We start from the raw sequence: 41,434 nt of genomic DNA on the forward strand, positions 1-41,434 counted from the left end.
CTGGCAGCGGTCACCACCGAAGGCCGCCTGCTGGTGTTCAAAGTTGCCGACCTGCCACAACTGGGCAAGGGCAAGGGCAACAAGATCATTGGCGTACCGGGTGATCGTGTGGCCAGTCGTGAAGAGTTCGTCACCGATCTGGCGGTGATTGCCGAGGGATCGACGCTTGTATTGCAGGCTGGCAAGCGTACCCTGTCACTGAAGCCGGATGACCTCGAACATTACAAAGGCGAACGCGGACGTCGTGGTAGCAAATTGCCGCGTGGATTCCAGCGCGTCGATGGCATGGTGGTGGAGCGCCCGGAGTAAACCGGTTGTTCGTCTGGAACGGCGTTTTCAGCGTCGTTCCGGGCGGAAATGCTGGAGTCCGGCGACTATTTCGCGGATGATACACCCCTTGCGGGGCCGGCGTGGCCGTGTGCCCGCGGGAATCCACACGAGTATCACTGCGGTTGCCGGGCGGCGGCCGCTTGGATGGGATGATGAAATTTCTGCGCCTTCCATTTGCGCTGCTGATGACGGGTTTGCTGGGTCTGAGCGGGTGCAGCATGCATCAGCCGGTGGCCCTGTACCAACTCGACAGCGGCGACCCCGGCCAGCCTTCGCAGGCTGCCGGCATGGCGGTCGTGCTCGGTCCGGTATCGGTAGCCGACTACCTGCAACGTGAAACCTTTCTGCAACGTCAGCCTGATGGCAGCCTGACTGCGGCGACCGACGGTCGCTGGGCCGGCAGCCTTTCGTCGGATATCGACCAGCTGCTGGTGCGCCAGCTCGCCTGGCGTCTGGACAGCCAGCGCGTCGTGCTTGCACCTGCCAACACCGGCTTCACGCCGGATGTGCAGGTGCTGCTGTCGATCACCCGCCTGGACTCGGGCGCCAACCAGCCGGCGATCCTCGATGCCCAGTGGCGCGTACTGGATCGTCGTGGCCATGTGCGCGACAACCGTATCGTCCACCTCGAGCAACAGCATGAGGGCAGCGAGGCCTCGCAGGTCCAGGCCCAGGGGCAGTTGCTGCAGAAGCTGGTCGAGCAACTGAGCGTTGCCGTCAAGCCGCTGGCGAACCAGCCAGCGGTCGCTGAAGAGGCGCCGAAAAAGCCAGCGGCTCCTGTCCAGGTCAAGAAGGAACCGGAGAAGTCGAGGATTCCGATGGCTTCGCCGATCCGCACCGATATGGAAGTCTATCGATTCTGATTCGACAGACATGAAAAAGCCCGCAGCGATGCGGGCTTTTTTGTGGGTGCCGGATGGCAGGCCTTTCGCGACTCAAGGCCGCTTCTACAACTGCACCGCGGATCAGGCCATTCAGGCCCGACGCTCATGCATCCGCGCCAACTGGCGCTCGAGCATCGACGGGTAGGGCTCCATCAGTCGCTCGACACAGCAGGCGCCTTCAGGGCTGGCGATCGGCCGAATGCGCGCGCGCTGGCGGATCAGGGCGTCGTCGCTGACCTGGCGCTCGACCAGCAGCAGGTTGCGGCTGTGTTGCGACAGCGCCAGGGCATCCTGGGCCTTCTCGGTCATCAGCAGGTCGACCTGATCCATGCCCAGCAGGTCTTCACCCAGCGCCAGGCCCAGTTGCAACTGCAGGGTGATACCGCTGTCGGCGACCTCGATCTGCAGGGCGTGGCCCAGGGCGCGCAGCAATTCGCCACAGCAGATGGCATTGGTGAGGTAGTCCTCGCCGCTGTCACGGCTGTGGAACAGCAACAGCGTGCTGCCGTCGTCAAGGGTGTGCACTTCACCCTCGTACAGCGATGCGGCCTGGTCGAGGCAGTCGCGGTAGCGCTCCAGCAACTCGGTCAGGCGCGTGCGCGGCAGACGGCGCAGTTGCTCCTGGGAGCCGAGTTGCACGGCGAGCACGGCGCTGGTGTTCGGTTCGTCAGACTCTGGGATGGCCAGAGCCTTGGGGCTGTGCACGGTGTCGTCGATCAGGTCGGCAAAGGCGTCGTCGTCTGCGTCGTCGTCCTGGGCGGCCACCCTGGCCGCTACAGGCTTGGGTGCGGCCTTGCGTGGCGGCTCCTCCACATGCAGGTCGGCAAAATCATCTTCGTCGTCTTCCTGTTCTTCCGGCTCCGGCGGTGGCGGCGGGGCCAGGCGGGCATGAAGCTGACGAGCGAGATCGCCGATTTCGTCCTGGCGCTCGATGGCCGGGGTATAGGGGTGCGGGTCACGCAGCCAGACACGCAATTGCAGCAGCGGCGTCGAGATGAAGCGGCCCAGGCGCAGGCTGAGGGTAAGCGCCAGCGCCAGCAGGATGGCCGCGAGAATGCCCATGCTCTGCAGGCTGATCAGCATCGGTTGCTGGAACTGGCTCATGTCCAGGCTGATGCGCAGTTGCCCGGCGGTCACGTCCTGGAAGGTGATCTTGGTCTGGTAGACCCCTTCGGCCTCGCCCAGCAGGCTGTTTTTTGGCCGTTGCCCGGCCTCGGCGAGGATTCGGTTGTCGACGCTGTAGATCGCCGCGTGGGCCACCAGCGGGTTCTTCACCAGATTGCCCAGCAGCACGTTGAGGCTGAGGATGTCGTTGGACACCAGCAGCTCGGTAGCCGAGGTCGCGGTCTGCACGGTCAGGCTCTGGCCGACGGCATCGGCCTGCTCGTGCATGGCCTGCTTGAACTGCAGGCCCATCACGCAGGCATAGATCACCAAGGCCAGCGCCACCAGGAAAATGTTGTGGCTGGCGATGCGCAATGCCAGGGGAATACGACGCTGGCGCAGGGCTCGGAAGATCATCAGAAAGAAGTTGTCGGTTTTGACAGGCGTGGGCCGGTTCACAGAGCGCGGCTCTTTATGGCGGAAAAGATGCTGGGCAGTATAGCGACCCGCGTTTTGTCGGCAAAGTATCGATGGCGCCCGATGGTCATGGAAAGTGGGTAGAATGCGCATTTTTCATCGAGTTGGAGCCCGGTCTTGCGCGAAATCGTCCTGATCAACATCACTGGTGAAGACCGTCCGGGTCTCACTGCGGCCATCACCGGCGTCCTGCTCCAGGGCGGTGTGAACATCCTCGACATCGGTCTTGCGGTCATGCATGGCACGTTGTCGTTCGGCATTCTGGTCGATATTCCCGACAATGAAGTCGCTACCGGCCTGCTGCAAGGGGTGCAGTCCAAGGCCCATGAGCTGAACCTGCAGGCGCGCTACACGCCAATCTCCGAGGCAGACTACCAGCAATGGGTGGACGGCCATGGCGACAATCGCCACATCGTCACGTTGCTCAGCCGCAAGGTCACGCCCGAACAGTTGCAGCGGGTGAGTGCGGTCATCAGCCAATACGGCCTGACCATCGAGCGGATCGAGCGCCTCTCGGCACGTGTGGCGCTCGACGCCAGCACCGACAAGAGCCGCGCCTGCCTGGAAATCTCCGTGCGCGGTGAACCGACCGACGCCCAGTCCCTGCGCGCCGATTTCTTCGCATTGTCGGCCGAGCAGGGTATCGACATCGCCTTCCAGCAGGATGACCTGTTCCGTCGCAATCGCCGCCTGGCGGTGTTCGACATGGATTCGACGCTGATCGAAGCCGAGGTGATCGACGAGTTGGCCAAGGCTGCAGGTGTCGGCGAACAGGTTTCGGCGATTACCGAGCGCGCCATGCGTGGCGAGCTGGATTTCCGTGCCAGCTTCAAGGAGCGCATGGCATTGCTCAAGGGCCTGGACGTCGGCGTGCTGGACGAAATCGGCGCTTCTCTGCGCCTGACCGAAGGTGCCGAACACCTGTTCGCCGAACTCAAGCGCCTGGGCTACAAGACTGCAATCCTCTCCGGCGGTTTTTCCTACTTCGCCAAGCAGGTGCAGGCACGCCTTGGCATCGACTATGTGTTCGCCAATGAGCTGGAAGTGGTGGATGGCAAGGTTACGGGCGTGGCGATCGAGCCGATCGTCGATGCCCAGCGCAAGGCTGACCTGCTGCAGGAGCTGGCGCACAAGGAAGGGTTGCAACTGGAGCAGACCATCGCCGTGGGCGACGGCGCCAACGACCTGCCGATGCTGTCGCTGGCCGGCCTAGGCGTGGCCTTCCGCGCCAAGCCGCTGGTGCGTCAGTCTGCCAAACAGGCGATTTCCACGCTGGGGCTGGATGGCGTGCTGTATCTGCTGGGCTGGCGTGACCGCGACGGGCGCGTGTGAACCGTTGAAACAGCGGGGCTGCATAGCAGCCCCAGCGATGCTGGGTCAGCCCTGTACCGGCAGCGCCAGTTGCTCGCCCATGCGCACGGCAGACCCGGCGCCCAGGGCTTCGGCCCATTTCACCTGCTCTGGCCCGAACAGCACGATCGCGGTCGAACCCAGCTTGAAACGCCCCAGTTCCGCGCCTTTTTCCAGATGGATCGGCGCGCGGCTGGCTTCGTCGTAGCGGAAGGTCTTCAGCTCGCGCTTGGGCGGTGTGACCAGCCCGGCCCAGACTGTCTCGATCGAGGCAACGATCATCGCACCCACCAGCACCACCGCCATCGGCCCGCGTTCGGTATCGAACAGGCAAACCACGCGCTCGTTGCGGGCGAACAGCTCGGGGACGTTCTCAGCCGTGGTCTGGTTGACCGAGAACAGGCGGCCCGGCACGTAGACCATCTCACGCAGGGTGCCGGCCAGCGGCATGTGCACGCGATGGTAGTCCTTCGGCGACAGGTAGATGGTGGCGAACTCGCCGCCCATGAACGGCGCGGCCAGCGCCGGGTCGCCGCCGAGCAGCTCGAGGGCGCTGAAGCTGTGGCCCTTGGCCTGGAAAATACGGCCGTGCTCGATCGGACCGAGCTGGCTGACCGCACCGTCGGCCGGACACAGGATCGCGCCCGGGGTTTCATCCAGGGGGCGCGCGCCCGGCTTGAGGGCGCGGGTGAAGAAGGCGTTGAAGTGCTCGTAGGCAGTGAGGTCCTCGACCAGCGCCTCGGACATGTTCACCTGGTAGCGTTTGGCGAACCAGGCGGTGAAGGCATTCTTGAACCAGCGTGCGCGGCACTCGGCGACGCAGCCGGCCAGGCGCGACAGCAGGTGGTGCGGCAGCAGGTGCTGGCTGATGATGAACAGACGGGATTTCATGCAGTTTCCTTAAACTTCTACAGGCGTGTCCGGGTGATTGCCCCACTCGCTCCACGAGCCGGCGTAGGCCTTGACCCGTGGATAGCCGAGTGACTTGGCCACCAGGTAGGTGAATCCGGAGCGACGGTGGGTCTGGCAGTGGGTGATCACTTCCTTGTCAGGGGTGATGCCCAATTGCTGCAGTACTTCGGCGATGTCCTTGCGAATGCGCAGGTGGTCGTTGAGGTCCATGCCTGCAGTCCACTCGAAGTTGACCGCGCCGGGGATGTGGCCGGCCTTGGCTGCCAGGACCTTCTCGCCGTTGAATTCCTGCGGGCCGCGGGCGTCCCAGACCACCAGGTCGTCGGCGCCCAGGCGGCTTTGCAGGTATTCGCGGGTGGCGGTGGGTTCGGCGCGCAGGCGCAGGCGCACAGGCGTACTGGCGGCTGCTGGCACTTCAGTGACGAGCTTGTCCGCAGGCCAGGCCTGGATGCCGCCGTTGAGGTAGTGGTAGCGCGCGTGGCCGATCACGTCGAGCAGCCAGATGAAGCGCCCGGCCCAGCCGCCGCCTTCGTCGTCGTATACCACGTACACTGCGTCGTCTCGGTGGCCTAGCTCGCTGAACAGCTTTTCCAGGTCGGCCTGGGCCGGCAGCAGGCCGGGAGCCGGAGGCTGGCCCAGCTGCGTGCGCTTGCCCTCGACGAACCGCGCGCCTGGGATGTGGCCGCTGACATAGCGGTTGGCGCTGCTCAGGTCGACCAGGATCAGCTCGGGCGCATCCAGGCGTGGCAGCAGGTCGGCGGCTTCGATCACCAGGGGCAAGCCGGAAAAATCAGTCATCCACGGTCTCCGGGGAGCAAGGGAGGTGCGATTGTAGCGCAAGGTTCAGGCATTGCGGTTGGCGAAGCTGGCCAGCGCGCGCTCGATACATTGTGCGGTTTTTCCGAAGGCCTGCACGCTCACGTCCGCAAGCGGCCTGCCGCCCTGGTCGGCGATCGCCAGCATCAATACCTGGTCGTTCACGGCCAGCGAGCGCAGCAGCAAGTGCTCGCTGGGGAACAACGCACGCAGCGGTGCGGGCAGCAGGGCGGAAAACTGGGCATGATTGTCGGGCGTCAGGCGCAGTTGCGAGGCTTTGCTCAGCAGTTTTTGCAGCAGCTTGCTCTGGCCTGGTGCCAATGTCAGCGCTGAGGCTTCGCGCGGCAACCCGGCGCTCTGCTGTACGCGCAGGCAGTCATTGGGTTTGTCGAGCAGCAGCAACAGCACCCGCTGCATGCCGCAAGCCAGCAGTGCCTCGCGCGCCTGGGTGGCCAGGTGCACGGTGTTGGTGAACGGGCTGGGCTGGGCCAGCAGGTCGCCACACAGCGTGCGCCAGCGTTGCAGGTCCTGGGCAGGTGGCGGTGGCGGGGTGAGCATGTCTGGGTGCGGGCGCCGCTGCTGCCAGGGCCAGATCAGCGCCTCGGCCGGGTGGAACAGTGCATGCCGGGCATGGTGGCGCGCGCTGGCCGCTGCTTGCTGGTGCACTTGCTGTTGCACATCATCCAGCGTGGTTTGCAGGTACATGGCGGTGAGCAGTTGCCAGCGCAGCAAGTGCGGGTTGTCCCAGCCGACCTGCGCCGACAGCGCCAGGCCGTTGGCCAGCAACACGGTGTTGGCCGGCTGGTTGAACCAGCGGCGCAGCCCGGGCTCTTCGTCCAGTCGATGCTGCTTGCTCAACTCGTCAGGCTCGCGGGCGATGTTCAGTACCTGGGCCAGTTGTTCGCGTTCTTCGAGCAGCAGGCGATAACCCTGGGTGACCCATTCCGGCAGGCGCCAGTGGGTGGCGACGGCGCGGCACAACTCCATGATGCGCACGCCGAACAGTGCATGCTCCACCTCTGAAGCCTCTTCACCCTTGTGAATGACCCGCAGTTCCCAGGTGTCGAGCAGCTTGGGGTAAGCCAGGGCCAGTGCCCACAGTGGCGAGAGGAACAGCAGGCTGCCCCAGTGGATTTCCTGCCACAGGCGCGCCAGGCGGCTGGCGAACAGGCCGTTGGCTTGCTGGGTGGCGTGCTGGCTGATCAGCAGGAATTGGCGCAGCACCGGCGGAATGTCGTCTCCCGGTATCGATGGCAGCCGCCCCATCAGTTGCAGGATGCGGCTCAGGCCCAGGCGGTTCAGGGCGATTTCCAGGCTTTCGGCGGGCTCGGCCTGGCTGGCATGGTTCGGGTGATTGGCTTCGCGCATCACGCACAGCACCAGCGACGGGCTGTCCTGCATCAGTTCGGCGATGTCGCGCAGCGAGCGGCGATTGTCGTTGATGGCCGCCAGAACCCGGTCATGACTCTCTTTGGGCACCGGCACGCGGATGCCGTCGAGCAGCCTTACCCAGGCGTCTAGAGAGGAGGGGATCTGCGCTGGCACCTTGGTTTCGATTGGCATTTTGACATCAGTCCAAACTGGCTTTTCGCATTGAGTGGCTATAGTCTGGCGCAGTTCTGCCGATAAGGAGAAGAAGAGTTTCCAAGCTTCCGCCCCTGACCCTGACCACGACAGCAAGTGCTTCCAATCTATGGCTAAAATTATCGGCATCATCGTCGTATTCGCGAGTGTCCTCGGCGGATACGTCCTCTCCCACGGCAAGATCGCGGCGCTGATCCAGCCGTTCGAAGTGCTGATCATCGGCGGTGCGGCCTTTGGCGCGTTTCTCCAGGCCAACCCTGGCTACATGACCATGCACGTCATGAAGAAGTCGCTGAAGATGTTCGGCAGCCGCTTCACCCATACGTTCTACCTGGAAGTGTTGGGCCTGATCTACGAGATTCTCAACAAGAGTCGCCGCGAGGGCATGATGGCCATCGAGGGTGACATCGAGGATCCCGCGGCCAGCCCGATCTTCGCCAAGTACCCTGCGGTCATGGGCGATGCGCGGATGACCGCGTTCGTCTGCGACTACCTGCGCATCATGTCGACCGGCAACATGGCACCCCATGAGCTCGAAGGCCTGTTCGACATGGAGCTGCTGAGCCTGAAGGAAGATCTCGAGCACCCATCCCATGCGGTGACCAGCGTTGCCGACGCCATGCCCGGCTTCGGTATCGTGGCGGCGGTACTCGGCATCGTGGTGACCATGGCCTCGCTGGGCGATGGCGACCAGAAATCCATCGGCCTGCACGTCGGTGCTGCGCTGGTCGGGACCTTCTTCGGTATTCTCGCGGCCTATGGTTTCTTCGGCCCGCTGGCCAACTGCCTGCGCCACGACGCCAAGGAAGAACTGAACGTCTACGAGGCGATCAAGGCTTCGCTGGTGGCCTCGGCGTCCGGCATGCCGCCGTCGCTGGCCGTCGAGTTCGGGCGCAAGGTGCTGTACCCGGCGCACCGTCCGAGCTTTGCCGAACTGGAACAAGCGGTTCGCGGTCGCTAAGCCATGGAGAACAATCAGCCCATCATCGTCAAGCGCGTCAAGCGCTACGGCGACGGCCACCATGGCGGCTCCTGGAAGATCGCCTTCGCCGACTTCGCCACGGCGATGATGGCGTTCTTCCTGGTGCTGTGGTTGCTGTCCACGGCCACCCCGGAGCAGAAGATCGCCATCGCCGGCTACTTCAAGGATCCGATTGGCTTCTCCGAAAGCGGTACGCCCTACGTCATCGACCTGGGCGGCTCGCCGCAGCTGGCCCCGGAAAAGACCATCAACCCGGAGGAGAAGTCCGAGCCGACGCCTGACACCAGCGTGCAGATGGACAAGGACCGGATCGAGACCATGGCCGACCAGGTCGAGCAGGAGCGGCTGCAACTGCTGCTGCAGGAGCTGCAGAACAAGGTCGAGGAAAATCCGCAGCTGCAGAAGTTCAAGGACCAGATCCTGTTCGAGATCACCCAGGACGGCCTGCGCATCCAGATCATGGACGCCGAGAACCGGCCGATGTTCGACCTCGGCAGTGCGCGCCTGAAGCCCTACTTCGAAGACATCCTGCTGGCCATGGCCGACACCATCAAGGCCGTGCCGAACAAGATCAGCGTCAGCGGCCACACCGATGCCAAGCCTTATGCCGGTACCGGTGATTTCGGCAACTGGGAGCTGTCGGCCAACCGTGCCAACGCCGCGCGGCGTGCGCTGGTGGCGGGTGGTTATCCGGATGGCCAGGTGGCGCGAGTGGTGGGTTACGCCTCGTCGTCGCTGTTCGACCGCGAAAACCCGTTCAACCCGGTCAACCGCCGGATCGACATCATCGTACTGACCAAAAAAGCGCAGCGGGATATCGAGGGCGAGCAGGGTACACCTGAGGCACCGGCCAACCCAACCCCGCCTGCCGATGCGGCGCCAGGAGCACCTGGTGCCTCCGCCGCGCCGGCCGATGGCTCGACGCCGATGCAGCCGCGTGAGCTGCGCCAGAAGCTGAACATCTTCGAGGATGGCGTGCTGAAGATGGACGAGCCCAAGGAAAACTGAGTTCGTCATCTGCAGGAGCGGCGCAACGCCGCTCCTGCATCTTCAGTAGGTGTCTTGCGTCAGGCTTGCCACGATCGAGCGGTAGCTGTGCATCCGCTGCGCCGAGATACGCCCTTCCTCCAGACCTTTGAGCAACGCGCAGCCGGGCTCGCGGTCATGCTTGCAGTCGCGGAAGCGACAGTTGCCGAGCAGGTCGCGGAACTCGATGAAGCCCGCTTCCACATCGTCACGGCTGACATGCGCCAAGCCAAACTCGCGGATACCGGGGGAGTCGATCAGGTCGCCGCCGTTGGGGAAGTGGTAGAGCCGTGCGGTGGTGGTGGTGTGGGTACCCTGGCCCGACCACTCCGACAGATCGCCCACCCGCGTCTGCGCCTGCGGCAGCAGGCTGTTGACCAGCGACGACTTGCCCACGCCCGACTGCCCGACGAACACGCTGATGTGCTCGTCCAGTGTCTGCTGCAGGCGCTGCATGCCATCGCCGTGGTGTGCGGACACTTCGAGCAGCGGGTAACCGAGATCGCGGTACACCGCTAGCAGCGCATTGAGCGTCGCTGCGTTGTCGTCGTTGATCAGGTCGGCCTTGTTCAGCAACAGCAGCGGGCGGATGCCAGCGTGCTCGGCTGCAACCAGGTAGCGGTCGATGAGATTGGCCTGGGGCTCGGGTGCCGGGGCGAAGACGATCACGGTCAGGTCGACGTTGGCCGCGACCGGCTTGAGCTGGCCGTGGTTGTTCGGCCGGCACAGCTCGGTGCTGCGCGGCATCTGCGCGACGATCACACCGTTGCCCTGGTTGCCGGCCCGCCAGACCACCTTGTCGCCTGTGACCAGGGCAGGCAGGTTGGCGCGCAAGTGGCAGCGGAACACCTGGCCTGCGACGTCGCCGTCCTGGGCCTCGACCTCGACCGTGACGCCGAAGTGGGCGATCACCAGGCCCAGTTGTTCGGGCCCCAGGTCGCCGCCTTCGAGCTCTTGCAGGGCGTGCTGCTCGCGTTTGGCGGCGCGGGCGGCGCGTTCACCCTGGATCTTTTCGATGCGCCAGTTCTGGCGGCGGTTGAGCTGGCGTTTGGCCATGGAGGTTCCGTGTTGGCGGGGCAAAAGAAAACGGCAGGCAGTTTAGCACGCTCCACTAGGCTAATATGTTGGCCTATTCGAGGAGCTCATTCATGCACAACCCACAGAACCTGATCTGGATCGATCTGGAGATGACCGGCCTGGATCCGGACAACGACGTCATCATCGAGATGGCCACTATCGTCACCGACAGCGAGCTGAACACCCTGGCCGAAGGCCCGGTGATCGCCATTCATCACAGCGACGAAGTCCTGGCGCGCATGGACGAGTGGAACACCCGTACCCATGGCGCCTCGGGGCTGACCCAGCGCGTGCGCGAAAGCCGTATCGACATGGCCGAAGCCGAAGCCCAGACCATCGCCTTTCTCGAGCAGTGGGTACCGAAGGGCAAGTCACCCATCTGCGGCAACAGCATCTGTCAGGACCGCCGCTTCCTCTATCGTCACATGCGCGCGCTGGAAGGCTACTTCCACTACCGCAACCTCGATGTCTCCACGCTCAAGGAGCTCGCTGCGCGCTGGGCGCCGGACGTGCGCGACAGCTTCAAGAAAGGCAGCACCCACCTGGCACTGGATGACATCCGCGAGTCGATCGCCGAGCTGCGTCACTATCGCGAGCATTTCATCAAGGTCTGATGAATCAGGGGGCGTGCATACGCCCCCTTTTGGTGCCACGCGCGACTGAGTAGACTGCGCGCCTTTTCTCGCACGGATCTGCGCCATGCTGTTGATGCTCTACCTCATCGCCATCACTGCCGAAGCCATGACTGGCGCCTTGTCTGCTGGTCGGCGCGGCATGGACTGGTTCGGCGTGGTACTGATCGCCTGCATCACCGCCCTGGGTGGCGGCTCGGTGCGCGACGTACTGCTTGGGCACTACCCGCTGACCTGGGTGAAGCACCCCGAATACCTGGTGCTGACCAGTTTCGCCGCATTGCTGACGATCTTCATCGCGCCGCTGATGCGTCACCTGCGCTCGCTGTTCCTGGTCCTCGACGCCCTCGGATTGGTGGCCTTCACCTTGATTGGCTGCATGACTGCACTGGAAATGGGCCAGGGGATGCTGGTGGCGTCGATCAGCGGGGTGATCACCGGTGTGTTCGGCGGGATCCTGCGCGATATCTTCTGCAACGACATTCCGCTGGTGTTTCGTCGGGAGCTGTATGCCAGCGTGTCGTTCGCTGCGGCCTGGTTCTATCTGGGTTGCGTGTACTTCAAGGTGCCGGCCGAGCAGGCGATGCTGCTGACGCTGTTTGGCGGCTTCCTCTTGCGTTTGCTGGCCATCCGCTTTCACTGGGAAATGCCCAAGTTCCACTACAACGACGAGCATTGAGTCTTCGGGATCGAATGCGGCCTTTTCACGGGCAAGCCCGCTCTCACTGTGGGAGCGGGCTTGCCCGCGAAAAGTTGTACTTTGCCTGTCAGCCCGCCGCCTCGTGCCGCGCCAACGCCCACTCCACGTGCTCCCTGACCAATGCCGAAGGATGCTCGCGCCGCGCTTTCAGGGCCTCGAGCACGGCGATCGTCGAAGGTGCATTGCCCAGCCCGACCGCCAGGTTGCGCAGCCAGCGCTCGTAACCGGCGCGACGTAGCGGCGAGCCTTCGGTGCGGCTGAGAAAGGTCTTTTCGTCCCACAGGAACAGTGCCGCCAGCTCGGCGTTGTCCAGCCCGTGGCGAGGCTTGAAGTCGTCCTCGCCGGTCGATTTGGCGAAGCGGTTCCAGGGGCAGACGATCTGGCAGTCGTCGCAACCGAACACCCGGTTGCCGATCAGAGGTCGCAGCTCCAGCGGGATCGCGTCCTTGAGCTCGATGGTGAGGTACGAGATGCAGCGTCGCGCATCGAGCTGGTAGGGCCCGACGAAGGCCGCGGTGGGGCAGATGTCCAGGCACGCCTGGCAGCGCCCGCAATGCTCGCTGGTCTGGGCTTCGTCGGCGGGCAGTGGCAGATCGACAAACAGCTCGGCGAGGAAGAAGTAGCTGCCCGCCTTACGGTTGAGCAGCAGGGTGTTCTTGCCGATCCAGCCGAGCCCGGCCTGTTGGGCGATGGCCTTTTCCAGTACCGGAGCGCTGTCGACGAAAGCGCGGTAGCCGAAGGGGCCGATGGTTTCCTGGATGCGGTCGGCCAGGTGCTGCACGCGCTTGCGCACCAGCTTGTGGTAGTCGCGGCCCAGTGCGTAGCGAGAGATATAGGCTTTTTCCGGTTGAGCCAGGCGCTGGGCCATCTGCGTATCGCCGGGCAGATAGTCCATGCGCAGCGAAACCACCCGCAAGGTGCCGGGGATCAGTTCGGCAGGGCGCGAACGTTTCGTGCCGTGCGCTGCCATATAGTCCATCTCGCCGTGATGGCCAGCCTCAAGCCAGCGCTGCAAGTGCTGTTCATGCTCGCCAAGCTCGACATCGGCGATGCCCACGTGGGCAAAACCGAGTTCGCGGCCCCAATCCTTGATCGATTGGGCCAGTACTGGGAGGTCTAGAGAGGAGGCGGACATTGATGGACAAGGCATTGCAGGCTCAGGTGCGTATAATTCTGCCAGACATCGGAGCCTTTGACCCCATGCCTCAGACCAAACACCACGCCAATACCGCGCAAACGCTCAGCAGCGTGACCGTCGCGCACCTGCCTGCGCGGCCAGCAACTGCCCACAAGGGCGATTTTGGCCATGTGCTGGTGGTTGGCGGCGACTTGGGTACCGGCGGCGCCGTACTGCTCAGTGCCGAGGCGGCGCTGCGCTGTGGTGCCGGGCTGGTCAGCGTGGCGACACGCCCCGAGCATGTGGGCGCGAGCCTCAGCCGCCTGCCGGAAACCATGTGCCTGGGCGTCAGTTCGGCCAACCAGTTGATGGCGGTGCTGGAGCGCGCTTCGGTGCTGGTGGTCGGGCCTGGTCTTGGCCAGGCGGCCTGGGGCCGCAGCCTGCTGTCGGCAGTCGCCAATGCACACCTGCCGCAGGTCTGGGACGCCGATGCGCTCAACTTGCTGGCGCGTACGCCCCTGGCCTTGCCGGGCGGCAGCATCCTGACCCCGCATCCTGGGGAGGCTGCGCGTTTGCTGGGCGTTTCCACCGAGGCCGTGCAGGTCGACCGGCCCGGGGCTGCGCGTAAACTGGCGCGTCGCTATGACAGTGTCTGCGTGCTCAAGGGCGCCGGAACCCTGGTCGCCGACCCGAGCGGCCAGTTGCGGCTGTGCGAGCGAGGCCACCCGGCCATGGCCGGCGCCGGCCTGGGTGATGTGCTGACCGGCGTGCTGGCCGCGTTGCTCGCCCAGGGCCTGGACGCCTGGCAGGCGGCGGGCCTGGGCGTCTGGTTACACGCCTGCGCTGGCGAACGCCTGGGCGCGCAGGGCAGAGGTCTGGCGGCCAGCGATCTGGCTCCGGTCATTCGAGAATTGTTGGAGGAACATTCAGCGTGTCAGGCATAACCCTGTTTCTGGCCGACGAGCCGGCCACCGTTGCGTTCGGCGCAGCGCTCGCCAAGGTCACCGGCGGCCATGGCGTGATCTTTCTGGAAGGCGACCTGGGCGCCGGCAAGACTACCTTGTCGCGAGGCCTGATCCGTGGATTGGGCCACACTGGCGCAGTAAAAAGCCCGACCTTCACCGTGGTCGAACCTTATGAAATAGGCGATATCCGCGCCTTCCATTTCGACCTTTACCGCCTGGTCGATCCAGAAGAGCTAGAGTTCATGGGAATTCGCGATTATTTCGAAGGCGATCCGCTGTGTCTTTTCGAATGGCCGCAGAAGGGCGCGGGCGTTTTGCCAAAGCCCGACCTGACCATTACCATAAGCCCCCAGGCGGGCGGCCGCTCGCTGAACCTGTCGCCGCAGGGGGCTCGCGGCGAAGCCTGGTGTGCCGCTCTGGCTGCCGAAAACAAATCGTAAGTGGGGAAAGGTATGCTGCGCATTCGCGCACTGGTCGCCGTCGTTGGACTGCTGCTGACAGCGGTGACCGTTGACGCTCTGGCCGTCACACAAGTCAAGAGCATGCGCCTGTGGCGCGCGCCGGACAACACGCGCCTGGTCTTCGACCTGTCGGGCCCGGTGCAGCACAGCGTCTTCACGCTCAGCGCGCCTGATCGCCTGGTCATCGACATCAATGGTGCGACGCTCGCCTCGCCATTGAACGTCTCCACCTCGAACACGCCTATCACCAGCGTGCGCTCGGCCCAGCGTACCGCCACCGACCTGCGCGTGGTGGTCGACCTGAAAAAGGCTGTCACGCCCAAAAGCTTCACCCTTGCACCCAACGCCCAGTACGGCAATCGCCTGGTGGTCGACCTGTACGACCAGGAAGCCGATGCGGTTGCCGCCAGCAACCCCACGCCGCCGCCGGTCACCCAGGCGCCAGCCACCACGCCCGCAGTACCGGTGACACCGGCGCAACCGGCGATCAAGTTGCCGCCGGTGCCCAACGGCAAGCGTGACATCGTGGTCGCCATCGACGCCGGCCATGGCGGGGAAGACCCTGGCGCCTCCGGCTCGCGTGGCCAGCACGAGAAAGACATCGTGCTCGATATCGCGCGCGAGCTTCAGCGCCAGATCAACACCGAGAAAGGTTATCGCGCCGAACTGACCCGGACCGGCGACTACTTCATTCCGTTGCGCAAGCGCACCGAGATTGCCCGCAAGAAGGGCGCTGACCTGTTTATCTCCATCCACGCCGACGCCGCGCCGTCGAAAGCGGCCTTCGGCGCCTCGGTATTTGCCCTGTCCGACCGTGGCGCTACCTCCGAGACCGCGCGCTGGCTGGCCGACAGCGAGAACCGCTCCGACCTTATCGGCGGTGCCGGTAACGTCAGCCTCGATGACAAGGACCGCATGCTTGCCGGTGTGCTGCTCGACCTCTCGATGACGGCAACGCTCAGTTCCAGCCTCAACGTGGGCCAGAAAGTGCTGGGCAACATGGGCCGCATCACGCCGCTGCACAAGCAGCGCGTGGAACAGGCGGGATTCATGGTGCTGAAGTCGCCGGACATTCCGTCGATCCTGGTCGAGACCGGTTTCATCTCAAACGCCAACGAAGCCAACAAGCTGGCAACCAAGAGTCACCAGCAGGCGCTGGCCCGCTCGATTCATAGCGGTGTGCGTCAGTTCTTCCAGCAGAACCCGCCGCCAGGCACCTACATCGCCTGGTTGCGCGATTCCGGCAAGATCGCCCAGGGTCCACGTGAACACAGCGTGCGCCCGGGCGAGACGCTGGCGATGATCGCCGTGCGTTATCAGGTCAGCGTTGCCAGCCTGCGTAGCACCAACAACCTCAAGAGCGATGAGCTCAAGGTCGGTCAGCACCTCGACATTCCGGCCACCACCCTGGCGTCCCAGCAATGAGTGGTGATTCGCGAATCCAGCTGCTCAGCCCGCGGCTGGCCAACCAGATCGCCGCCGGCGAGGTGGTCGAACGCCCTGCGTCGGTGGCCAAGGAGCTGCTGGAGAACAGCCTGGATTCCGGTGCCCGGCGCATCGACGTGGATGTCGAACAGGGCGGCGTGAAGCTGCTGCGCGTGCGTGACGATGGCAGTGGCATCGCCCCGGACGACCTGCCTCTGGCGCTGGCGCGCCACGCGACCAGCAAGATCCGCGAGCTGGAAGACCTCGAGGGCGTGCTCAGCCTGGGCTTTCGTGGCGAGGCACTTGCGTCGATCAGTTCGGTGGCGCGCCTGACCCTGACCTCGCGTACCGCCAATGCCAGCGAAGCCTGGCAGGTCGAGACCGAGGGCCGAGACATGCTCCCGCGTGTGCAGCCGGCGGCGCACCCCATCGGTACTTCGGTCGAAGTACGCGACCTGTTCTTCAATACCCCGGCCCGGCGCAAGTTCCTCAAGGCCGAGAAAACCGAATTCGATCATCTGCAGGAAGTGATCCGGCGCCTGGCGCTGGCGCGCTTTGATGTGGGCTTTCACCTGCGCCACAACGGCAAGAGCATCCTCAGCCTGCATGAGGCGCCCGACGAGCTGTCGCGCGCGCGGCGGGTCGGGGCGATCTGCGGGCCAGGCTTCCTCGAGCAGGCGCTGCCGATCGAGGTAGAGCGCAATGGCCTGCGCCTGTGGGGCTGGGTCGGCTTGCCGACCTTCTCGCGCAGCCAGGCAGACCTGCAGTACTTCTTCGTCAATGGTCGTGCGGTGCGCGACAAACTGGTCGCCCACGCGGTGCGCCAGGCCTATCGCGACGTGCTGTTCAACGGGCGGCACCCGACCTTCGTGCTGTTCCTGGAACTCGATCCCACCGGTGTCGATGTCAACGTGCACCCGACCAAGCACGAAGTGCGCTTTCGTGAAGGGCGGATGGTCCACGACTTCCTGTACGGCACCTTGCACCGTGCGCTGGCCGATGTGCGCCCCGAGGATCAACTCGCGGCGCCGGCGGCAACGACCGAGATCGTGCGCCCCAGCGGCTTGCAGGCCGGTGAGTTCGGCCCCCAGGGCGAGATGCGCCTGGCCGCCTCGGTGCTCGAACAGCCCCAGGCGCAGCAGCAGCCGTCGTTCTCCAGCGGTGGTGCGGGCGCAGGCTACCAGTACCAATACACGCCACGCCCGTCGCAGCCGGTGCCGGCAGCAGAGGCGCAAGCAGTCTACCGCGAGTACTTCGCCCCGCTGGAGACCAGCGCCCAGCCTCCTGTGGCGCTGCCGGAAAGCCAGGGTGACATTCCCCCGCTGGGCTATGCCCTGGCTCAGCTCAAGGGTATCTACATCCTCGCCGAGAACGCCGTGGGCCTGGTGCTGGTAGACATGCACGCCGCCCACGAGCGGATCATGTACGAGCGCCTGAAGCTGGCGATGGCCAGCGAAGGGCTCAGTGGCCAGCCGCTGCTGGTGCCCGAGTCACTGGCGGTGAGCCAGCGTGAGGCCGACTGCGCCGAGGAGCATGCCCAGACCTTCCAGCGCCTGGGCTTCGAGCTGCAGCGCCTGGGCCCGGAAACCCTGGCGATCCGCCAGATCCCCGCGTTGCTCAAGCAGGCCGAGGCCAACCGCCTGGTGCAGGATGTACTCGCCGATCTCATGGAGTACGGCACCAGCGACCGCATTCAGGCGCACATCAACGAGCTGCTCGGCACCATGGCCTGCCACGGTGCGGTGCGTGCCAACCGACGCCTGGCGATCCCGGAGATGAACGCCTTGCTGCGTGACATGGAGAACACCGAGCGCAGCGGCCAGTGCAACCACGGCCGACCGACCTGGACCCAGATGGGCCTGGATGATCTGGACAAACTTTTCCTGCGCGGTCGATGACATGAGTGGCAAGCCCCCAGCGATTTTTCTCATGGGCCCGACGGCTGCCGGCAAGACCGACCTGGCCATTGCCCTTACACAGTCCCTGCCTTGCGAGCTGATCAGCGTCGACTCGGCCATGGTCTACCGCGGCATGGACATCGGCACCGCCAAGCCTTCGCCAGAGGTGCTGGCTGCCCATCCGCACCGGCTGGTAGACATCCGCGACCCGGCCGAGAGCTATTCGGCGGCGCAATTCTGTGGCGATGCGCTGCAGGCCATGGCCGAGATCACTGCGCGTGGCAAGATCCCGCTGCTGGTCGGCGGCACCATGCTGTACTACAAGGCGCTGGTGGACGGCCTGGCCGACATGCCGCCCGCTGATGCCGAGGTTCGCGCCGAACTCGAGGCCCAGGCCCGCGAGCTGGGCCTGGGGGAGCTGCACCGGCAGTTGGCCGAGATCGACCCGGTATCGGCGGCGCGCATTCATCCGAACGATCCGCAGCGGTTGATCCGTGCGCTGGAGGTATACCGGGTGAGCGGCGAGAGCATGACCGCCCACCGCGAGCGTCAATCAGCCGAAACCCGCGGTTCAGACGCAGGCGCGGGCGGGCATTTGCCCTATACTGTCGCCAGTCTGGCGATTGCGCCTACAGATCGTCACATTTTGCATGAGCGAATTGCGCTACGATTTTCGCAGATGCTGGAACAGGGCTTCGTCGACGAGGTCCGAGAGCTGCGGGCCAGAAGTGACTTGCATGTCGGGCTGCCGTCTATACGGGCAGTGGGGTACAGGCAGGTATGGGACTATCTGGACAGCAAACTGACAGCCGAGCAGATGCGCGAACGCGGTATCATCGCCACCCGCCAGCTGGCCAAGCGGCAGTTCACCTGGTTGCGTAGCTGGTCCGACGTACACTGGCTGGACAGCCTGGCCTGCGACAATCTGTCCCGCACCTTGAAATACCTGGAATCGGTCTCCATATTGAGCTGAGTCCCTGCAATTGCCGTCTATTCTTGCGACTGACGGCCTTAATGAACGAATTTTTTCAGTTTTTTACTATTGATCCTTACAGGAGTGCGGCATATGTCAAAAGGGCATTCGCTACAAGACCCTTACTTGAACACCTTGAGAAAAGAAAAGGTCCCGGTCTCGATCTACCTGGTCAACGGCATCAAGCTGCAAGGCCAGATCGAATCTTTCGACCAGTTCGTCGTGCTGCTGAAGAACACCGTCAGCCAGATGGTCTACAAGCACGCGATTTCCACTGTCGTACCTGCCCGTCCGGTTCGTCTGCCAAGCCCGTCCGATTCCGAGCACGGCGACAGCGAGCCAGGCAACGCCTGATAGGAGCCTGCATTGTTCTTTGAGCGCCACGGTGGTGGTGAGCGGGCGTTGCTCGTTCACTTGGAAGGTCAGAACCCTGAGGCGCGCGAAGACCCGCAGGAGTTTCAGGAGCTGGCACTGTCGGCCGGAGCGGACATCGTCCACCTGGCCACGGTTGCCCGGCACCAGCCCACAGCCAAGTTTCTGATCGGCAGCGGCAAGGTCGAGGAACTGCGCGACCTGGTCAAGGCCGAAGAAGCCGACCTGGTGATTTTCAATCACACCCTCACGCCCAGTCAGGAGCGCAACCTCGAGCGCGTCTTCGAGTGCCGCGTGCTTGACCGTACCGGTCTGATTCTCGATATCTTCGCCCAACGGGCGCGGACTCACGAAGGCAAGCTGCAGGTCGAACTGGCCCAGCTCGAGCACATGAGCACGCGGCTGGTGCGCGGCTGGACCCACCTTGAGCGACAGAAAGGTGGTATCGGCCTGCGCGGCCCGGGTGAAACCCAGCTTGAAACCGACCGCCGCCTGCTGCGGGTGCGCCTGCGTCAGATCAAGGCGCGTCTGGAGAAGGTGCGCAGCCAACGCGAGCAGGCCCGGCGCGGACGCAAGCGCGCGGACATCCCCTCGGTGTCGCTGGTGGGCTATACCAACGCCGGCAAGTCCACGCTGTTCAACGCCCTGACGCAATCGGAGGTGTACGCGGCCGACCAGTTGTTCGCCACGCTCGACCCGACATTGCGCAGGCTCGAGCTGGACGACCTGGGGCCGATCGTGCTGGCCGACACCGTGGGCTTCATTCGCCACTTGCCGCACAAGCTGGTCGAGGCTTTTCGGGCTACGCTCGAAGAGTCGAGCAACTCCGATCTGCTGCTGCATGTGATCGATGCGCACGAGCCCGAGCGCATGGAGCAGATCGAACAGGTGCTCGCGGTGCTGGGCGAGATCGGTGCCGAAGGCTTGCCGATCCTCGAGGTCTATAACAAACTCGACCTGCTCGAAGATGTCGAGCCGCAGATCCAGCGCGATGCCGACGGCAAGCCGGAGCGGGTCTGGGTTTCGGCCCGCGACGGGCGTGGCCTTGAGCTTGTGGGGCAGGCGATAGCCGAATTGCTGGGGGATGATCTGTTTGTCGGAACCCTGCGCCTGGAACAGCGACTTGCACGCTTGCGCGCGCAATTCTTCGAACTGGGGGCAGTGCAAGGCGAAGAACACGATGAACAGGGCAGCAGCTTGCTGAGCGTGCGTCTGCCCCGGGTCGAGCTCAATCGCCTGATCAGCCGCGCAGGCCTTGAGCCTGAAGTGTTCATCGAGCAACACACTTTGCAATAAATGCCCGTCGAGGTCGCCGGGCAGCCGTGACAGGCATTCTGTAGCATTGGACGGCGCGCCGTGGGCGCGTCTTTGCTTTATCAGATGGAGAGCGCTATGGCTTGGAACGAGCCGGGTGGCAACTCGAACAATCAGGATCCCTGGGGCGGCCGCCGTGGTGGCGGTGGTGGTGGCGACAAGAAGGGACCACCGGATCTCGACGAGGCCTTCCGCAAGCTGCATGACAGCCTGAACGGCATGTTCGGCGGCAGCAAGAAACGCGGTGGCGGTGGTGACCGCAACATCGGCAAGGGTGGCGGCTACGGCTTGCTGGGCATTGGCCTGGCAGTTCTGGCGGCAATCTGGCTGTACAGCGCCGTCTACGTGGTCGACGAGCAGGAGCAGGCCGTGGTGCTGCGCTTCGGCAAGTACTACGAGACCGTGGGGCCGGGCCTGAACATCTACTTCCCGCCGATCGACCGCAAGTACATGGAAAACGTCACGCGTGAGCGTGCGTACACCAAGCAGGGCCAGATGCTCACCGAGGACGAGAACATCGTCGAGGTGCCGCTGACCGTGCAGTACAAGATCAGCAACCTGCAGGACTTCGTTCTCAACGTCGACCAGCCGGAAGTAAGCTTGCAGCACGCCACCGACAGTGCCCTGCGCCATGTCGTGGGCTCCACCTCGATGGACCAGGTGCTGACCGAAGGTCGTGAGCAGATGGCCGTGGATATCCGCGAACGCCTGCAGCGCTTCCTCGACACCTACCGCACCGGTATCACCGTCACCCAGGTCAACGTACAGAGCGCGGCAGCCCCGCGTGAAGTGCAGGAAGCCTTCGACGACGTGATCCGCGCCCGTGAGGACGAGCAGCGTGCGCGCAACCAGGCCGAGTCCTACGCCAATGGCGTGGTGCCTGAGGCCCGTGGTCAGGCGCAGCGCATCATCGAGGATGCCAACGGTTACCGCGATGAAGTGATCGCCCGTGCCAAGGGTGAGGCCGATCGCTTCACCAAGCTGGTCGCCGAGTACCGCAAGGCGCCGGACGTCACCCGTCAGCGTCTGTACCTGGAGACCATGCAGGAGGTGTACAGCAACACCAGCAAGGTCATGGTGGCCACCAAGGACGGGCAGAACAACCTGCTCTACCTGCCACTGGACAAGATGGTCGAAGGCAGCCGCAACACTGCAGCGCCGTCCAGCAGCGTGTCGCCGTCGGTCAACGACGCCGCCACCCGCGCTGTACAGGACCTGCAACAGCAACAACAGCCGCTGCGCACTAGGGAGAGCCGCTGATGAGCAATAAATCGCTGTTCGCCCTGATCGCCGCTGTGGTGCTGGCGATCGTCGCCTGGAACTGCTTCTACATCGTGTCGCAGACCGAGCGCGCGGTATTGCTGCAGTTCGGCCGTGTGGTCCAGGCGGATGTCCAGCCGGGCCTGCATGTGAAGGTTCCGTACGTCAACCAGGTGCGCAAGTTCGACGCCCGTCTGATGACCCTCGACGCCCCGACCCAGCGTTTCCTGACGTTGGAGAAGAAAGCCGTGATGGTCGATGCCTACGCCAAGTGGCGGGTGAAGGACGCCGAGCGTTTCTACACCGCGACCTCGGGTATGAAGCAGATCGCCGACGAGCGTCTGTCGCGTCGTCTGGAAAGCGGCCTGCGTGACCAGTTCGGTAAGCGCACCCTGCATGAGGTGGTATCCGGTGAACGTGACGCGCTGATGGCCGACATCACCGCTTCGTTGAACCGCATGGCCAACAAGGAGCTGGGGATCGAGGTCATCGACGTCCGCGTCAAGGCCATCGACCTGCCGAAGGAAGTCAACCGCAGCGTGTTCGACCGTATGAGCACCGAGCGTGAGCGTGAAGCGCGCGAGCACCGTGCCAAGGGTAACGAGCTGGCTGAAGGTATTCGTGCAGATGCCGATCGTCAGCGCCGTGTGCTGCTGGCTGAAGCCTACCGTGAAGCTGAAGAAACCCGTGGTGATGGCGATGCCCAATCGGCTGCCATCTATGCCAAGGCCTACGGCCAGGACGCTGATTTCTATGTGTTCTACCGCAGCCTGCAGGCTTATCGCGAGAGCTTTGCCAGCAAGAGCGACGTGCTGGTCCTGGATCCGAAGAACGAGTTCTTCCGCTTCCTGGACAAGAGCAAGCCGTAACAGGAAAGACCCCCGCCGGGCAGCTAAAACGCCCGGTGGGGTGCATCCCGAATCAAAAGGGGTGTATGATGAGTCAGCCGGGAAATTCCCGGCTTTTTTGCGTCTGCAAGGTTGATTGGCCCCCGGCTTTTTGACGACTTGGACAGGACGCGCAGTTTTTCGAGGGTGTTGGCACGGCGGCGGCGCTGGGATCGGTGCTGCCTGCTGTTGTGCGCCAATGCCTGCTTCACAGACGGCTAACCTGTTGGGCGGCCGCCCGGACCAGAGGGGAAATGGCGTAATGGCAACGGTAGACCGCTGGCTTCTGCCAGATGGCATCGAGGAAGTACTGCCACCTGAAGCGGCGCGCATCGAGATTGCGCGTCGCCGGGTGTTGGACCTGTTCCAGAGTTGGGGTTATGAACTGGTCGTCACCCCACATATCGAGTACCTGGAGTCGCTGCTTACCGGCGCCGGCCAGGACCTGGATCAGCGTACCTTCAAGGTGGTCGACCCGCAGTCCGGTCGCCTGATGGGTTTCCGTGCCGACTTCACGCCGCAGGTGGCGCGCATCGATGCCCACACCCTGCGCCGCGAAGGCCCGAGCCGCCTGTGCTACGCCGGCAGTGTGCTGCACGCCGAGCCGCGTGCGTTGTCGACTTCGCGCAGCCCGATCCAGTTGGGTGCCGAGTTGTATGGCGACGCCAGTCCGACCAGCGACGTCGAAGTGATCAGCCTGATGCTGACCACCTTGCAACTGACCGACGTTGCCGATGTGCATATGGATCTGGGGCACGTCGGTATCTACCGCGGCCTGGCTCGTGCCGCCGGCCTGTCGGGCGCGGTCGAGCAGCAGTTGTTCGATGCGCTCCAGCGCAAGGCTGTCGATGAAGTTCACGAGCTGACCGCCGACCTGCCGAAAGACCTGGGCAACATGCTGCGTGCCCTGGTCGAACTGTGCGGTGGTCGCGAAGTGCTGGCCGACGCCCGCGTGCGCCTGGGCCGAGCTCCGGCCAGCGTGCTGGCGGCCCTGGACGACCTGCTGGCCATCGCCGATCGCCTGGCGGCGCGTTACCCGGACCTGCCGCTGTACTTCGACCTGGGCGAGCTGCGCGGCTACAACTATCACACCGGCGTGGTGTTCGCGGTGTTCGTACCCGGTGTCGGCCAGTCGATCGCCCAGGGTGGACGCTACGATGACATCGGCGCCGACTTCGGCCGGGCACGTCCGGCCACCGGTTTCTCCACGGATTTGAAGACCCTGGTCACACTGGGGCGAGCGGAGGTCGTATTGCCTTCTGGCGGCATCTGGATGCCGGACAGTGGCGACGCGGCCCTCTGGCAGCAGGTCTGCCAGTTGCGCAACGAGGGCCAGCGTGTGGTCCAGGCACTGCCTGGCCAGCCGCTGAGTGCTGCTCTCGAGGCGGATTGTGATCGGCAATTGATTCAGCAAGACGGGCGCTGGCAGGTTCTGCCGCTGACCCATTGAGATTCTTCGCCGGCAATGGGCCGGCAACCAAGTTGCGTGAATGAGGACAAGTGTTATGGGTAAGAATGTCGTCGTCCTGGGCACCCAGTGGGGTGATGAGGGCAAAGGCAAGATCGTCGATCTGCTGACCGAACATGCTGCCGCCGTCGTGCGTTACCAGGGCGGCCACAACGCGGGCCACACCCTGGTGATCAACGGTGAGAAGACCGTTCTGCACCTGATCCCGTCGGGTATCCTGCGTGAAGGCGTACAGTGCCTGATCGGCAACGGCGTCGTCGTCGCGCCGGACGCCCTGATGCGCGAAATCACCAAGCTGGAAGAGAAGGGCGTACCGGTTCGCGAGCGCCTGCGCATCAGCCCGGCTGCTCCGCTGATCCTGTCGTACCACGTGGCGCTGGACCAGGCCCGTGAAAAGGCCCGTGGCGAAGCCAAGATCGGCACTACCGGCCGTGGTATCGGCCCAGCCTATGAAGACAAAGTCGCCCGTCGCGGCTTGCGCGTGGGCGACCTGTTCCACCGCGAGCGTTTCGCCGCCAAGCTCGGTGAGCTGCTGGACTACCACAACTTCCAGCTGGTCAATTACTACAAAGAGCCGGCCATCGACTTCCAGCAGACCCTCGACGAGTGCATGGCCTATGCCGAGCAGCTCAAGCCGATGATGCTCGACGTCACCGCCGAACTGCACAACCTGCGCCGTGCCGGCAAGGACATCATGTTCGAAGGCGCCCAGGGCTCGCTGCTGGACATCGACCACGGCACCTACCCGTACGTCACCAGCTCGAACACCACCGCTGGCGGCATCTCCACCGGTTCCGGCGTTGGCCCGATGTACCTGGACTACATCCTCGGTATCACCAAGGCCTACACCACCCGCGTGGGTTCCGGTCCGTTCCCGACCGAACTGTTCGACGAAACCGGTGCTACCCTGGCCAAGCGTGGCCATGAGTTCGGCTCCACCACCGGTCGTGCCCGTCGCTGCGGCTGGTTCGATGCCGTGATCCTGCGTCGTGCCATCGACGTCAACAGCATCTCGGGTATCTGCCTGACCAAGCTGGACGTGCTGGACGGTCTGGAAACCATCAACATCTGCGTCGGCTACAAGAACGAGAACGGTGCGGTGATCGACGCGCCTTCCGATGCCGACAGCTACATCGGCCTGGAGCCGGTGTACGAAGAGATGCCAGGCTGGAGCGAGTCGACCCTGGGCGTGAAAGCCCTGGAAGAGCTGCCGCAGGCCGCGCGCAACTACATCAAGCGCATCGAGGAGCTGGTCGGTGCCCCGATCGACATCATCTCCACCGGCCCGGACCGCAACGAGACCATCGTGCTGCGTCATCCGTTCGCCTGATCTGCCTTCTGGCTGATCCTGCGCCGCAGCCCTGCAAGGGGTTGCGGCGTTTTTGTTCCTGGCTGCAGTGGTCTTTCGCGGGTAAGCCCGCTACTACGGTTCATCGGGCTGCTAGACCTTGGCGTATTTCCCTCCTGCTTCAGGCATGACCCTTGCTGTAAGAAGATTCTGTAGATGCCATCAAAGTAATGGCGCCAGAAACACGGGGGTTCAAACGTGTCTGCCATCCTCTCTCTGTTACGAAGCCGCCTCCTGCGGCCTGTTTTTGTTGCACTTGGTATCGCTCTTCTGGTGCAAGTCGTGGTCGCCGTCGTGCTGACCCGCAGCACCGTCACTGCGCTGGAGGCCGACCTGGGCGAACGCCTGGGCGCTGACAGTCGCAAGCTGGCAGGTGAGCTGGAGCAGGCCGGGCAAGATGTGCGCTCCGGTCTCGACAGCCTCTCGGCCAGTACCCGGCAACGCCTGAGCGCGGGGCTTTCCACGCGATTACAGAGCGAACAGCAACAGCTACGCACCACGCTGGAGCAAAGCCTCAAGGAGTCGGCCAACGATATGGCCGAGTTGCTGGCCTCGGTGGCACCGAGGGCGATCTGGGACAATGACGTCCCCACCCTATCTGACTTCGCTCGTCGCGCGCAGCGCAATCCCAACGTGTTGTTCGTGATCTACGACAACGCCGAGGGCGAGCACCTCACCCGTTACCTCAACCGCCAGAACCCGATCAATCAGGCGCTGATGGAAAAGGGTCAGGGCGAGCGGGCGCTGGACAAGGTGCTCGACGCTGCGCGCCGGGATCCATCGGTGTACTTCGTCGAGGCTTCGATCAGCCCCAATGGCGCCCAGATCGGCAAGGTACTCATGGGGGTCTCCACCGCCGCCGTCGATCAAGAGCTCAAGGCGCTCGACCAGCGCTTTGCCGCCCTGATCGCCAGTGGCGAGCAACTGGTCGGCGAGAGCCTCGGCGCTGCCGCGGCCGATAGCGGCAAGACTCTGCAGGCTCGTCTTGAGACCGCGCAGAACAGCGCCACTGCCATGCAGGCAAATACCGCGCAGACGGTTCGCGACGCGGCCGGCGAGCTGCGTTGGCGCATCGGCGTCGGCCTGGTGCTGGTCGGGCTTGGCGTGCTGTTGGTGGTTGCCGTGGTGCTGGGGCGACGGGTGGTCAGCAAGCTGCGCCTGCTCATCGCTGCCCTCGACGACCTGGCCGCCGGGGAGGGCGACCTGACCAAGCGTGTGGCGCTCGACAGCCGTGACGAGATCGGCGACATGGCGTCGGCGGTCAACCGCTTCGTCGACAAGCTTCAGCCGATCGTTCGCGAAGCCGGTGAAGTGGCCCAGCGTACCGGGGTGGAGATCGGCACCATGGCCCAGCGCAATGCGGGGGCCGATGCAGCGGCAGCGTTGCAGCGCGACGAGGTGGCGGCGAGTCTGCGCGACCTGTCGAGCATGGCCGACGAGGCTCAGGCCGAGAGCCATGCCATGCAGGCGGCGTTGCAGCAGGTCGTGGATATCCGCCAGGCTACCGACGAGAACAGTCGCGCCTCGACCCAGCTGGCCAAGCTGATCGAGAAGCTGGCGGGGGAAGTGGAAAGCGGCTCGCAGGTCATCGAGCGCCTCGCCAAGCAGAGCGAGCAGATCGAAGTGGTGCTGACCGTGATCCACGGCATCGCCGAGCAGACCAACCTGCTTGCGCTCAACGCGGCGATCGAGGCGGCGCGTGCCGGTGAGACAGGGCGCGGTTTTGCAGTGGTAGCCGATGAAGTGCGGGCTCTGGCAAGCAAGACGCAGAGCTCCACCGGCGATATCCAGGCGCATATCGTTGCCTTGCAACAGGGGGCGAAAGAGGCTGTGGCCACCATCGGCCAGGCGGGGCGCCAGGCCAGCGAAGGGCTGCTGGTGCTGCGCGATAACGAACGCCGCCAGCAGTCGGTGCAGGCGGCGGTGGAGCAGGTGCATGCCGCCATCGGCCTGGCGACTCGTGCCGCCGAGCAGCAAGCCAGCGGCGCCCAGGCGGTGCGTGGGCGGGTCGAGAATATCCACGCGCAGGCAGAGCGCTCGGCCGAAGTGGTGATGCAGACCACGGCCAGCAGCAAGGTGCTGGATGATCTGGCGGCGCAGTTGAGGGCGAGTCTGGGGCAGTTCAGGGCTTGAGCAGGCGTCAATCCAGATAGGCAGGAGATATCGGTGAATCGCCCGGGGGCGCCAGCATTTTTGTAACGCTGTGCTTGTATCGTCAGCGCCAAGGTGCCGAACCGACCAGGCCGGCCACGGGATAAATACCGCGCGGTAGTATTCGTTAACGTTGTGGCGAATTGATATCGCTCAATGTCCGGCTGTTGCAGCTCCGCTAGGCTCGCACCTTCAGGGGGGGGGCGGCTGCAGCAGCTTCACATTCATGGAGAGAATAATAAATGCAATGGATGGGCGACATGCTGGCGGCGGTTTATGACGCGCGCGATACGCAAACGTTGTTGGAAGAGGTCAAGGCAGCCGCGCGCCGTCTGGGCTTCGATTACTGTGCTTATGGCCTGCGCACGCCGCTGCCTGTCACCAAGCCGCGGATCGTCATGCTCAGCAACTACAGCCGGTCATGGTGTGATCATTACCATGCCAATGGGTACCTGCTCCTTGACCCGACGGTCCGCCACTGTCAGCGCTCGATGCAGCCAGTGGTCTGGGGCGACGAAATATTCGCCGACGCTCCGCAGTTGTGGGATGAGGCACGGCAGGCCGGTCTTCGCCACGGTTGGGCGCAATCGTGTCTGGAGGGGAGCAAGGGCGGGGGGATGCTGACCTTGGCGCGCTCTGGCGAAGGGATCGGCGCCTGTGAGTTGCGTGCCCATGAGACGCGGATGCGCTGGCTGGCGAATGTCGCCCACCAAGGCTTCTCGCGGCTGCTCTCGGACTCCTGGCAACCGCAGCCGCAGTCCCCGCTTTCCGAACGTGAGCGCGAAGTGCTGCGTTGGGCTGCCGATGGCAAGACGCTCAACGAGGTTGCCGACATCCTCACCTTGTCGATTGAAACGGTGAAATTCCACACCCGCAATGCCGGCGCCAAACTGGGCGCTGCGAATCGTACGGCAGCGGTAGCGCGGGCGGCGCTTCTGGGGTTGCTGGCCTAGCGCGAACGCCCTGCGCTTATGTGCAGAAGTACCCTGCCAAATAGTGCAGTTTTGCTATCACCCTACTTCGAGTCGAATACGCGTCCTTTCCACATTGGCCGGAGGACGCGAGATGGAAATCGTCGTTGGAACACAGCAGGAGCTGGGGCAGGCGCGCTTGCTGCAGATGGACCGTTATCGTTATCGGGTATTCGTCGACACCCTGGGGTGGGAGTTAGCGTGTGATCCAGGTCGCGAGCGTGATCAGTTCGACCATGACGAGACGCTCTATGTGCTTGCCTGCAATGATCAGGAGCAGGTCATAGGCACGGCGCGCGTGTTGCCAACCAACCAACGCTACCTGCTTGCAGAGGTATTCCCGCAGTTGATGGGCGATCAGACACTGCCGTGTGATTCGCGGATCTGGGAGCTGTCGCGTTTCTCCGCCATGGATTTTGGTCTGGCCGGGCGGACCTCTGGCGGCCAATTTTCTTCCGTCGTCGCCACGCAGTTGCTGGATGCCGTGTTGCGCTGTGCGGCCGCTCGGGGCGTGCGGCAGTTGATCTCCGTGTCGCCACTAGGCATCGAGCGATTGCTGCGCCGTGCAGGCTATCGCGCCCGTCGAGCCGCGGCGCCGATGCGCGTGGGCGACCATTGGCTATTCGCTTGCTGGATCGACGTCCCGACCCAGGCCTGCACAATTGGGGAGGTTACAGATGCCGCGGACTATCGTTCAATCCACCGCGCCGCATGAACCCCCCTGGCTGCGGCCTGGACACCATCACTTGAAAGGACTTCTCCATGGATAACATTCTGGTCGTAATCGGTCATCCTGACTTGAGCAGCTCGCGGGCCAATGCCGCCATCGTCGAAGCCCTGCAAGGTAGCAATGTCACGCTGCACCCTCTGTCGGCCGCACTGGGCAGCAATGGCTTCGACATTGCCGCCGAGCAGAAGCTGCTGTGTGCCCACGAACGCATCGTGCTGCTGTTCCCGCTGTACTGGTACTCGTGCCCGGCGTTGATGAAGCGCTGGATCGACGATGTCTTCACGCCCGGTTTTGCCTATGCGCGCGGTGGTGACAAGCTGCAGGACAAGGAGTTTCTGATCGTCACCACCGTCGGGGCGCCAGCGTCCGGCTACCGTGCGGGCGGGTTCAACCGTTTTACCCTGGATGAGCTTCTGCGACCGCTGCAGCAGACCGTCGCCTACGTGAAAGGTCATTACCTGCCGCCGATTCCGTTGTTCGAGTCGGTGTTCATCGCCGATGAGCCGCTGGACGAGTCTGCGCGTGAAATCGCGGGCTTGATCACCAGCCGCCAGGAGTCACCCGACGAGGCCTACGAGAAGCTGCTGCTCAAGGCCGAATTGGCTGCCATCGCCCTGCTCCAGCAATGACAGGGGCTTGCAGATGATGCCCGCGGCCCTGATTTGCGCCCCCAAGGATGTTCGCCTGGTCGCCGAGCTTGCGCAGCTGGATTTCCTGCACTGCGCTGCGGTGCGCATCGGCGGGCGCGTCACGGCCCTGCAGGCTTACTGCGCGATGACTGCGCATATCCCGGCGTGGCTCTCTACGGCTTTTCGCCTTCGTGACTTCGTTTCCCGCCGGTTCCGTGTGGCCGACATCCATGGTTTCACACCCCGAACGGCCGAGCGGGAACCTGCGGTGGGCGAGCGCCTCGACTTCTTCACGGTGGAGGCGATCGATGCGCATCGGCTGGTGCTCACTTCGCGCGATACGCACTTGGCGGTCATGGTCTGCCTCGATCTCACGCCCGCAGGCGAGGGCGTGCAGCGCTTGAGCGTGACGACCTCCGTCCAGCGGTACAACGCCTTCGGAAGGCTTTACATGATCCCGGTCGGCCCTGCTCACGGCCCCATCGTCAAGCGCATGCTGAAGAACGCTGTGCTCGCCTTCCCCGTCGAACCCTAATAGGTAATCAACATGGAACGTCAGTTACCCCTGACTCCACAGGTCTTGCACAAAGGGACTGTGGACGACGTACTGCTCTGCGGATTTCAGGATCTTCTGCCGGCTCGTCTGACCGTCGAAGAGACCAACTTCCTGCTCGAACATCTCGATGAGCGCGGGTGTGCTGCGTTGGGCGTCCTGTATCGCGACGACGCTCAAGGTGGCCGGGTGCTTGCCAGCATTCCCACCACACTCGGGCAGGAAGATTTCGACTCCCTCGACAGTTTCGAAATGAATGCCCAGGCCTACTATGCCTTGCACGAGGGGGGCTACCGACTGTCCGCTGCGTGGCTACCGCGTCAGGTCGAGTGCTACCTGCAGAGGCGTTTCGGGTTGCCGGCAGCAGATCCGGCGTTGGTCACTCAATTGGCCGACACGCTGCACGCGCTGCCGGGTTGGACACGTGCCAACCTGTCGTCGTACGGCCTGATGAACGACACCAACAACTACTTTTTCTACAACAAGCCCCATGAGCACGTGCCTGGCCTGATGCTGATCGAAGTGGCTCGTCAGGCGATGTACCACTATTTCTATAGCCATTCGGGTTACCGGCGCGGTGAAATCTCGATCTCGATCGAAGACTTGTCCGTCTCCTTCAATAACTACACCGAGTCCACCTATGCGGTGGAGGTTGTAGTCCAGCACAGCGCTGGCGAGAAGCGCGCCCTGCCCCGGACGGTGGACAAGACCGCGATGTTCTTCCAGAACGGTAATCTGGTCACCACGCTGCGCCTGCGTGGCAGTGCGATCAAGATGCCGCTTTTCAAGCGCATGCGCACGGTCAACTTTCCGGAGAGCCACTGGTTCGCCCCCTCCAACCGCGTGTTGCCGCAGGTTTTGTTGCACACGGCGCGCGGCACGGCAGTCGAGGGGTTGCTCGAGCATGTTTCACTGCGGGCGGTGAGGTTTCGCGTGGAGGATAACGCGCAGGCCCATGAGGTGGTGCAACTGTCCATCTATGTGCGGGACATGGGTTTTCTGAGCTTTCCGATCGTCGAGTGCCGACCTTCACAACAGCCCGCGGTGCAACTGGCCGTATTCGCCAAGCTTGATCGCGCCACGCTGTCGACGCTCAAGGAAGTCATCAAGTGCCACTGCTTCCACGAGCCCTTGCAGGAACTGTTGGTGGCTGCCCTGGCAAGCAATGATGCCCAGGGCGCGCCTTGCAATGATCGGCAGAGCGGGTAACCGGCGTGGCCTCGGGATACCCGCTGACGCGCCAGTCCATCACCCTCGGACGACACCTGAACCTGAAGAACCGTGTGTACTTCGCACCCATGGGTATCGATCTGGGTCGTGAAGGTTGCCTGACGCCGCAGATGCTGACCTTCTACAAGGGCATCATCGATGGAGGCTGCGCCATGGTGGTATTGGCCAACTCCGCAGTCGATGCATCCACACGGCTGCACGAGGGAGGGTTGTGCCTGTACGAGCAGCGTCACGTCCACCACTTGGCGCCGCTGATCGACTACGGGCGGGAAAATGCCTGCCCCGTGGTCGTGCAATTGCAGCACTACGGCAGCCAGGGCGATCTGGCTCGCAGTAGCGGAGTTCTACTGGCGCCCAGCCGGGCAGTGGGTAGTCGAAGTCGTCGCGGCACGAGGGTCATGACTCACGAGGATGCCCGCAGCGTCTGTGCCCAGTTCGCCCATGCAGCACGTCTGGCGCAGCAAGCCGGCGCCCGCATGGTGCAATTGCAGGCCTCCAATGGCTACCTGTTGAGCAGCTTTCTCTCGCCCTACAGCAACCGGCGAACGGATCGCTACGGCGGCTCGCCATTGCGCCGGGCCCGCCTGCTGCTGGAGGTCATGGACGCGATCGTGGAGGCAACCCAGGGCGGCATCGACATCTCCGTTCGTCTCGGGATCGATGATTGCCTGGGTGACAAGGGGCAGCAACCGGCCCTGCTCGAGCAGGTGGTGCCTGCGCTGGAGCGTGCAGGCGTGGCGGCCTTGATGTGTTCGGCGGCAATCAAGGAAACGTTCCATTACATGCTGCGCGCCGATCCGCGTGTGCACGCCATGCTGGTGCATGGCGTGAAGCACATCCGCGAACTGACGTCGCTCCCGGTCGGCTTTGCCGGCTTCACTGGCTCGCTGGCTCAGGCCGAGGCCTTGCTCGAGCTGGGCGTCACTGACCTGGTGGGCATGAGTCGTGCCCTGTTCGCTGACAACGATCTGGTGAACAAGTCGTTGCAGGGCAAGCCGGGAAGTGTCCATGCCTGTCGATTCGAGGGCAACTGTTTCCGTGACAAGAGCAATCCCCAGCTGGATCGCGTGTACTGCTGCGTCAATGACCGGTACAAGCGGCCAGCCTCTATTCGATATGACTAAGGAGAGTCCAGATGCAGTTTCAGGGAAAGACCATCGTTGTCACCGGTGGCAGCAGTGGTATCGGCCTGAGCATTGCCCGGCGGCTGAGCGAGGAGGGGGCGCGCGTCGTTGTGCTTGGGCGCAGCCTGGAGAAGGGGCGTTCGGCGCTTGAGCAACTGGGCGCGCAGGCCAGTTTCATTCCGTGCGATGTAGCTGAGCCTGGCGCGGTGCGCGATGCCTTCGCCGAGATCGAGGCGCGTTTCGGCGGACTCGACCATGCCGTCAATGCCGCGGGTATCACAGCACCGTATGCGCAGGTCGCCGACCTTCAGGTACAGGACTGGGAGCGGGTCGTGCGTATCAATCTGAGCGGCCCGTTGTATTGCCTGCAACATGAGTTGCGGTTGATCGCCAGGAAGGCAGGCGGCTCGATCGTCAATCTGTCCTCCTGCGCGGGGGTGATGGCCATGCCCAACCAGGCTGCTTATGTGGCGAGCAAGGCAGGGCTCAACGCCCTGACCCAAGTGGTGGCGATGGAGAATGCCTGCGACCGCGATGGGCGCCATGCAGTGCGTGTCAATGCGGTAGCGCCAGGGCCGATTCTTGGCGGGATGAACTCTCCGGAGCGGCTGGCGGCCAATCCTGCGGGCACCGAGCGCAAGATCAACGCTACGGTCATGAAGCGCTTCGGCGAGGCAGGCGAGGTGGCTGCTGCAGTGTTGTTCCTGCTTGGCGACGGCGCCAGCTACATGACTGGCAGCGTGTTGAGCGTCGATGGCGGCTACCACATCGGCAAGTTCGAGTGAGGCACTGATGGCTCACATATTCATTACGGGCGTCAGTTCGGGCATCGGGCTGGCACTGGCCAGGTTACACCTGGAGCGGGGCGATGAGGTCTGGGGTATTTCGCGACGGGTACCAACGGCGCTGCTGGAGCACCCACGCATGCATTTCCGGGCGCTGGATCTTTGTGCGGGCGAGGCTGTCCAGCCTGTTCTGCAGGCCTTCATCGGTGAGACGACGTTCGAAACGGCCTACCTTAATGCCGGAACATTCGGCAGCGCGCCGGAGCTTGCGAGCAATACGCCAGTGGAGTCCTTCCGCTCGGTGCTGGAGCTCAACCTGGTGGCGGTGAAATGGGTGCTTGACCTGCTGCTGTGCCGACAGGCCAAGGTTAGCCAGGTGGTGTTCTCGGCCTCGGTTTCAGGCATTCGTCAGCGCGCAGGCATGCTTTCCTACAGTGTCTCCAAGGCCGCCCTCAACGCCCTGGCCAAGGTCTACCAGCTGGAGAATCCGCAGGTGTTCTTTGCGGTGCTGGGGTTATGCAATGTCGCCACCACGGTGGCGCAAACCATCCTGCAGGCCGACGAGCGCTTTCCCGAACTGGTGGCCTTGCGAGAGCGCTCGACGCAGCCGGGGTACATCGTCAGTGCGCAACAACGCGCCGCGCAAATCGTCGAACTGCTTGGTCGACGTCACGCGATCGCGCTGCAATCAGGACAATTCTACGAAGTCAGAGCGCTTCTCGAACGCATGCACATGGAGGTTTGCCAATGAATCAATCCCGTTACGCCAACATCGTCCGGATCGGCGCTGTATATGACATCGTCGCCACCCTGCCATTTGCCGTTCCACTGCTGAGTGCCTGGGCATTCCAGCTTTTTGCCGGGCTCGATGCCTGGCTTGGCCTGGGGACGTCCTTCAGTGTGCTCGACCCAACCTCGATGTTCTTCATCAATCTAGGCGCCCTGGCTTATGTCATCTGGGGTGTGGCGCGCCTGCGCGAACCTTCGGTGGCCAATGGTCGGCTCGATGCGCTGCTGCGTCTATTGGTCGTCGGTCTGCAGATGGTGGCTCTGAGCCAGGGAGCGACGCCGATCCTTTGGGGGCTGGCGGTGGTTCTTTCGGTTTTCGCGGTATTGCAGTTGCGCAGACCGAACCATGCCGTCAGTGCCGGACCGGAAAAACGCGCGCTGGGCTATTGAATGGCTGGGCCCGGGCTGCCTGCGCCCGGGCCTCGATGCTACGCCTTGTTCAGGTACATCCGTGTCGTCAGCAGGTATACCGGCAATCCCGATACCAGGATCAGCAGCGCCGCGTAGGGCGCGGCGGCCGCGAACTCGACATTGGCAGTGTGCGCCCAGACTTCCGTGGCCAGGGTGGTCATGCCGGTCGGGCTGAGCAGCAAGGTCGCGGTCAGCTCCTTCATGGCATCCAGGAACACCAGGGCGAAGGCCGCAGCCAGGGCCGGGAAGATGATCGGTAGCGTGACCCGGCAGAATGCCGCGAAGCTGCTGGCGCCCAGGGTGCGGGCGGCTTCCTCGAGCGTTGGCGAGGCCTTGTTCAGCGCTGTGCGCACTGGCGCCTGGGCCAGCGGCAGGAAGAGCAGGGCGTAGGCCAGGATCAGCAGCGCAGTGGTCTGGTAGAGCGCTGGCACGTAGTGCAGGGCGAAGAACACCAGGGTCAGTGCGATCACCAGGCCGGGAAGCGCATGCAGCAGGTAGGGCAGGCGTTCGGCCCAGATCGCCAGGCGGCCTTTATAGCGCACCACCAGGAAGCTGATCGGCAATGCCAGCACTACGCAGAAGCCAGCACCGCCCAGCGATACCGACAGGGAGGTCAGCAAGGCCTTGCCGATCGCCGCCGCCGGGAAGGCTGCCGACGAGCCGACACTCAGCCAATAGCCAAGCATGGCCAGCGGAATGCCGCTGCCCAGCACCGCCAGCCCGAGACAGAACAGCTGTGCCGGCAGGCTCCAGCCTTTGAGGCGCAAGGGCTGTGCCCGACGCGCCACGCCCTGGCCGATGCGCACGTGGCGGGCCTTGCCGCGCACGCGCAGCTCCAGCCAGAGCATCACCAGGCACAGTGCGAGCAGCACAGCCGAGAGCATTGCGGCGTTGGCGTTGCTGAACTCCAGTTCGAACTGCTGGTAGATCGCCGTGGTGAAGGTCTGCAGGCCGAGGATCGACAGTGCGCCGAACTCCACCAGCATGTGCAGGGCGATCAGCAGCGCGCCGCCGAGCATGGCGGGCCACAGCAATGGCAGGGTGACCTTGAGGAACACGCCCCAGCGGCTGCAACCGAGGGTGCGCGCCGACTCCTCCAGCGAGGTGTCGAGGTTGCGCAAGGTTGCCGCCACCGGCAGGAACACCAGCGGATACTTCGACAGCGCCATGACCAGGATCGCCCCGCCGAGCCCTTCGAAGTCCGAGCTCAGCGACACCCAGGTAAAGCTGCTGACGAACGAAGGTACGGCAAACGGCAGGCACAGCACCACGCCCCACAGGCGGCGCCCGCGCAGGTCGCTGCGTTCGAGCAGCCAGGCCAGCGCCAGGCCGACCACCATGCACACCAGGGTGACCCCCACCATCAGCAGCAAGGTGTTGCGCAGCAACCCCCACACGAACGGGCGCCAGAGCAGGCGCAGGGCTTCATGCAAGCCGGCTTCCCAGGCCTTGATGGCGACATACAGCAGTGGCAGCAGGCTCATCGCCACCAGGAACAGCACAGGCAGCACCACCCACACGGAGGGGCGCTTGCGGCGTGGCACGAAGCGTACCAGGGCCGGATCGGGCGCGGCGGCAGTCATCAGAGCAGACCGACCTCACGTTCGAGCTCGATGGCTTCTTCGGCATTGCCAAGGTCGGCCGGGCTGATCGTCGGTGGACGCAGCTCTTCGAACGGCTTCAGGCCGCGATCGGAGACCATGCCTTTGTGCAGGGGATATTCGGCGGTGGTCTGGGTGATCACGCGCTGGCCTTCTTCGCTGGCCATCCAGTTGAGCAGTGCCTGGGCTTCCTTGGGATGCTTGCTGGCCTTGACGGCCGCGGCGCCGGAGATGGTCACCAGGTTGCCGGCGTCACCGTCGGCCAGGTAGTAGAGCTTGGAGTCGAGCTTGCCGCGCTCGCGCTCCAGGGCGTACCAGTAATAGTTATTCACCAGCACGGCAGCGACTTCGCCTTTTTCCACTGCTTTCAGTGCAACCATGTTGTTGGTGTAGGTCTTGCCGAACGCCTTCAGGCCGGTGAGCCATTCTTCGGTGGCTTCGCGGCCGTGCATCTTGAGGATGGCGACGGCCTGCTCCTGGAAGGCGCCACTGGTCGGCACGTAACCGACGCGGCCATCCCACTCGGGATCGGCAAAGTCCATCACGGTGGTGGGGAGGTCTTTCTCGTCGATCTTCTTCGGGTTGTAGACCACCACGCGGGTGCGCGCGGTCACGCCCATCCAGGTGCCGTTGGCGCCCACGTATTCCTTGGGCAGCATGTCCAGCGTGGCGTCGTCGATCTTCGCCAGCAGGCCCAGTTCGCCCAGGTTGTTCAGTGGCGGGGATTCTTCGGTGTAGATGATGTCGGCGGGCGAGCGCGCGCCTTCCTCGATGATCTGGCTGGCCAGCTGATTGCTGCTGCCCTTGCGGATATTGATGTGGATACCGGTCTTGGCCTCGTAGGCCTTGGCGATGGCGTCGCCGATTTCCTTGTGCTGGCCGTTGTACATGGTCAGCGTGACCGGTTCGTCTGCCAGGGCGGCCGGCGCGCCAATCACCAGGCCCAGGACAGCGGCGGCCAGGGTGCGCATCAGCGGTTTCGGGCGGATCGTCATGCGGGTACTTCCTCGCTTACGGCTACATATTTCGAAACAATGGTAAACGAAATCGTTTCTCATGTGGCCGTATGAAGGCAAATAGTCGAGGGGAGGCGGATGCGGGGGCAGTGGGGAGCAAAAATCGCAGGCAAGAAAAAACCCACTAGCAAGCTAGTGGGTTTTTATATGGTGCCCAGGAGAAGACTCGAACTTCCACGACCGTTAAGTCACTGATACCTGAAACCAGCGCGTCTACCAATTCCGCCACCTGGGCAAAGCTTTTACATCTACTGCATGAAACTTGAATCGTGTTGCTGAATGACAGAAAAATCTGCTATCTATCACTCGAAATATTTGGTGCCCAGGAGAAGACTCGAACTTCCACGACCGTTAAGTCACTGATACCTGAAACCAGCGCGTCTACCAATTCCGCCACCTGGGCACACATTTTGTCGAGGTCACATGATGCTTTACATCAGGTTTCATCTCAACTACAACGTCGGCTGTCCGTCGTTGTGGTGCGCACTATACGGATGCCCCTGAGGGCTGTAAAGCCCCGGATCGAAAAAAATTTCAAAAAATTCAAGTTGTTGATTCCAGTGACCTAATGCCGCTGCCGGGGTGCCCCGCAGGGGCTGTCCAAGGCAAAGATTTCCGGTTTCAATACGCCTATGCCAGAATTCCTATCTATATACCCCAAGGTGAACCCCTTCTGATGGCCGATTGGCAATCCCTCGATCCCGAGGCCGCTCGCGAAGCGGAAAAATACGAGAATCCCATCCCCAGCCGTGAGCTGATCCTGCAGCGCCTTGCCGACCGTGGCGAACCCGCCGCGCGCGAGGAGCTGGCGGCAGAGTTCGGTCTGTACGAAGAAGACCAGATCGAAGCCCTGCGCCGCCGTCTGCGCGCGATGGAGCGTGATGGTCAGCTTATCTATACCCGGCGCGGCACCTATGCCCCGGTAGACAAGCTCGATCTGATCTGCGGCCGCGTCTCCGGCCACCGCGATGGCTTCGGCTTCCTGATCCCCGACGACGGCAGCGAAGACCTGTTCCTCAGCCCTGCGCAGATGCGCCTGGTGTTCGACGGCGACCGCGGCCTTGCCCGCGTGTCCGGTGTCGATCGCCGTGGCCGCCGCGAAGGCGTGCTGGTCGAGATCATCTCCCGCGCCCATGAAAGCGTGGTTGGCCGCTACTTCGAAGAAGGCGGCATCGGCTATGTGACCCCCGACAACCCGAAGATCCAGCAGGAAGTGCTGGTGACTGCGGGGCGCAACGGCGGCGCCAAGATCGGCCAGTTCGTCGAGATCAAGATCACCCACTGGCCGACCCCGCGGTTCCAGCCGCAAGGTGATGTGGTCGAGGTGATCGGTAACTACATGGCGCCGGGCATGGAGATCGATGTCGCCCTGCGCAGCTACGACATCCCCCACGTCTGGCCCAAGGACGTGATCAAGGAAGCGCGCAAGTTCCGCTCCGAAGTCGAAGAGAAGGACAAGGAAAAGCGCATCGACCTGCGCCACCTGCCGTTCGTCACCATCGACGGCGAGGACGCCCGCGACTTCGACGACGCCGTCTATTGCGAGCCGCTGGGCAAGCTGCGCCTGTTCTCCGGCGGCTGGCGCCTGTACGTGGCGATCGCCGACGTTTCCAGCTACGTGCGCCTGGGCTCGGCCCTGGACGTCGAGGCCCAGCAGCGTGGCAACTCGGTGTACTTCCCCGAGCGTGTGATTCCGATGCTGCCCGAGGAACTCTCCAACGGTCTGTGCTCGCTGAATCCGCATGTCGATCGCCTGGCCATGGTCTGCGAGATGACCATCAACAAGGCCGGCCAGATGGTCGACTACCAGTTCTACGAAGGCGTGATCCACTCCCATGCGCGTCTGACCTACAACAAGGTCAGCAGCATGCTCGAGCACTCCCGCACCCGCGAGGGCAAGGCCCTGCGCGAGGAGTACAGCGCGGTACTACCGGACCTCAAGCACCTCTACGCGCTGTACAAGGTGCTGGTCGATGCCCGTCATACCCGTGGTGCGATCGACTTCGAAACCCAGGAAACCCGGATCATCTTCGGCGAAGACCGCAAGATCGACGAAATTCGTCCGACCGTGCGCAACGACGCCCACAAGCTGATCGAGGAATGCATGCTGGCGGCCAACGTCGCCACTGCCGAGTTCCTGCAGAAGCACAACGTGCCGTCTCTGTACCGCGTGCACGATGGGCCGCCACCGGAGCGCCTGGAAAAACTGCGCGCCTTCCTCGGTGAGCTGGGTCTGTCGCTGCACAAGGGCAAGGACCCCTCGCCGAAGGACTACCAGGCCCTGCTGGCGAGCATCGCCGGGCGCCCGGACTTCCACCTGATCCAGACCGTCATGCTGCGTTCGCTGAGCCAGGCGGTGTACAGCACCGAGAACAATGGCCACTTCGGCCTGAACTACGAGGCGTACACCCACTTCACCTCACCGATCCGCCGTTACCCGGACCTGTTGGTGCACCGCGCCATTCGTAGCGTGATCCGCTCGAAGATCGACACCCCGCACGTCAAGCGCGCCGGTGCGATGAGCATTCCCAAGGCGCGGATCTACCCGTACGACGAGAACAGCCTCGAGCAGATGGGCGAGCAGTGCTCGATGACCGAGCGCCGCGCCGATGAAGCTACCCGCGACGTGGTCAACTGGCTCAAGTGCGAATACATGCGCGACCGCGTGGGTGAGACTTTCCCAGGCGTGATCACCGCAGTGACCGGTTTCGGCCTGTTCATCGAGTTGACCGACATCTATGTCGAAGGCCTGGTGCACGTCAGTGCGCTGCCGGGCGATTACTACCACTTCGATCCTGTGCACCACCGCCTGGCCGGTGAGCGTACCGGTCGCAGCTTCCGCCTGGGCGACACCATCGAAGTGAAGGTGATGCGCGTCGACCTCGAGCAGCGCAAGATCGACTTCGAACTTTCCGAGGCCGCGATCAAGGCACCGGGCGGCCGCAAGCCGCGTAGCGAATCGGCTGACGCCGGCAAGCCTGCGACCACCAAGGGTGCGGCCAAGTCCGAGCCGGCAGCGGCCACCGAGGCGAGGATCTCGCCCAAGCCGCGCAGTCGCAAGAGCGAAGCTTCTGAAGCCTACTTCCCGAAAGACGCCGTGCAGCGCAACGCCGAAGTGCGCAAGAGCCGCGAGATGAAGAAGGCGCTGATGGGGGATGCGCGGCAGCACACCAGCAGCAAGGCCGAGAAGGGCAGCAAGGCTGCGGGCAAGACCAAGCATCGCAAAGGCCCGTCGAAGTCCGGCGCGCCACGTAAGGGCAAGAGCGGCAAGTCATGAGTCAGCTGGAAAAAATCTACGGCGTCCATGCCGTGCAGGCGTTGCTGCAGCACCATCCCAAGCGGGTCAAGCAGATCTGGTTGTCGGAAGGGCGGAGCGAGCCGCGTCTTCAGGCGCTGCTGGCGCTGGCTGCAGAAAACCGCGTTGCGGTCGGCCAGGCCGAGCGCCGTGAGCTGGACGCCTGGGTCGAGGGCGTGCACCAGGGTGTGGTCGCCGAGGTGAGCCCAAGCCAGGTGTGGGGCGAGGCGATGCTCGAGGAGTTGCTCGAGCGCACCGAGACGCCGCCGCTGATCCTGGTGCTCGACGGTGTCACCGACCCGCACAACCTCGGCGCCTGCCTGCGCACCGCCGATGCTGCGGGCGCAACTGCCGTGGTGATTCCCAAGGACAAGTCGGCCACGCTGACAGGCGTGGTGCGCAAGGTCGCCTGTGGCGCTGCCGAGGTGATCCCGCTGGTGGCCGTGACCAACCTGGCGCGCACCCTGGAGAAACTCCAGCAGCGCGGCCTGTGGGTGGTCGGCACTGCTGGCGAAGCGGAGCAGGAGATCTACCAGCAGGACCTCACCGGTCCGCTGGTGATGGTCATGGGCGCAGAAGGCAAGGGCATGCGCCGCCTGACCCGTGAGCATTGCGACTTCCTGGTGAAGCTGCCGATGGCTGGTAGTGTCAGCAGTCTGAACGTCTCGGTGGCGACCGGGGTTTGCCTGTTCGAGGCGGTGAGGCAGCGTCAGGCCACGCGTTGAGGGTCTGAAGCGGCGGTGATGCTTTCGCGGGCAAGCCCGCGAAAGCATCACCGCCGCGTTCA

At 63.7% G+C, this 41,434-nt stretch carries 38 protein-coding genes, 2 tRNA genes and 1 pseudogene (1 of these 41 running past the window's edge); 31 read left to right on the plus strand and 10 right to left on the minus strand.

Annotated features, from left to right (window positions below):
- Both parC and APH44_RS13390 read left to right on the plus strand, forming a co-directional pair.
- Window positions 1-309, plus strand: partial view of a DNA topoisomerase IV subunit A gene (gene parC / locus APH44_RS13385; RefSeq protein ID WP_054893168.1) — the 3' portion only. Its footprint begins 1,947 nt before the window's first position; only the last 309 of its 2,256 coding nucleotides appear in the window; the start codon falls outside the window, past its left edge; it ends in the stop codon at window positions 307-309.
- A 173-nt stretch (window positions 310-482) separates the two neighbouring features.
- Complete coding sequence (locus tag APH44_RS13390; RefSeq protein ID WP_054893169.1) at window positions 483-1,193, plus strand: membrane integrity-associated transporter subunit PqiC; 711 nt, start codon at window positions 483-485, stop codon at window positions 1,191-1,193.
- Between the two features lie 111 nt (window positions 1,194-1,304).
- Here APH44_RS13390 and APH44_RS13395 read toward each other — a convergent pair whose 3' ends face one another.
- Window positions 1,305-2,777: a hypothetical protein gene (locus APH44_RS13395; RefSeq protein WP_054893170.1), complete on the minus strand. Its 1,473-nt coding sequence runs from the start codon at window positions 2,775-2,777 to the stop codon at window positions 1,305-1,307.
- Between the two features lie 135 nt (window positions 2,778-2,912).
- Here APH44_RS13395 and serB point away from each other — a divergent pair, with 135 nt between their 5' ends.
- Window positions 2,913-4,127, plus strand: a complete 1,215-nt coding sequence (gene serB / locus APH44_RS13400) for a phosphoserine phosphatase SerB (protein ID WP_054893171.1) — start codon at window positions 2,913-2,915, stop codon at window positions 4,125-4,127.
- Between the two features lie 45 nt (window positions 4,128-4,172).
- Here serB and asd read toward each other — a convergent pair whose 3' ends face one another.
- Genes asd through APH44_RS13415 form a run of 3 tightly spaced genes read right to left on the minus strand, consistent with a single transcriptional unit; the run spans window position 4,173 to window position 7,436 of the window.
- A complete protein-coding gene (gene asd / locus APH44_RS13405) occupies window positions 4,173-5,036 on the minus strand; it encodes an archaetidylserine decarboxylase (protein WP_054893172.1) in 864 nt (287 codons plus the stop codon).
- 9 nt (window positions 5,037-5,045) lie between these two features.
- Window positions 5,046-5,855, minus strand: a complete 810-nt coding sequence (locus tag APH44_RS13410) for a rhodanese-like domain-containing protein (protein ID WP_054893173.1) — start codon at window positions 5,853-5,855, stop codon at window positions 5,046-5,048.
- A 45-nt stretch (window positions 5,856-5,900) separates the two neighbouring features.
- Window positions 5,901-7,436 (minus strand): HDOD domain-containing protein, encoded by a 1,536-nt coding sequence (locus APH44_RS13415; RefSeq protein WP_054893174.1) that lies wholly within the window; start codon window positions 7,434-7,436, stop codon window positions 5,901-5,903.
- Window positions 7,437-7,566: 130 nt separating this feature from the next.
- Between APH44_RS13415 and motA the strand changes: the two genes are divergently transcribed.
- Complete coding sequence (motA, locus tag APH44_RS13420; RefSeq protein WP_054893175.1) at window positions 7,567-8,418, plus strand: flagellar motor stator protein MotA; 852 nt, start codon at window positions 7,567-7,569, stop codon at window positions 8,416-8,418.
- A gap of 3 nt (window positions 8,419-8,421) precedes the next feature.
- Complete coding sequence (gene motB / locus APH44_RS13425) at window positions 8,422-9,447, plus strand: flagellar motor protein MotB (RefSeq protein ID WP_054893176.1); 1,026 nt, start codon at window positions 8,422-8,424, stop codon at window positions 9,445-9,447.
- A 42-nt stretch (window positions 9,448-9,489) separates the two neighbouring features.
- Here motB and rsgA read toward each other — a convergent pair whose 3' ends face one another.
- Complete coding sequence (rsgA, locus tag APH44_RS13430) at window positions 9,490-10,521, minus strand: small ribosomal subunit biogenesis GTPase RsgA (RefSeq protein ID WP_054893177.1); 1,032 nt, start codon at window positions 10,519-10,521, stop codon at window positions 9,490-9,492.
- 92 nt (window positions 10,522-10,613) lie between these two features.
- Between rsgA and orn the strand changes: the two genes are divergently transcribed.
- On the plus strand, window positions 10,614-11,156 hold the full coding sequence (gene orn, locus APH44_RS13435) for an oligoribonuclease (RefSeq protein ID WP_054893178.1): 543 nt from the start codon (window positions 10,614-10,616) through the stop codon (window positions 11,154-11,156).
- An 85-nt stretch (window positions 11,157-11,241) separates the two neighbouring features.
- Entirely contained in the window at window positions 11,242-11,853 is a 612-nt protein-coding gene (locus tag APH44_RS13440; protein ID WP_054893179.1) for a trimeric intracellular cation channel family protein, read from the plus strand.
- An 88-nt stretch (window positions 11,854-11,941) separates the two neighbouring features.
- On the opposite strand, the gene queG is transcribed toward APH44_RS13440, so the two are convergent.
- Window positions 11,942-13,009 carry a tRNA epoxyqueuosine(34) reductase QueG gene (gene queG / locus APH44_RS13445; protein ID WP_054893180.1) on the minus strand — a complete coding sequence of 356 codons (1,068 nt, stop codon included), beginning with the start codon at window positions 13,007-13,009 and terminating at the stop codon, window positions 11,942-11,944.
- A gap of 65 nt (window positions 13,010-13,074) precedes the next feature.
- On the opposite strand from queG, the gene APH44_RS13450 reads away from it, so the two are divergent.
- From APH44_RS13450 to APH44_RS13550, 22 genes and pseudogenes are all read left to right on the plus strand, one after another.
- Entirely contained in the window at window positions 13,075-13,935 is an 861-nt protein-coding gene (locus tag APH44_RS13450; RefSeq protein ID WP_054893201.1) for an NAD(P)H-hydrate dehydratase, read from the plus strand.
- Window positions 13,932-14,396 (plus strand): tRNA (adenosine(37)-N6)-threonylcarbamoyltransferase complex ATPase subunit type 1 TsaE, encoded by a 465-nt coding sequence (tsaE, locus tag APH44_RS13455; protein WP_371105594.1) that lies wholly within the window; start codon window positions 13,932-13,934, stop codon window positions 14,394-14,396. Before APH44_RS13450 ends, tsaE begins: the two co-directional genes overlap by 4 nt.
- The gene (locus tag APH44_RS13460; protein WP_196759876.1) at window positions 14,397-15,842 is read left to right on the plus strand and encodes an N-acetylmuramoyl-L-alanine amidase; all 1,446 of its coding nucleotides are present in this window, start codon (window positions 14,397-14,399) and stop codon (window positions 15,840-15,842) included. It abuts the gene before it with no gap.
- On the plus strand, window positions 15,839-17,740 hold the full coding sequence (gene mutL, locus APH44_RS13465) for a DNA mismatch repair endonuclease MutL (RefSeq protein WP_054893182.1): 1,902 nt from the start codon (window positions 15,839-15,841) through the stop codon (window positions 17,738-17,740). The genes APH44_RS13460 and mutL overlap by 4 nt, the downstream gene beginning before the upstream one ends.
- Window position 17,741: 1 nt before the next feature.
- Window positions 17,742-18,713, plus strand: a complete 972-nt coding sequence (gene miaA / locus APH44_RS13470) for a tRNA (adenosine(37)-N6)-dimethylallyltransferase MiaA (protein WP_054893183.1) — start codon at window positions 17,742-17,744, stop codon at window positions 18,711-18,713.
- A gap of 93 nt (window positions 18,714-18,806) precedes the next feature.
- Window positions 18,807-19,067 (plus strand): RNA chaperone Hfq, encoded by a 261-nt coding sequence (hfq, locus tag APH44_RS13475; RefSeq protein ID WP_029612777.1) that lies wholly within the window; start codon window positions 18,807-18,809, stop codon window positions 19,065-19,067.
- A 12-nt stretch (window positions 19,068-19,079) separates the two neighbouring features.
- A complete protein-coding gene (gene hflX, locus APH44_RS13480; protein WP_054893184.1) occupies window positions 19,080-20,381 on the plus strand; it encodes a ribosome rescue GTPase HflX in 1,302 nt (433 codons plus the stop codon).
- Between the two features lie 96 nt (window positions 20,382-20,477).
- Complete coding sequence (gene hflK, locus APH44_RS13485; RefSeq protein ID WP_054893185.1) at window positions 20,478-21,659, plus strand: FtsH protease activity modulator HflK; 1,182 nt, start codon at window positions 20,478-20,480, stop codon at window positions 21,657-21,659.
- Entirely contained in the window at window positions 21,659-22,528 is an 870-nt protein-coding gene (gene hflC / locus APH44_RS13490) for a protease modulator HflC (protein WP_054893186.1), read from the plus strand. Before hflK ends, hflC begins: the two co-directional genes overlap by 1 nt.
- Before the next feature lie 280 nt (window positions 22,529-22,808).
- Window positions 22,809-23,996, plus strand: coding sequence for an ATP phosphoribosyltransferase regulatory subunit (locus APH44_RS13495; protein WP_054893187.1), 1,188 nt, complete (start codon window positions 22,809-22,811; stop codon window positions 23,994-23,996).
- Between the two features lie 55 nt (window positions 23,997-24,051).
- Window positions 24,052-25,344 carry an adenylosuccinate synthase gene (locus tag APH44_RS13500; protein WP_054893188.1) on the plus strand — a complete coding sequence of 431 codons (1,293 nt, stop codon included), beginning with the start codon at window positions 24,052-24,054 and terminating at the stop codon, window positions 25,342-25,344.
- Window positions 25,345-26,376: 1,032 nt separating this feature from the next.
- A pseudogene (locus tag APH44_RS30680) lies at window positions 26,377-26,589 on the plus strand (methyl-accepting chemotaxis protein); the annotation flags it as partial.
- 201 nt (window positions 26,590-26,790) lie between these two features.
- Window positions 26,791-27,495 carry a methyl-accepting chemotaxis protein gene (locus APH44_RS30685; RefSeq protein WP_371105595.1) on the plus strand — a complete coding sequence of 235 codons (705 nt, stop codon included), beginning with the start codon at window positions 26,791-26,793 and terminating at the stop codon, window positions 27,493-27,495.
- A gap of 260 nt (window positions 27,496-27,755) precedes the next feature.
- Window positions 27,756-28,466 (plus strand): autoinducer binding domain-containing protein, encoded by a 711-nt coding sequence (locus tag APH44_RS13510; RefSeq protein WP_063546400.1) that lies wholly within the window; start codon window positions 27,756-27,758, stop codon window positions 28,464-28,466.
- Window positions 28,467-28,578: 112 nt separating this feature from the next.
- Window positions 28,579-29,199, plus strand: coding sequence for an acyl-homoserine-lactone synthase (locus tag APH44_RS13515; protein WP_082420817.1), 621 nt, complete (start codon window positions 28,579-28,581; stop codon window positions 29,197-29,199).
- Between the two features lie 47 nt (window positions 29,200-29,246).
- On the plus strand, window positions 29,247-29,843 hold the full coding sequence (locus APH44_RS13520; RefSeq protein WP_054893190.1) for an NAD(P)H-dependent oxidoreductase: 597 nt from the start codon (window positions 29,247-29,249) through the stop codon (window positions 29,841-29,843).
- Window positions 29,844-29,859: 16 nt separating this feature from the next.
- Entirely contained in the window at window positions 29,860-30,378 is a 519-nt protein-coding gene (locus tag APH44_RS13525) for a DUF2867 domain-containing protein (protein WP_054893204.1), read from the plus strand.
- A 12-nt stretch (window positions 30,379-30,390) separates the two neighbouring features.
- Window positions 30,391-31,605 carry an AfsA-related hotdog domain-containing protein gene (locus tag APH44_RS13530; protein ID WP_082420818.1) on the plus strand — a complete coding sequence of 405 codons (1,215 nt, stop codon included), beginning with the start codon at window positions 30,391-30,393 and terminating at the stop codon, window positions 31,603-31,605.
- Window positions 31,606-31,610: 5 nt separating this feature from the next.
- Entirely contained in the window at window positions 31,611-32,750 is a 1,140-nt protein-coding gene (locus tag APH44_RS13535) for an NADH:flavin oxidoreductase (protein WP_054893192.1), read from the plus strand.
- Between the two features lie 11 nt (window positions 32,751-32,761).
- The gene (locus APH44_RS13540) at window positions 32,762-33,535 is read left to right on the plus strand and encodes an SDR family NAD(P)-dependent oxidoreductase (RefSeq protein ID WP_054893193.1); all 774 of its coding nucleotides are present in this window, start codon (window positions 32,762-32,764) and stop codon (window positions 33,533-33,535) included.
- A gap of 7 nt (window positions 33,536-33,542) precedes the next feature.
- Window positions 33,543-34,286, plus strand: coding sequence for an SDR family oxidoreductase (locus APH44_RS13545; protein WP_172964809.1), 744 nt, complete (start codon window positions 33,543-33,545; stop codon window positions 34,284-34,286).
- Window positions 34,283-34,714 (plus strand): hypothetical protein, encoded by a 432-nt coding sequence (locus APH44_RS13550; protein ID WP_054893195.1) that lies wholly within the window; start codon window positions 34,283-34,285, stop codon window positions 34,712-34,714. The genes APH44_RS13545 and APH44_RS13550 overlap by 4 nt, the downstream gene beginning before the upstream one ends.
- A gap of 38 nt (window positions 34,715-34,752) precedes the next feature.
- Here APH44_RS13550 and APH44_RS13555 read toward each other — a convergent pair whose 3' ends face one another.
- The 4 genes from APH44_RS13555 to APH44_RS13570 all read right to left on the minus strand — a co-directional run bounded on the left by APH44_RS13555 (window position 34,753) and on the right by APH44_RS13570 (window position 37,755).
- Window positions 34,753-36,318, minus strand: a complete 1,566-nt coding sequence (locus APH44_RS13555) for an iron ABC transporter permease (protein ID WP_054893196.1) — start codon at window positions 36,316-36,318, stop codon at window positions 34,753-34,755.
- The gene (locus tag APH44_RS13560) at window positions 36,318-37,331 is read right to left on the minus strand and encodes an extracellular solute-binding protein (RefSeq protein ID WP_054893197.1); all 1,014 of its coding nucleotides are present in this window, start codon (window positions 37,329-37,331) and stop codon (window positions 36,318-36,320) included. The genes APH44_RS13555 and APH44_RS13560 overlap by 1 nt, the downstream gene beginning before the upstream one ends.
- A gap of 169 nt (window positions 37,332-37,500) precedes the next feature.
- Window positions 37,501-37,587, minus strand: a tRNA-Leu gene (locus APH44_RS13565).
- A gap of 81 nt (window positions 37,588-37,668) precedes the next feature.
- Window positions 37,669-37,755 (minus strand) — tRNA-Leu (locus APH44_RS13570).
- A gap of 273 nt (window positions 37,756-38,028) precedes the next feature.
- Between APH44_RS13570 and rnr the strand changes: the two genes are divergently transcribed.
- Both rnr and rlmB read left to right on the plus strand, forming a co-directional pair.
- Window positions 38,029-40,629, plus strand: a complete 2,601-nt coding sequence (gene rnr / locus APH44_RS13575; RefSeq protein ID WP_054893198.1) for a ribonuclease R — start codon at window positions 38,029-38,031, stop codon at window positions 40,627-40,629.
- Window positions 40,626-41,372 carry a 23S rRNA (guanosine(2251)-2'-O)-methyltransferase RlmB gene (rlmB, locus tag APH44_RS13580; RefSeq protein ID WP_054893199.1) on the plus strand — a complete coding sequence of 249 codons (747 nt, stop codon included), beginning with the start codon at window positions 40,626-40,628 and terminating at the stop codon, window positions 41,370-41,372. The genes rnr and rlmB overlap by 4 nt, the downstream gene beginning before the upstream one ends.
- The last annotated feature ends 62 nt before the right edge of the window (window positions 41,373-41,434 follow it).

Source organism: Pseudomonas sp. NBRC 111143, from assembly GCF_001320965.1.
Classification (GTDB): Bacteria; Pseudomonadota; Gammaproteobacteria; order Pseudomonadales; family Pseudomonadaceae; genus Aquipseudomonas; species Aquipseudomonas machongensis.

What these genes read in the sequence shown, in the direction of transcription:
- APH44_RS13440 (WP_054893179.1), top strand. Translation starts at nt 11,242, where the DNA reads ATGCTGTTGATGCTCTACCTCATCGCCATCACTGCCGAAGCCATGACT.
- APH44_RS13500 (WP_054893188.1), top strand. Translation starts at nt 24,052, where the DNA reads ATGGGTAAGAATGTCGTCGTCCTGGGCACCCAGTGGGGTGATGAGGGC.
- APH44_RS30685 (WP_371105595.1), top strand. Translation starts at nt 26,791, where the DNA reads ATGGCCGACGAGGCTCAGGCCGAGAGCCATGCCATGCAGGCGGCGTTG.
- APH44_RS13410 (WP_054893173.1), bottom strand. Translation starts at nt 5,855, where the DNA reads ATGACTGATTTTTCCGGCTTGCCCCTGGTGATCGAAGCCGCCGACCTG.
- hflC (WP_054893186.1), top strand. Translation starts at nt 21,659, where the DNA reads ATGAGCAATAAATCGCTGTTCGCCCTGATCGCCGCTGTGGTGCTGGCG.
- APH44_RS13415 (WP_054893174.1), bottom strand. Translation starts at nt 7,436, where the DNA reads ATGCCAATCGAAACCAAGGTGCCAGCGCAGATCCCCTCCTCTCTAGAC.
- APH44_RS13550 (WP_054893195.1), top strand. Translation starts at nt 34,283, where the DNA reads ATGAATCAATCCCGTTACGCCAACATCGTCCGGATCGGCGCTGTATAT.
- mutL (WP_054893182.1), top strand. Translation starts at nt 15,839, where the DNA reads ATGAGTGGTGATTCGCGAATCCAGCTGCTCAGCCCGCGGCTGGCCAAC.
- queG (WP_054893180.1), bottom strand. Translation starts at nt 13,009, where the DNA reads ATGTCCGCCTCCTCTCTAGACCTCCCAGTACTGGCCCAATCGATCAAG.
- orn (WP_054893178.1), top strand. Translation starts at nt 10,614, where the DNA reads ATGCACAACCCACAGAACCTGATCTGGATCGATCTGGAGATGACCGGC.
- hflK (WP_054893185.1), top strand. Translation starts at nt 20,478, where the DNA reads ATGGCTTGGAACGAGCCGGGTGGCAACTCGAACAATCAGGATCCCTGG.
- motB (WP_054893176.1), top strand. Translation starts at nt 8,422, where the DNA reads ATGGAGAACAATCAGCCCATCATCGTCAAGCGCGTCAAGCGCTACGGC.
- APH44_RS13510 (WP_063546400.1), top strand. Translation starts at nt 27,756, where the DNA reads ATGCAATGGATGGGCGACATGCTGGCGGCGGTTTATGACGCGCGCGAT.
- rlmB (WP_054893199.1), top strand. Translation starts at nt 40,626, where the DNA reads ATGAGTCAGCTGGAAAAAATCTACGGCGTCCATGCCGTGCAGGCGTTG.
- APH44_RS13560 (WP_054893197.1), bottom strand. Translation starts at nt 37,331, where the DNA reads ATGACGATCCGCCCGAAACCGCTGATGCGCACCCTGGCCGCCGCTGTC.
- rsgA (WP_054893177.1), bottom strand. Translation starts at nt 10,521, where the DNA reads ATGGCCAAACGCCAGCTCAACCGCCGCCAGAACTGGCGCATCGAAAAG.
- APH44_RS13450 (WP_054893201.1), top strand. Translation starts at nt 13,075, where the DNA reads ATGCCTCAGACCAAACACCACGCCAATACCGCGCAAACGCTCAGCAGC.
- APH44_RS13520 (WP_054893190.1), top strand. Translation starts at nt 29,247, where the DNA reads ATGGATAACATTCTGGTCGTAATCGGTCATCCTGACTTGAGCAGCTCG.
- APH44_RS13545 (WP_172964809.1), top strand. Translation starts at nt 33,543, where the DNA reads ATGGCTCACATATTCATTACGGGCGTCAGTTCGGGCATCGGGCTGGCA.
- APH44_RS13540 (WP_054893193.1), top strand. Translation starts at nt 32,762, where the DNA reads ATGCAGTTTCAGGGAAAGACCATCGTTGTCACCGGTGGCAGCAGTGGT.
- APH44_RS13530 (WP_082420818.1), top strand. Translation starts at nt 30,391, where the DNA reads ATGGAACGTCAGTTACCCCTGACTCCACAGGTCTTGCACAAAGGGACT.
- APH44_RS13555 (WP_054893196.1), bottom strand. Translation starts at nt 36,318, where the DNA reads ATGACTGCCGCCGCGCCCGATCCGGCCCTGGTACGCTTCGTGCCACGC.
- APH44_RS13515 (WP_082420817.1), top strand. Translation starts at nt 28,579, where the DNA reads ATGGAAATCGTCGTTGGAACACAGCAGGAGCTGGGGCAGGCGCGCTTG.
- motA (WP_054893175.1), top strand. Translation starts at nt 7,567, where the DNA reads ATGGCTAAAATTATCGGCATCATCGTCGTATTCGCGAGTGTCCTCGGC.
- miaA (WP_054893183.1), top strand. Translation starts at nt 17,742, where the DNA reads ATGAGTGGCAAGCCCCCAGCGATTTTTCTCATGGGCCCGACGGCTGCC.
- hfq (WP_029612777.1), top strand. Translation starts at nt 18,807, where the DNA reads ATGTCAAAAGGGCATTCGCTACAAGACCCTTACTTGAACACCTTGAGA.
- APH44_RS13390 (WP_054893169.1), top strand. Translation starts at nt 483, where the DNA reads ATGAAATTTCTGCGCCTTCCATTTGCGCTGCTGATGACGGGTTTGCTG.
- APH44_RS13495 (WP_054893187.1), top strand. Translation starts at nt 22,809, where the DNA reads ATGGCAACGGTAGACCGCTGGCTTCTGCCAGATGGCATCGAGGAAGTA.
- asd (WP_054893172.1), bottom strand. Translation starts at nt 5,036, where the DNA reads ATGAAATCCCGTCTGTTCATCATCAGCCAGCACCTGCTGCCGCACCAC.
- APH44_RS13525 (WP_054893204.1), top strand. Translation starts at nt 29,860, where the DNA reads ATGCCCGCGGCCCTGATTTGCGCCCCCAAGGATGTTCGCCTGGTCGCC.
- rnr (WP_054893198.1), top strand. Translation starts at nt 38,029, where the DNA reads ATGGCCGATTGGCAATCCCTCGATCCCGAGGCCGCTCGCGAAGCGGAA.